The 57,671-nt window shown below is 39.1% G+C and carries 59 protein-coding genes and 1 tRNA gene (2 of these 60 cut by a window edge); 50 read left to right on the forward strand and 10 right to left on the reverse strand.

The features are described from left to right. From dnaK to IW510_RS13920, 11 genes are all read left to right on the forward strand, one after another. Nucleotides 1-1,480, forward strand: the 3' portion of a protein-coding gene (gene dnaK, locus IW510_RS13870) for a molecular chaperone DnaK (protein WP_202060627.1). 350 nt of this gene lie to the left of the window's left edge; 1,480 of the gene's 1,830 nt are visible here — the last part of the coding sequence; the start codon falls outside the window, past its left edge; it ends in the stop codon at nt 1,478-1,480. 385 nt (nt 1,481-1,865) lie between these two features. Further along, nucleotides 1,866-3,038, forward strand: a complete 1,173-nt coding sequence (gene dnaJ, locus IW510_RS13875) for a molecular chaperone DnaJ (RefSeq protein WP_202060629.1) — start codon at nt 1,866-1,868, stop codon at nt 3,036-3,038. Nucleotides 3,039-3,375: 337 nt separating this feature from the next. Beyond that, nucleotides 3,376-5,421, forward strand: a complete 2,046-nt coding sequence (locus IW510_RS13880) for a BglG family transcription antiterminator (protein ID WP_202060631.1) — start codon at nt 3,376-3,378, stop codon at nt 5,419-5,421. Between the two features lies 1 nt (nt 5,422). Then, a complete protein-coding gene (locus IW510_RS13885; protein ID WP_202060633.1) occupies nt 5,423-5,704 on the forward strand; it encodes a PTS sugar transporter subunit IIB in 282 nt (93 codons plus the stop codon). Nucleotides 5,705-5,751: 47 nt separating this feature from the next. Next, entirely contained in the window at nt 5,752-7,113 is a 1,362-nt protein-coding gene (locus tag IW510_RS13890) for a PTS ascorbate transporter subunit IIC (protein ID WP_202060634.1), read from the forward strand. A 34-nt stretch (nt 7,114-7,147) separates the two neighbouring features. Beyond that, complete coding sequence (locus tag IW510_RS13895) at nt 7,148-8,002, forward strand: transketolase (protein WP_442896436.1); 855 nt, start codon at nt 7,148-7,150, stop codon at nt 8,000-8,002. After that, nucleotides 8,002-8,961, forward strand: coding sequence for a transketolase family protein (locus IW510_RS13900; protein ID WP_202060636.1), 960 nt, complete (start codon nt 8,002-8,004; stop codon nt 8,959-8,961). Before IW510_RS13895 ends, IW510_RS13900 begins: the two co-directional genes overlap by 1 nt. 198 nt (nt 8,962-9,159) lie before the next feature. Further along, nucleotides 9,160-9,879 carry a MarR family winged helix-turn-helix transcriptional regulator gene (locus tag IW510_RS13905; RefSeq protein WP_202060637.1) on the forward strand — a complete coding sequence of 240 codons (720 nt, stop codon included), beginning with the start codon at nt 9,160-9,162 and terminating at the stop codon, nt 9,877-9,879. A 33-nt stretch (nt 9,880-9,912) separates the two neighbouring features. After that, nucleotides 9,913-10,437, forward strand: coding sequence for a GNAT family N-acetyltransferase (locus IW510_RS13910; protein ID WP_236674753.1), 525 nt, complete (start codon nt 9,913-9,915; stop codon nt 10,435-10,437). An 18-nt stretch (nt 10,438-10,455) separates the two neighbouring features. Continuing rightward, nucleotides 10,456-10,620 carry a hypothetical protein gene (locus IW510_RS13915; RefSeq protein ID WP_202060638.1) on the forward strand — a complete coding sequence of 55 codons (165 nt, stop codon included), beginning with the start codon at nt 10,456-10,458 and terminating at the stop codon, nt 10,618-10,620. A gap of 28 nt (nt 10,621-10,648) precedes the next feature. Then, nucleotides 10,649-11,218 (forward strand): GNAT family N-acetyltransferase, encoded by a 570-nt coding sequence (locus tag IW510_RS13920; RefSeq protein WP_202060639.1) that lies wholly within the window; start codon nt 10,649-10,651, stop codon nt 11,216-11,218. A gap of 112 nt (nt 11,219-11,330) precedes the next feature. Here IW510_RS13920 and IW510_RS13925 read toward each other — a convergent pair whose 3' ends face one another. Then, the gene (locus IW510_RS13925) at nt 11,331-11,894 is read right to left on the reverse strand and encodes a YdeI/OmpD-associated family protein (RefSeq protein ID WP_202060640.1); all 564 of its coding nucleotides are present in this window, start codon (nt 11,892-11,894) and stop codon (nt 11,331-11,333) included. 190 nt (nt 11,895-12,084) lie between these two features. Further along, a complete protein-coding gene (locus IW510_RS13930; protein WP_202060641.1) occupies nt 12,085-13,020 on the reverse strand; it encodes a helix-turn-helix transcriptional regulator in 936 nt (311 codons plus the stop codon). 156 nt (nt 13,021-13,176) lie between these two features. On the opposite strand from IW510_RS13930, the gene IW510_RS13935 reads away from it, so the two are divergent. The 5 genes from IW510_RS13935 to IW510_RS13955 all read left to right on the forward strand — a co-directional run bounded on the left by IW510_RS13935 (nt 13,177) and on the right by IW510_RS13955 (nt 18,095). Then, nucleotides 13,177-13,599, forward strand: coding sequence for a pyridoxamine 5'-phosphate oxidase family protein (locus IW510_RS13935; protein ID WP_202060642.1), 423 nt, complete (start codon nt 13,177-13,179; stop codon nt 13,597-13,599). Nucleotides 13,600-13,607: 8 nt separating this feature from the next. Beyond that, complete coding sequence (locus IW510_RS13940) at nt 13,608-14,015, forward strand: EVE domain-containing protein (RefSeq protein ID WP_202060643.1); 408 nt, start codon at nt 13,608-13,610, stop codon at nt 14,013-14,015. A gap of 449 nt (nt 14,016-14,464) precedes the next feature. Further along, nucleotides 14,465-15,199, forward strand: coding sequence for a metallophosphoesterase (locus IW510_RS13945; protein WP_202060644.1), 735 nt, complete (start codon nt 14,465-14,467; stop codon nt 15,197-15,199). A 219-nt stretch (nt 15,200-15,418) separates the two neighbouring features. Further along, a complete protein-coding gene (locus tag IW510_RS13950) occupies nt 15,419-17,611 on the forward strand; it encodes a Tex family protein (RefSeq protein ID WP_202060645.1) in 2,193 nt (730 codons plus the stop codon). 1 nt (nt 17,612) lies between these two features. After that, complete coding sequence (locus IW510_RS13955) at nt 17,613-18,095, forward strand: SprT family protein (RefSeq protein WP_202060646.1); 483 nt, start codon at nt 17,613-17,615, stop codon at nt 18,093-18,095. 59 nt (nt 18,096-18,154) lie between these two features. On the opposite strand, the gene IW510_RS13960 is transcribed toward IW510_RS13955, so the two are convergent. The 3 genes from IW510_RS13960 to IW510_RS13970 all read right to left on the reverse strand — a co-directional run bounded on the left by IW510_RS13960 (nt 18,155) and on the right by IW510_RS13970 (nt 21,053). Further along, nucleotides 18,155-19,081, reverse strand: coding sequence for an oligosaccharide biosynthesis protein Alg14 (locus IW510_RS13960; RefSeq protein ID WP_202060647.1), 927 nt, complete (start codon nt 19,079-19,081; stop codon nt 18,155-18,157). A 185-nt stretch (nt 19,082-19,266) separates the two neighbouring features. Continuing rightward, nucleotides 19,267-19,740, reverse strand: coding sequence for a GNAT family N-acetyltransferase (locus tag IW510_RS13965; RefSeq protein WP_202060650.1), 474 nt, complete (start codon nt 19,738-19,740; stop codon nt 19,267-19,269). A 467-nt stretch (nt 19,741-20,207) separates the two neighbouring features. Further along, nucleotides 20,208-21,053, reverse strand: coding sequence for a MerR family transcriptional regulator (locus tag IW510_RS13970; RefSeq protein WP_202060652.1), 846 nt, complete (start codon nt 21,051-21,053; stop codon nt 20,208-20,210). A 185-nt stretch (nt 21,054-21,238) separates the two neighbouring features. Here IW510_RS13970 and IW510_RS13975 point away from each other — a divergent pair, with 185 nt between their 5' ends. The 25 genes from IW510_RS13975 (at nt 21,239) to IW510_RS14095 (ending at nt 44,824) form a co-directional block, all read left to right on the forward strand. Next, complete coding sequence (locus tag IW510_RS13975) at nt 21,239-22,183, forward strand: sugar-binding transcriptional regulator (protein ID WP_202060654.1); 945 nt, start codon at nt 21,239-21,241, stop codon at nt 22,181-22,183. Nucleotides 22,184-22,335: 152 nt separating this feature from the next. Beyond that, complete coding sequence (locus tag IW510_RS13980) at nt 22,336-23,565, forward strand: hypothetical protein (RefSeq protein ID WP_202060656.1); 1,230 nt, start codon at nt 22,336-22,338, stop codon at nt 23,563-23,565. 241 nt (nt 23,566-23,806) lie between these two features. Then, nucleotides 23,807-23,877 (forward strand) — tRNA-Cys (locus IW510_RS13985). A 221-nt stretch (nt 23,878-24,098) separates the two neighbouring features. Continuing rightward, nucleotides 24,099-24,893, forward strand: coding sequence for an SDR family oxidoreductase (locus IW510_RS13990; protein WP_202060657.1), 795 nt, complete (start codon nt 24,099-24,101; stop codon nt 24,891-24,893). An 11-nt stretch (nt 24,894-24,904) separates the two neighbouring features. Further along, nucleotides 24,905-25,318 (forward strand): PTS sugar transporter subunit IIA, encoded by a 414-nt coding sequence (locus IW510_RS13995; RefSeq protein ID WP_202060658.1) that lies wholly within the window; start codon nt 24,905-24,907, stop codon nt 25,316-25,318. Continuing rightward, nucleotides 25,318-25,806: a mannose/fructose/sorbose PTS transporter subunit IIB gene (locus IW510_RS14000; RefSeq protein WP_202060659.1), complete on the forward strand. Its 489-nt coding sequence runs from the start codon at nt 25,318-25,320 to the stop codon at nt 25,804-25,806. Before IW510_RS13995 ends, IW510_RS14000 begins: the two co-directional genes overlap by 1 nt. 14 nt (nt 25,807-25,820) lie before the next feature. Continuing rightward, a complete protein-coding gene (locus tag IW510_RS14005) occupies nt 25,821-26,636 on the forward strand; it encodes a PTS mannose/fructose/sorbose transporter subunit IIC (protein WP_202060660.1) in 816 nt (271 codons plus the stop codon). Between the two features lie 11 nt (nt 26,637-26,647). After that, nucleotides 26,648-27,508, forward strand: coding sequence for a mannose/fructose/sorbose PTS transporter subunit IID (locus IW510_RS14010; RefSeq protein WP_202060661.1), 861 nt, complete (start codon nt 26,648-26,650; stop codon nt 27,506-27,508). 117 nt (nt 27,509-27,625) lie between these two features. Next, nucleotides 27,626-28,855 carry a zinc-binding dehydrogenase gene (locus tag IW510_RS14015; protein ID WP_202060663.1) on the forward strand — a complete coding sequence of 410 codons (1,230 nt, stop codon included), beginning with the start codon at nt 27,626-27,628 and terminating at the stop codon, nt 28,853-28,855. A 453-nt stretch (nt 28,856-29,308) separates the two neighbouring features. Then, nucleotides 29,309-29,548, forward strand: a complete 240-nt coding sequence (locus tag IW510_RS14020) for a hypothetical protein (protein ID WP_202060664.1) — start codon at nt 29,309-29,311, stop codon at nt 29,546-29,548. A 1,147-nt stretch (nt 29,549-30,695) separates the two neighbouring features. Then, nucleotides 30,696-31,823, forward strand: coding sequence for a M20/M25/M40 family metallo-hydrolase (locus IW510_RS14025; protein ID WP_202060665.1), 1,128 nt, complete (start codon nt 30,696-30,698; stop codon nt 31,821-31,823). Continuing rightward, nucleotides 31,823-32,662: a YitT family protein gene (locus IW510_RS14030; protein WP_442896433.1), complete on the forward strand. Its 840-nt coding sequence runs from the start codon at nt 31,823-31,825 to the stop codon at nt 32,660-32,662. Before IW510_RS14025 ends, IW510_RS14030 begins: the two co-directional genes overlap by 1 nt. Nucleotides 32,663-32,681: 19 nt before the next feature. Beyond that, nucleotides 32,682-33,887 (forward strand): hypothetical protein, encoded by a 1,206-nt coding sequence (locus IW510_RS14035; RefSeq protein ID WP_202060666.1) that lies wholly within the window; start codon nt 32,682-32,684, stop codon nt 33,885-33,887. Between the two features lie 118 nt (nt 33,888-34,005). Next, nucleotides 34,006-34,644 carry a GTP pyrophosphokinase gene (locus IW510_RS14040; RefSeq protein ID WP_202060667.1) on the forward strand — a complete coding sequence of 213 codons (639 nt, stop codon included), beginning with the start codon at nt 34,006-34,008 and terminating at the stop codon, nt 34,642-34,644. A gap of 104 nt (nt 34,645-34,748) precedes the next feature. Next, nucleotides 34,749-35,654 carry a S16 family serine protease gene (locus IW510_RS14045; RefSeq protein WP_202060669.1) on the forward strand — a complete coding sequence of 302 codons (906 nt, stop codon included), beginning with the start codon at nt 34,749-34,751 and terminating at the stop codon, nt 35,652-35,654. A gap of 55 nt (nt 35,655-35,709) precedes the next feature. Continuing rightward, nucleotides 35,710-37,239 carry a cardiolipin synthase gene (cls, locus tag IW510_RS14050; RefSeq protein ID WP_330932659.1) on the forward strand — a complete coding sequence of 510 codons (1,530 nt, stop codon included), beginning with the start codon at nt 35,710-35,712 and terminating at the stop codon, nt 37,237-37,239. A 72-nt stretch (nt 37,240-37,311) separates the two neighbouring features. Next, the gene (locus IW510_RS14055) at nt 37,312-38,247 is read left to right on the forward strand and encodes an L-lactate dehydrogenase (protein ID WP_202060673.1); all 936 of its coding nucleotides are present in this window, start codon (nt 37,312-37,314) and stop codon (nt 38,245-38,247) included. A gap of 632 nt (nt 38,248-38,879) precedes the next feature. Beyond that, nucleotides 38,880-39,458 (forward strand): hypothetical protein, encoded by a 579-nt coding sequence (locus IW510_RS14060; RefSeq protein ID WP_202060674.1) that lies wholly within the window; start codon nt 38,880-38,882, stop codon nt 39,456-39,458. Nucleotides 39,459-39,965: 507 nt separating this feature from the next. Beyond that, nucleotides 39,966-40,265: a hypothetical protein gene (locus IW510_RS14065; protein ID WP_202060675.1), complete on the forward strand. Its 300-nt coding sequence runs from the start codon at nt 39,966-39,968 to the stop codon at nt 40,263-40,265. 603 nt (nt 40,266-40,868) lie between these two features. Next, entirely contained in the window at nt 40,869-41,135 is a 267-nt protein-coding gene (locus IW510_RS14070; protein ID WP_202060676.1) for a hypothetical protein, read from the forward strand. Nucleotides 41,136-41,383: 248 nt separating this feature from the next. Continuing rightward, nucleotides 41,384-41,527, forward strand: a complete 144-nt coding sequence (locus IW510_RS14075) for a hypothetical protein (RefSeq protein WP_202060678.1) — start codon at nt 41,384-41,386, stop codon at nt 41,525-41,527. A 530-nt stretch (nt 41,528-42,057) separates the two neighbouring features. Further along, nucleotides 42,058-43,170: a peptidoglycan amidohydrolase family protein gene (locus IW510_RS14080; protein WP_202060680.1), complete on the forward strand. Its 1,113-nt coding sequence runs from the start codon at nt 42,058-42,060 to the stop codon at nt 43,168-43,170. Nucleotides 43,171-43,890: 720 nt separating this feature from the next. Beyond that, nucleotides 43,891-44,295 carry a GNAT family N-acetyltransferase gene (locus tag IW510_RS14085; RefSeq protein WP_202060681.1) on the forward strand — a complete coding sequence of 135 codons (405 nt, stop codon included), beginning with the start codon at nt 43,891-43,893 and terminating at the stop codon, nt 44,293-44,295. Nucleotides 44,296-44,330: 35 nt separating this feature from the next. Then, the gene (locus IW510_RS14090; protein WP_202060682.1) at nt 44,331-44,474 is read left to right on the forward strand and encodes a hypothetical protein; all 144 of its coding nucleotides are present in this window, start codon (nt 44,331-44,333) and stop codon (nt 44,472-44,474) included. 203 nt (nt 44,475-44,677) lie between these two features. Continuing rightward, nucleotides 44,678-44,824 carry a hypothetical protein gene (locus IW510_RS14095; protein ID WP_202060683.1) on the forward strand — a complete coding sequence of 49 codons (147 nt, stop codon included), beginning with the start codon at nt 44,678-44,680 and terminating at the stop codon, nt 44,822-44,824. 176 nt (nt 44,825-45,000) lie between these two features. Here the strand turns inward: IW510_RS14095 and IW510_RS14100 are convergent, their stop codons facing one another. Next, complete coding sequence (locus IW510_RS14100; protein ID WP_202060684.1) at nt 45,001-45,645, reverse strand: histidine phosphatase family protein; 645 nt, start codon at nt 45,643-45,645, stop codon at nt 45,001-45,003. Nucleotides 45,646-46,098: 453 nt separating this feature from the next. Here IW510_RS14100 and IW510_RS14105 point away from each other — a divergent pair, with 453 nt between their 5' ends. From IW510_RS14105 to IW510_RS14125, 5 genes are all read left to right on the forward strand, one after another. After that, nucleotides 46,099-47,181 carry a hypothetical protein gene (locus IW510_RS14105; RefSeq protein WP_202060685.1) on the forward strand — a complete coding sequence of 361 codons (1,083 nt, stop codon included), beginning with the start codon at nt 46,099-46,101 and terminating at the stop codon, nt 47,179-47,181. A gap of 348 nt (nt 47,182-47,529) precedes the next feature. Next, on the forward strand, nt 47,530-47,766 hold the full coding sequence (locus IW510_RS14110; RefSeq protein WP_202060687.1) for a hypothetical protein: 237 nt from the start codon (nt 47,530-47,532) through the stop codon (nt 47,764-47,766). 55 nt (nt 47,767-47,821) lie between these two features. Further along, nucleotides 47,822-48,358, forward strand: coding sequence for a hypothetical protein (locus IW510_RS14115; RefSeq protein WP_202060689.1), 537 nt, complete (start codon nt 47,822-47,824; stop codon nt 48,356-48,358). 196 nt (nt 48,359-48,554) lie between these two features. Beyond that, nucleotides 48,555-49,265, forward strand: a complete 711-nt coding sequence (locus tag IW510_RS14120; RefSeq protein WP_202060691.1) for an SDR family oxidoreductase — start codon at nt 48,555-48,557, stop codon at nt 49,263-49,265. A 409-nt stretch (nt 49,266-49,674) separates the two neighbouring features. Then, complete coding sequence (locus tag IW510_RS14125; RefSeq protein ID WP_202060693.1) at nt 49,675-50,139, forward strand: hypothetical protein; 465 nt, start codon at nt 49,675-49,677, stop codon at nt 50,137-50,139. Between the two features lie 262 nt (nt 50,140-50,401). Here IW510_RS14125 and IW510_RS14130 read toward each other — a convergent pair whose 3' ends face one another. From IW510_RS14130 to IW510_RS14140, 3 genes are all read right to left on the reverse strand, one after another. Then, nucleotides 50,402-51,223: a TPM domain-containing protein gene (locus IW510_RS14130; protein ID WP_202060694.1), complete on the reverse strand. Its 822-nt coding sequence runs from the start codon at nt 51,221-51,223 to the stop codon at nt 50,402-50,404. Continuing rightward, nucleotides 51,220-52,332, reverse strand: a complete 1,113-nt coding sequence (locus IW510_RS14135) for a TFIIB-type zinc ribbon-containing protein (protein ID WP_202060695.1) — start codon at nt 52,330-52,332, stop codon at nt 51,220-51,222. The genes IW510_RS14130 and IW510_RS14135 overlap by 4 nt, the downstream gene beginning before the upstream one ends. A gap of 224 nt (nt 52,333-52,556) precedes the next feature. After that, on the reverse strand, nt 52,557-53,849 hold the full coding sequence (locus tag IW510_RS14140; protein WP_202060696.1) for an SPFH domain-containing protein: 1,293 nt from the start codon (nt 53,847-53,849) through the stop codon (nt 52,557-52,559). A gap of 185 nt (nt 53,850-54,034) precedes the next feature. Here IW510_RS14140 and tsaB point away from each other — a divergent pair, with 185 nt between their 5' ends. The 4 genes from tsaB (at nt 54,035) to tsaD (ending at nt 56,840) form a co-directional block, all read left to right on the forward strand. Beyond that, complete coding sequence (gene tsaB, locus IW510_RS14145; RefSeq protein ID WP_202060697.1) at nt 54,035-54,760, forward strand: tRNA (adenosine(37)-N6)-threonylcarbamoyltransferase complex dimerization subunit type 1 TsaB; 726 nt, start codon at nt 54,035-54,037, stop codon at nt 54,758-54,760. Then, the gene (gene rimI, locus IW510_RS14150; RefSeq protein ID WP_202060698.1) at nt 54,735-55,292 is read left to right on the forward strand and encodes a ribosomal protein S18-alanine N-acetyltransferase; all 558 of its coding nucleotides are present in this window, start codon (nt 54,735-54,737) and stop codon (nt 55,290-55,292) included. Before tsaB ends, rimI (IW510_RS14150) begins: the two co-directional genes overlap by 26 nt. After that, entirely contained in the window at nt 55,289-55,735 is a 447-nt protein-coding gene (rimI, locus tag IW510_RS14155; protein ID WP_202060700.1) for a ribosomal protein S18-alanine N-acetyltransferase, read from the forward strand. Before rimI (IW510_RS14150) ends, rimI (IW510_RS14155) begins: the two co-directional genes overlap by 4 nt. An 85-nt stretch (nt 55,736-55,820) precedes the next feature. Further along, nucleotides 55,821-56,840 carry a tRNA (adenosine(37)-N6)-threonylcarbamoyltransferase complex transferase subunit TsaD gene (gene tsaD / locus IW510_RS14160; RefSeq protein ID WP_202060702.1) on the forward strand — a complete coding sequence of 340 codons (1,020 nt, stop codon included), beginning with the start codon at nt 55,821-55,823 and terminating at the stop codon, nt 56,838-56,840. A gap of 125 nt (nt 56,841-56,965) precedes the next feature. Here tsaD and IW510_RS14165 read toward each other — a convergent pair whose 3' ends face one another. Continuing rightward, nucleotides 56,966-57,671, reverse strand: the 3' portion of a protein-coding gene (locus IW510_RS14165; protein WP_202060800.1) for a LacI family DNA-binding transcriptional regulator. Its footprint extends 284 nt past the window's final position; only the last 706 of its 990 coding nucleotides appear in the window; the start codon falls outside the window, past its right edge — the gene reads right to left on this strand; it ends in the stop codon at nt 56,966-56,968.

The raw sequence follows: 57,671 nt of genomic DNA on the forward strand, positions 1-57,671 counted from the left end.
TCCGGCTTACTTTAACGATGCACAACGTCAAGCAACAAAAGATGCTGGTAAAATTGCCGGTTTGGAAGTTGAACGTATTGTCAACGAGCCTACAGCAGCAGCTTTGGCTTATGGTTTAGACAAAACAGATAAAGAAGAAAAAATCCTCGTATTTGACTTGGGTGGTGGTACATTTGACGTTTCAATCCTTGAATTAGGAGACGGCGTATTCGATGTATTATCTACTTCAGGTGATAACAACCTTGGTGGGGATGACTTTGATAACAAGATTATCGACTACATGGTTGCAGAATTCAAAAAAGAAAATGGCATTGACTTAGGTCAAGATAAAATGGCTTTACAGCGTTTGAAAGATGCTGCTGAAAAAGCGAAAAAAGATTTGTCTGGTGTAACAAGTACACAAATCAGCTTACCATTTATCACTGCCGGCGATGCTGGACCATTGCACTTGGAAATGAACTTGACTCGTGCGAAATTTGATGAGTTGACAGCTGATCTGGTTGAACGTACTAAAATTCCTGTACGTCAAGCATTGAAAGATGCTGATTTGAATGCTTCTGATATTGATGAAGTAATCCTTGTTGGTGGTTCTACACGTATTCCTGCAGTTGTTGAAGCAGTACGTAAAGAAACAAACAAAGAGCCAAATAAATCAGTGAACCCGGATGAAGTTGTTGCAATGGGTGCAGCGATTCAAGGTGGCGTTATCACTGGTGATGTGAAGGATGTCGTTTTATTAGACGTAACACCATTATCATTAGGTATTGAAACAATGGGTGGAGTCTTCACTAAGCTGATTGACCGTAATACAACAATCCCAACAAGTAAATCACAAGTATTCTCTACAGCAGCTGATAACCAGCCAGCAGTAGATATCCATGTCCTGCAAGGTGAACGCCCAATGGCAGCAGACAACAAAACATTAGGAAGATTCCAATTAACGGATATTCCACCAGCACCACGTGGCGTGCCTCAAATCGAAGTAAGCTTTGATATCGATAAAAACGGTATCGTAAACGTTCGTGCGAAAGACTTAGGTACTCAAAAAGAGCAAACAATTACAATCAAATCTTCTTCAGGTCTGTCTGATGATGAGATTGAACGTATGGTTAAGGATGCTGAGGCAAATGCTGAAGCAGATAAACAACGTAAAGAAGAAGTTGATCTTCGTAACGACGTAGACGCTTTGCTGTTCACTGTTGATAAAACGTTGAAGGAGCTTGAAGGCAAGGTTGATGCAGAAGATGTGACTAAAGCAGAAGAAGCTCGTGATGAGCTGAAAGCAGCTGTTGAAGCAAATGACATCGAATTGATGAAGACAAAACGTGATGCATTGAACGAAATCGTTCAAAATCTTTCTGTGAAACTTTACGAACAGGCAGCACAACAACAAGCTCAGGAAAATCCGGAAGCAGCGCAAGGCGGAGCTGACGATGTTGTCGATGCTGATTTTGAAGAAGTCGAAAAAGACGAAGACTAATTCCTAAAATAGAACAAGTATGGTTATATGAATCGCACGAAATAATTTATGGCACTTCATTTCGTTGCTTTCATATGGTTAGGAAAGTGGGCGGGACAGAAGTGAAATTGCTGCTTCTGTCCCGTTATTTTCTTGCAGTGCAATTGATTGTAAAAGCAATTGCAGGCTTTAGCTTGTTCCTTGAACAAAAAGCGATTTCTAAAGGTTCTTGACTCTGTTTTTACATAAATGTATTTAGGTTTTGCCTAAATTGTGTTATGATTACAACGATACTTTTGTTGTAAGACGTTGTGTTTGAGACAATGTGCATGTAGAAATAGTGCACAAAAAAAGGCTGCAGCAGTTTGGCTCAGTCTCAATGGAATTACAAGTTGGAGGGAAGCCAATGGCTACAAAGAGAGATTACTATGAAGTGCTGGGGTTATCTAAAGGTGCTTCAGACGATGAAATAAAAAAGGCATATCGGAAGCTTTCCAAAAAATACCATCCGGATATTAATAAGGAAGCAGATGCAGAGGATAAATTTAAGGAACTGTCAGAAGCATATGAAGTTCTGAGCGACCCACAGAAAAAGGCTGCGTATGACCAATATGGTCATGCAGGAACTGATCCAAATTACGGCGGCGGAGCTGGCGGATTCGGAGGCTTTGGCGGTGGTGGCTTCAGCAGCAGCGGAGGCTTTGGTGGTTTTGAAGATATCTTTGATTCGTTCTTTGGCGGTGGCGGTGGACGTACAGTTGACCCAACTGCTCCTAGACAAGGATCAGATTTACAGTATACAATTCAGCTGAAATTTGAGGAAGCAATCTTCGGAATAGAGAAGGAAATCAAATATAAGCGTGAAGATGTCTGTGGTACCTGCCACGGAAACGGCGCGAAGCCGGGAACACAGCCTGAAACGTGTCATAAATGTCATGGCTCAGGATCAATAAATGTTGAACGTCAGACACCTCTTGGACGTGTCATGAGTCGTCAAACCTGTGATGTTTGTCGCGGAACAGGGAAAGAAATCAAGGACCCTTGTCCAACATGTCATGGCTCCGGTCATGAAAAGAAAGCGCATCGTGTGAAAGTCAATGTACCTGCAGGGGTAGAAGACGGTCAACAAATGCGTTTGGCAAATCAAGGGGAAGCTGGTATCAATGGCGGACCGTACGGCGACTTATATGTTGTCTTTAGTGTAGAAGAAAGCAACATTTTCGATCGAGATGGTGCAGAAATCTACTACGAATTGCCGTTAAGCTTTGTACAGGCAGCTTTGGGTGATGAAGTTCAGGTACCGACTGTTCATGGTGATGTGAAGCTGAAAATACCGGCTGGTACACAAACCGCTACGAATTTCCGTCTAAAAGGAAAAGGAGCACCACGCTTAAGAGGCGGTGCGAACGGAGACCAGCATGTGAAGGTTAAGTTGATTACACCGAAAAACCTGAGTGAAGAGCAAAGAGAGGCGTTACGTGCTTTTGCGAAGGCTGGTGGTCAGGAAATCAATGAGCAGCAGGAAGAGGGCTTCTTTGATAAAATGAAGGATGCTTTCGGTAGCAAAAAAAGAAAATAGTGACTGAATAAAGAAAATATATGTTAATTCAGTTCTTTAGTTGAGTAAATAGCAAGAGTTTAGGCTGTCATGTTGACCTAAACTCTTGTTTTTTTATTTGGAGTAAACAGACAATAACAAGAAGAAATAAAGGGAAATTGTAATATTTTATGTAAGGGGATTCATTATGAGGCGAACGAATAAATTGTTGTTTAGAAATCGACTTTTATATGCTCCTTTCTGTGTTATTTTTTAACTGACGGTCCAGTCAAATAAAAAAAGGAATTTACGGTTGTACCCAATTGTTCTGGGAATTTCGAGGAGCACATTATATAGTAAAGGAGGAGGAAGGATAACGATGGATTACAGAGTTAGTTATATTATGTCAATGGGAAATCAAACACTGTCGCTTAAAGAGGCTGTTGAAAAAACGGGAATCAATCAAGAAGAGCTCATGTTTGAATTGAAAAAACTAGTCGGTCTTTCGGAGAAGCTGCTGAATGAACAGATTGAGCTCACGGAAAACCATATCAAGATTTCCCAAAGCGTCTCTAAAAATTGGCTGACACTCATGTTCGGTCGGCGGGAAGAAGAGGTGATTTATTCTGAACAGGAACGCCAAGCAATGATTTATTTCTTGACCTTTAGTAATTTTGAAGAGCTATCTGTTTTTTATTTTCAGGAATTTTTCATGGTCAGTAAGAACACGATTCTGACAGATGTAAAAAAACTTAGAGGCTTCCTAAACCATCAACATGTTGCTTTGGAGTATTCCAGGCGAAAAGGGTTCTTTTTATCAGGAGAAGAATCGGCCATCAGAGCGATCGCTTATGATTTATTAGGTGAACTAATTGCCTACAGCAATGGTAAACGATTGCTGTATAAGGGATTGTTAACTGTCTCGACTCAGTTTTATGCAGAGGTTCGTCGGCATTTCTCAAAAACGATTGAGTCTTTCAATCTGATGCTTGTCCCCAGTCGTTTTGAAGAAATGGTCTATTTCATTTCTTATTTAATTGGTCGAACAAAGACAAGCGCTATCCAGTTCTCGAAAGCGGATCAAGAGCTATTGAGAAACTTAGCTGCCGGAAAAGCTTCTGAACAATTTCTACAGGCGTTTTCAGGTATCAAAGATAGAGAAATGGAAGTATTGTATATCACGATTCTATTTATGACTGTTGTGCAGGGAGAGATACAAGATAGTTCTCTTGATTTTTTGTTGGCATGTGCGGGAAAAATTATTCATGAAGTTGAGCGCCTGGCAGCTGTAGAGTTCCAAGAATACAGAAAGCTGCTATTAGACTTGTTTTATCATTTAGTACCGGCATACTTTCGAATTAGATTTGGTCTACCCTTGAATAATGTACTGATTGAAGAAATTGTTGTGCAATACCATGAAATCTTTGAAATTACGAAACGAAGTCTGTATCCGCTTGAAAGACTGGTTCAGCGAAGTATTCCAATTGAGGAGGTCGGATACTTCACCGTATTATTTGGTGGGACTATCCGAAGTCGAAAAGTAAAAAAACAAGATTTACAGCTGCAGGGGTTGATACTTTGCCCAAGTGGAATCAGTTCGTCAATGATTATGAAATCTGAACTTCAGGAGCTGTTTCCGCAAATTGATTTTTCTGAGACCAGTTCTTTTGAGGCCTACAATGAAACGGAAGGCTATGAGGAGATAGATATGATTTTCTCCAGTGTTCCTATCAAGACGGAAAAAAGGCTATATGTGATTAACCCCATTATGTCTCAGCTGGAAAAGAATACATTGATGAGAGAAGTGCAGGAGGATTTTCTTTTTCAAAAAACATTGATCCCTTCGGTAGATGAAATCATTGATATCCTATTCCCCCATATTGTGTTGAAAAAGGGGATTACAAAAGAGAAGCTGTACAAAATCGTACAGAAAAAAATGAATAAAGAGATGAAGAGAAGGGAAGATGATCGACCAATGTTATCCGAGTTATTGACAGAAGAGATGATCCAGTTATCAGACAGCTCCATGGATTGGGAGGAAGCCATCGATTACGCAGCAGAGCCGTTAAAAAAAGAGAATAAGATAGAACCGCGCTATGTCACAGCAATGATTAACAAGGTGAAGAAGCACGGACCATTTATCCATATTGGTGAAGGCGTTGCATTGCCTCATGCTCGACCGGAAGAGGGTGTGAAGGGATTAGGCATGTCCTTGCTTAAGGTACAGGAACCGATTTTACTACTGGATGATGAGAAGCATCCCATTCAGATTTTCATTTGTCTGGCAGCTGTCGACAACGAGATGCATTTGAAGGCATTAGCAAGCCTGACAAGAATCTTATCGAATAAAGAAAAATTATCGGGATTACTTCAAGCAGAAACAAAACAGGAAATTCTTGAAATTATAACAGAAGGAGAAGATTAAGATGAAATTTGCAGCAGTTTGCGGCTCAGGATTAGGGTCAAGCTTTATGGTGGAAATGAATATCAATACAGTACTGAATGAGATTGGCGTAAATGGGGTGGAGGTTGCTCACTATGACATGGGGAGTGCGGCTCCCGAGCTGGCGGATGTATTTTTTGTTGGTGGCGATTTAGCAGACAGTGCCCAGCATTTGGGTGAAGTGGTTGTTTTGAACAGTATCATTGACATGGACGAGCTGAAGGAAAAAGTGACAGCAGTTTGCAAGGAAAAAGGGCTTCTGTAGGGTGCAGAGATATGTTGAGGGATTTTAACAAGTAAGGAGTTGGGGAAATGGATAATGTTTTAGATATTTTAATTGATATTGCGAGTACACCGGCATTACTGGTTGCTTTAATTGCTGTTTTGGGAAATGTACTGCAAAAGAAGGATTTGGCAGCAACAGTAAAAGGCGGTATCAAAACCTTTGTTGGATTTCTAGTTGTGACAGCAGGTGCGGGCGTCATTGAAGGGTCACTGGCGCCTTTTGGAGAAATGTTTCAGGCAGCCTTCAACATGCAAGGCGTTGTGCCAAATAATGAAGCAATCGTTGCCTTGGCATTGACTAAATATGGTACGTATACAGCACTTATTATGCTGACGGGCATGGTGTTCAACATTCTGATTGCTCGTATCACGCGCTATAAATACATCTATTTGACTGGGCATGCCACACTGTATATGGCGTGCATGATTGCCGTCATTCTAAGTGTAACAGGTATGAGCACTATTGCTTTAGTTGTGTTTGGCGGGTTGGCATTAGGTTTGGCAAACACAATTTTTCCGGCGATTGCACAACCCTTTACACGTCAAATCACTAAAAATGATTCTGTTGCCTTGGGACATACAGGAAACTTTGGGTATGCTTTAAGCGGTTTGATTGGAAAATATGTCGGAAATAAGGAACGGTCAACAGAGGATATTAATTTTCCAAAAGGACTGTCCTTCTTGCGTGATTCGACTGTAAGCATTACCTTAACGATGGCAGTTGTTTATGTCATTGTTGCACTTTTTGCAGGAAACCAATTTGTGAGTGAGAATCTCAGCGGCGGAATGAATTATATCATTTATTCGCTGCAGCAAGCTGGTTCATTTGCCGCGGGTGTATTTGTTATTTTGGCTGGTGTTCGCTTGATTCTGGCAGAAATCGTTCCTGCCTTCAAAGGAATCTCAGAAAAGCTAGTACCGAATTCCATTCCGGCATTGGATTGCCCTATCGTATTTCCTTATGCACCGAATGCGGTATTGATCGGCTTTTTGACAAGCTTTGTTGGAGGAATTGTCAGTCTGGTCATTATGGTTTTGACCGGCACAACAGTAATTATTCCCGGCGTGGTTCCTCACTTTTTCTGTGGGGCGACAGCAGGTGTGTATGGAAATGCTACTGGTGGCGTAAGGGGAGCTGTTGTTGGCTCGTTCATTCATGGGATTATCATCAGCTTTATGCCAATTTTACTAATGCCTGTCATGGGTGATTTAGGCTTCCAAGGCTCGACCTTCTCTGATACAGATTATGGTGTTACAGGAATATTCTTGGGAAATCTGGCCAATAACGGGGGTCAAATTTTAGTCATTGCAGGAATTCTAGCTGTTCTAGCTGTTTTGCTAGGCTTGACACTTTTTGGGAAGAAAAATGCAAAAGCAGTTTCAGAGTAATATGTGAAAAGGAGCAGATAAAATGACGACAGGTATGCTGACAGAAGAACGACAGCAGGTTGAGTTATTGGCAAAAAAAATTAGACGTGATACCTTGTTTGCAATAAAGAAAATGGGGCAGGGGCATCTAGGCGGTTCGTTATCGATTGTTGAATTGCTGGCGGTTCTTTATGGGAGACAGATGCTTATTAATCCTAAACAACCCTTGTGGGAAAACCGTGATCGCTTGGTACTTTCAAAGGGACATGCTGGAGTAGCACTCTACAGCGCATTGGCAAATACAGGATTTTTTGATCGAGGGTTATTGGAAACGTTGAATGAAGGGGGAACTAGTTTGCCTTCTCATCCGGATCGAAATAAGACACCCGGTGTTGATGCAACGACTGGCTCATTAGGACAAGGAACCTCGATGGCAGCAGGAATAGCCACAGGATTAAGGCTTTCGCAGTCAGAAAACTATGTGTATTTGATTGTTGGAGATGGTGAGTTGAACGAAGGGCAGTGCTGGGAAGCTTTTCAATATATTGCTCATGCGAAGCTGACACATTGTATCGTCATTATCGACGAGAATAAAAAGCAGTTGGATGGCACGACGGAAGAAATACTGGCGCCCTTTGACTTAGCTGAAAAGATGAAGGCTTTTGGCTTTTATGTGAGCAAAGTTAATGGAGCTGATTTATCGGCTATCGATCAAGCCATTCAACGAAGTAAAGAAATTGAAGACCAAGCAGTTTGCATTATTTTGGATTCAGTAAAGGGACAGGGCATACCCTATTTTGAAGAGCTGGCAGACAATCATTCAGTGAAGTTCAACAGCGAAGAGGTAAATCAAGCAGCGGAGCAAGCTCTGGTCGAGCTTGAACGGGAAATCAAGGAGATGGAAGAATAATGGTTGATGTGAAGGAAAACAGAGTACTTGGTCCTGAGCTTCGCAGCTGTGTTGTTTCAGCAATCGAGGAGCTGATGGTCGAAAATGAACATATTGTAGCATTGGAAGCGGATCTTGGCGCAGCAAGCGGCTGGAACAAGCTTGCCGAAGCTGATTCAAAGCGATTCATAAACGTTGGGATTGCAGAGGCCAATATGATTGGTGTTGCAGCCGGTTTAAGTCTGACTGGCTATATACCATTTGTTCATACCTTTGGCCCTTTTGCTACAAGACGTGTTTTTGACCAATTATTTCTATCTGGCGGCTATTCAAAAAATACAATAAACATCTATGGATCGGACCCCGGCTTTGCTGTTGGACACAACGGCGGAACACACACAACCTGGGAAGATGTTGCTTTGATTCGAATGATTCCCGAAGCAGTCATTTGTGATGCGGCGGATGCTGTTCAGATGAAATGGATTATCAAAGAATTTAGTAAGCATACTGGTATTCACTATGTTCGTGGAAACCGAAAAAGCGTTCCGGATATATACGAAGAGGACACTGAATTTCAGCTCGGCAAGGGAAATCTTCTGCGTGATGGAAAGGATATTCTATTTATCGCTGCCGGTCAGCTTGTTTCAGAAGCGCTAACCGTTTCTGAGGAGTTATTGGAAGAGGGAATTAGTTGTGAAGTGATTGATATGTTTACGATTAAACCCCTTGATAGAGCCTTGGTTGTAAAAAAGGCACAGAACAAAAAGGGCATCATAACCATAGAAAACCATTCTATTACCGGTGGCTTGGGGAGTGCTGTTGCTGAAGTGTTGGCAGAGGAAAATATACCTGTTCCGCTACTGAGAATTGGTGTGAACGAGCAATTTGGACAGGTAGGCACACCGGAGTATCTGCAGGAAGCCTATGGATTGACAGCAAAACAAATCAAACAAAAAATTGTTTCATTTATGGAAAAATAGGAAGCTGTGCCGCGCGGGAGAACGTGCGGCACAGTTTTTTTTGTTCGGACTAAATATAAAAAAATTTAAACATATCAATATTTTATAAATTAATTATTGACAATAGTTAGGTACCGAAGTATAATTCTTTTTATAAAACATAGGTACCTAACTAATTAATGACATTAATCATAAAAATAATGGAAAGAAGGATCGACAATGAGCGACTATACAGAAGAATTATTAAGGAATCTATCCATTGTGGGAACAGCAGGGAGCAGACTTATCAACACAGCGATGCTTAAGAAAAAGGCTCCCACACAACAATTGGTACTTGATTTGTTGTTGGAAGAAGACGGCATGACACAGGGAGTTTTAGCAGAAATATTAGATATTCGGCCCAGCTCTTTAACCGAAATACTGAAGAAGCTGGAGCAGCGTGGGGAAATCGAACGACGTGAGGACCCAAATGACAAACGGATTAAGCAAGTATTCCTCACTGAAGCGGGACGATTAAAGGCGAACCCGGTAAAAGAAAGTCAGCTTCGTTCAGAAGAATTTTTTGCCGGCTTATCGGAGGAAGAGCAAAGAGAATTGAATCAGCTGCTAAACAAGGTTCAAAATGGCTGGGGAGCGGATTTCTGCGATTTGTCCGATTTTCCTAAACTGCCATTTGAGATGCTTGACTCAGTGAAAGAATTCCGTGAGCAGTTCATGCAGGAGTTTGCCGGAAAAGATATGCGCACGATGTCTCCTCATGAGCGAAAAGAATTTAAGAGAGAAATGCGTGAAATGAAGCATGCCATGCGTCGTAATTTCGACCATCGAAGCTTCAAAAAAAGAGAGTTCGATCCTTTTTACAGGGAAGGGAAAACTGAACGTGGGCGTCGTTCGGAGACTTTTGATAAGAAAGAAGACAGCGAATGGGATAACTGGTAAGTCTTGTTAGAATGAGTAGTGAGAGAGAAGTTATTGGGGAAGCAGCATAACATCAGTAGGGGATCGTTTATTGGTTTTGAGCAGCTGGGACATACGAATGTTGAGGTACAATTCATAGATAATGGAGGTCTGATGATGGATATTCAAGTAGCAGAAAAGTTCAGCCAACAAGATTATGATGCAATGACGCTTAGGAAACAGGTACTGGGAAGCACAATTAATAGGAAGCAAGAAAAGAATTGGACGACGTATATTGCCGTTGAAGATGGCCAAGTAATTGGTACAGCCTCTATTCAGCTTTATCCTTTTCGCTTTGCAAGAATTCGTCAGGTGGCAGTAACACCTGAGTTTCAGGGAAAGCGAATCGGAAATCAATTGCTGGATTATTGCGAAGCCTATGCAGTGGATCACGGGCATTCTGTTGTTATTCTTACCGGACGTAAAAACGCCAGTATCTTCTATATGAAAAGAGATTATCGAGTCTTGCTTTTTCCGTTTAAAAAGCATGATATCAATTTTTTCTGGATGGGCAAGAAAATCACAGAGGAAGTCTGTTAATGAATAGGAGGAACAGTTATGAAAGAACTTATTGAAAACTCAAAAAAGATTATAAAAGAAACAAGTACATTGTCTCGTCTTGAGCTGGAAAAGAAAAGAATCGAATTGGATGCAAAAGCCACGGTATTTGCTGAAACATTTGGTTTAGTGAGCTATAAAAACAGCTATTCCGCTAATTACTAAGAGAAGAATACCCGAAAGGAGAGTGCTCATGGCGACAAGGAGTAAAATTAAATTGGTTCCGGCTGGGCTGGAGGATAGAAAAAATGTATACGACTGGTGTTTTCAATCTGAGACGACGAAATCCCATTCAGGACCGCCATATTTTTCTGAAAAGTCAATTGCTTCTTATGAAGAATTTTGTACGCAGTATTATGAAGAGTATTATTTCACCGGCTCCAATCCGCAAAAGGGAAGAGGCTATCTTATTGTCGTTGAGGATGTCTCTGTTGGCTTTGTCAGCTACTCTGCCTTTCATTTGAAACCGTCACATGCAGAGTTTGATATTTGGATGAATAGCGAGGCAAATTGCGGAAAAGGCTTTGGAACAGAGGCACTGGTTTCTCTCAGTGACCTTTTGAAGAAAGAAATGAATGTTACAACGTTTATTATTGCACCAGCAGTACAGAATAAAAGAGCAGTCAGGTCTTATGAGAAGGCCGGGTTTCAGTTGTCAAATAAGCTGATGAAGGATTTTTTAAAGGCTGAGTATATATATCTCTATGGCGAGGGTGATTACGGTGTGGAAGAAACAGCCTTAATGCTTAAGTGTGTTAACTGATGCAGCAAGAGTATTTTATAGAAGAGTCTGAGATAACCATCTATGGGATCAGCTGCCGCCATGGATGGTTGTCTCAGACTCTTACGCAATTATCTGCTTTTTTAAAGAGAGCTTACATTGGCTTCAAATTTTTTTCTAAACGGTCAATCATCCAAGCAAGACGCTTCGCACGACCAGCTTCTGTTTTAGCATCTAAATAAGCCCTAGTATAAGTTTTCTTTACAGAAGGAGACATTCCTTGAAAGTTTGAGTATGCCTGCTCATTTACTTGCAGCATTTTGGCAACCTCTGCTATCTGTTCTTCTGGAATAGCTGATGGCTTCGTGGCCTTTTCCCACTGACCATTTTTCTTGGCTTCAGCTACTTTCGTTCTTCCATAGTCGGTCATCAGTCCATGCTTTTCCAACGCTTCGACTAATGACTTATTCTTTACGGACCACTTGCTGTCAGTTCTTCTGGAAGCAAAATACTTCATATAAGAATCATCATCAATCTTTTTCATCAAACCATCAATCCAACCAAAGCAAAGTGCCTCTTCTAATGCCTCACCGGCTTTTAAAGTCGCTATCTTTTTGTTTTTTCCAAACAACAACCAAACGCCTTCACTGGACTGACTGTTCTCTGTTAACCAGCTTCTAAATGCTTCACGTGTGTCAAAATGCAAGGGCTCTCCCATCTTATTGCCTCCTTCATTGAAATAAACTCATTGCTTTTTAACAAGAAAATTACTCTACCTTTCTATTATACGGATACTTACTATAAAAATGTAGCTGTTTTTCAAAATAACCCCTCTTTAAAATCAATTACCAACACAATCGTTGGCTTCTTTTTTAACGAAAAATTACCTGTGAGTCGAACTGCCTTGTCTATTTATAAAATTCCAGCATTGCCTCCAGCCGTTTCACTAATTCTTCTCGGATTATGTCAGGTGCTAAGCATTTACACCGAGTACCAAAGCCTAATAGAAGATGGTAGCCGAATTCATCAGGAATAAAATATGGAAATTCAACGAAGTAACGACCGGCTTCTTTTTGTGGAACAAACTCCAAATCGTTGAAGCGTTCCGCCAACTGGTCTTTTACAGAGTAATCTACCTCCAAAGAGAGTGTCATGAAAGCTGTTCTGCCGGAAGTATCTCTTCCGAAAACAACAGGCGGCGGTGTTCTTTGCGTAATTGGTCTGTTGGTTGATTGGATGTTTTTCATTCGTGATAGCTTAAAAATTCGAAACTCCTGTTTTTCTAAGCAGAAAGCCTGTGTATACCAGCTGCTTTCTTTAAGAATCAATCGATAAGGCTCGATTGAGCGTTTTGAATAGTCTCCGGCACGATTCTCATATTCGATGGAAAGGGCGTATTGTGTATCAAGAGACTGCTGAATCAACTCTATCGATGCACCCGCCTGTCCATTTTGAATCCAGGGAGACAGGTCAATAATCAACTGGTCTGTCTTTAATGCGACCTCTTGCTCCAATTTTTTAGGGACCAAAGACTTCAGTTTTTCTATGGTGTAAGCAGTCTGCTTGCTGTTCATATGTCGACTTAAGCTGTTTAGACTGGTTAAAAGAGAAATCAAATCTGAGGTGGTAAAGAAGCGCTGATCAATTTTGTAGTTTTCCATAATACGGATACCACCTTTGCTTCCAGGAAAAGCAACGACAGGAATGCCGGCCTGACTGAGTGAATCTATATCTCTGTAAATGGTTCGGACAGAGACCTCAAAGCGTTCTGCAAGCTGTGGTGCGCTGATTTGTTCCTGTTCTAAAAGCATCATGGTGATAGCTAACAAACGTTCACTTTTCATGTAGACCTCCTTTTATTTCTGATTGTTAAAGTGGAATAGCTGAATCAGATAAAAAACTTTCTTTGATAAAAGCATAGAACCCTGACAAATAGTTGTCAAGGTTCTTTTGATAGAATTATCTTGTATCAGGCAACGAATAATTTAGGAGGAATCAAAATGAACGCAGAAAATATGTTTAAAGAAGTAATGGAGACACAACAGGAAATCGCATTGGCAACAAGTGTAGAGGGACAGCCAAATGTCAGAATTGTTAATTTTCTTTATGATCCGGAAAGAAAGGTCGTCTATTTTTCCACCTTCAAAGGGAACGAGAAAGTAGCTGAGCTGCAGGCGAACCCGCTGGTTGCATTGACAACTGTGATTAAGGGAGATGAAAGTGACCATGTTCGTATCTTGAAAGGAACTGCTAAGCCAAGTGAAAAATCCTTACAGGACTTAGCAGAGGCTTGGATTGCAAAAATGCCTTTTTATGCCGAAATTATTGAATCGGGTGGAGAACATCTGCAGGTTTATGAAATCGGGTTTGAACAGGCAACGGTGATTTCTGGTATGACCTTTAGAGAAAACATTACGGTATAGCTTCGAAAATGAAATTTTGGATAGGCGTTGCATCAAAGGAACATGTTGAAATTGGTGTGGCAGGTGGCTTTGCCCAACTTTGTCATGGAAAATGTGCCCCGTTAAACAGGATGAAAGCAGGGGATTGGTTGATTTATTATGCGCCAAAGGTGTCGATGCAGACCAATCAGCCTTATCGGAAATTTATGGCTGTTGGGCAGGTGCTAGAGGGTGAAGCCTATCCTTTTGAAATGTATCCAGGCTTCATTCCCTATAGAAAGAATGTTTCTTTTCAAAAGGTTACCTCGCCACTTTCCTTGGAAGGAATCAGCAAGTTTCCTGTTTGGCAGGATTATCGTTCAAAGCTGAGGTTTGGTCACTTTGAAATCTCGGAGGAACTATTTGAACTCATTGCCTTCAGTATGGTGGAAGGCTAAGTGATAAAGCGCATTGCAGCGTGAATGGAAATCCGTTGCAATGTGCTTTTTTTACTATAAAGGAATTGTAAAATTTTTATGACTATAATTTCAGTGATACCAAGAGTTAGCGAGAGAAATCTGAGGACACTGTCTAGCTTCACGAGCAGCTATCTTCGGCAATAAGATAACTTGTCTTCGATGATAAAGAGCATCATCAAGTCAAGTTCCTATATTGCTTAGAAGTTCCCGCGCTGTTCAGCTTTTCTGTTTGTCTAGCTTCACGAGTCAGCTCACTTGACGATAAGATGAACTGTCATCAGCGATAAGGAACATCACTGAGTCAGTTCCCTATATCGCGCATGAGCTCCCGACTCGTTCAACTTTTCTTATTGGCAAAATGGTTATTTTTCTTTTGTATGTGAGGTATACTAGGGGAAAGAGAATAGGGAGATGCGAGGTGTTTTGCTATGAAAGAATATGTCTATGCCATCAGTGATATCCATGGGGAATATGAGCTGTTCCAACATTTAATTGACTATTATGACAAGGAAAAGCATCAGCTGGTCTTGATTGGCGATTTGAATGATCGTGGAAAAAGAACAAAAGAATGTTTTTTGTTGGGGAAAAGGTTGGTGGAGGAGTATGGAGCGATTTATCTCAGAGGAAACCACGAAGAATATTTTCTCCAATTTTTACAAAACCCTGAAGATTGGTATCCCGGCTATGTCAGAAATGGCGGAAAAGAGACAATGGAGAGTCTGCTTCATAAAGGCGCGACAGAAGAATACTCGCCAACAGAGATTGCGATGATGATTCGCAGCCGTTATGGGGAGCTGGTAGAGTTTCTGGTTCAACGACCGCTATACTATGAGTGGTACGACTATATTTTTGTTCATGCCGGAGTAGACCTGACAAAGTCGGATTGGCATAATACAAGTCCGCATGATTTTATCTGGATTCGGGATGCCTTTCACCATGGAAAAAACAGTACTGGTAAGAAAATTGTTTTTGGTCACACGATCACACCCATGCTTCATGGCGACATGCAGACGACAGATTTATGGCTATCGGATAATAAAATCGGTATTGATGGCGGTGCAGTTTTTGGCGGGTCCGTCCATGGCGTTATTTTTGACAAGACGGGAATTGTGCAGGATATTGAGTATCAAAATATGAAGGGACCTTGGCAGCCGGATTTTTAGAAATCTAATTAAGTAAGGGATAATAACAGACGGTTTGATTCGAAACATCCTTTCATTCGTTATGATTTAAAAAACTAGTTTACTTTTTAAGAACCTGAAGCATAAAGCTATCAGGTTTTTTCATACGATAAATAGCTTCATCTAGTTCTACACCTTTCTATAAAAAAAGGGCAGGGTATGCTAAAATAGACGAGTATGCTAAAGAAAGAGGTAGAAAAAATGGCAGAGGCTTATAATCAGGAAATAGTGGACTTGCTTCAAAAAGAATTGGCAGGGTACCGCCTAAATCAACTAACAACAGTGCTGACCCTTTTAGGTGAAGGTAATACTGTTCCGTTTATTGCACGGTATAGAAAAGAGATGACCGGCAGTCTGGATGAAGTTCAGATTAGAGAAATCGAAGAACGATATACGTATCTGGAAAACCTTGAAAAACGCAAAGAGGAAGTTCAGCGTCTGATTGCGGAGCAAGGAAAGCTGACTGATGAATTGAAAAGAGATATTCTTGCTGCAGTAAAAATGCAGCAGGTGGAAGACTTATATCGTCCATATAAGCAAAAACGACGGACAAAAGCGACGATTGCCAAGGAAAAGGGCTTAGAACCATTAGCAGATTGGCTTGCAGCTCTTCCAGAAACAGGCGACGTTCTGGCACAGGCGCAAAACTATGTCGATGCTGAAAAAGAAGTCGCCTCTGCGGAAGAAGCGTTGCTAGGCGCACATGAAATCTTAGCTGAACGAATCAGTGATGAGGCTAAATTCCGTAAGTGGATTAGAGATTTTACCTTTAACAAAGCTCAATATGTCAGTAGTGTGAAGAATGCGGAGAAGGACGAGAAAGAAGTATACGGCATGTACTACGATTTCTCAGAACCGATAAACAAGATGGTCTCTCACCGTGTATTGGCAACCAATCGCGGAGAAAAAGAAGATATCCTGAAGGTTTCTCTTTTAGTCGATGAACAGAAAATTAATGAGTATTTCAATAGACAGCTAATTGGGAAAAAACAGCAGTCAATCAGTGCTTCCTATATCGAAACGGCTTACCAAGATAGCTATAAACGCTTTATTGGTCCGGCAATTGAACGGGAAATTCGCAATGAGCTGACAGAACAGGCGGATGAGCAGGCCATAAAAATATTTGGAGAAAATCTGCGTAATTTACTACTACAACCGCCATTGAAAGGAAAAGTTGTTTTAGGGTTTGACCCGGCGTATCGAACAGGCTGTAAGCTGGCTGTTGTTGATCCAACAGGAAAGGTGTTGGCAATCAATGTCATCTACCCGCATAAACCAGCTTCCGGTGAAAAAAGAGCTGCCGCGGGTCCGGCACTTCGCAAGCTGATTGAACAGTATAATGTAGACATGGTTGCGATTGGGAATGGGACTGCCAGTCGTGAATCTGAGCAATTTGTTTCTGAGCAGCTGAAGCAGGTTTCCAGAGAAGTTTATTATGTGATTGTTAATGAGGCGGGGGCTTCCGTCTATTCAGCCAGTGAAGTAGCTCGTACAGAATTTCCAAATCTTCAAGTTGAAGAACGAAGTGCTGTTAGTATTGCACGTCGCTTACAGGATCCTTTGGCTGAGCTGGTGAAGATTGATCCGAAAGCAGTTGGTGTTGGTCAATATCAACACGATGTATCGCAGAAGCGTTTAGCTGAACAGCTGAGCTTTGTTGTGGAAACCGCGGTAAACCAAGTAGGTGTTGATGTGAATACCGCCAGTCCGCAGCTTCTGCAATATGTTTCCGGATTGAACAAGACAACAGCGCATAATCTTGTTACCTATCGAGATGAAAATGGGGAGTTTACTGCTCGAAATCAAATCAAAAAAGTTCCGCGTTTGGGGCCTAAAGCCTACGAACAAGCAATTGGCTTCTTACGTATCCCTGATGGAAAAAATGTATTGGATAATACAGGAATCCATCCGGAGAGCTATGATACGGCAAAAGCAGTTTTAGAAAAAGCTGAGGTATCACTGAAGGAACTGGGTACAGCTGAAACAACGGAGAAAATCAAAGCATTGAAGCTAACTCAGATTAAGGATGAGCTAGCTGTTGGTACAGAAACGTTGAAGGATATTCTGTCCTCTCTGGCGCAGCCGGGAAGAGATATGCGGGATGAAATGTCTGCACCGCTTCTAAGAAAAGACGTCTTGTCTATGGAAGACCTGAAAGCGGGAATGGAGCTTCAAGGAACAATTCGAAATGTAATTGACTTTGGCGCATTTGTAGATATTGGCGTGAAGCAGGATGGTCTTGTGCATATTTCCAAGCTAAGCAATCGCTTTGTAAAGCATCCAACAGATGTTGTTGCGGTAGGAGATGTAGTAACTGTCTGGGTAGAGGATGTTGATTTGAAGAAGGGCCGAATCAGTCTAACTATGCTTCCAGCTGTGAAGGAGAAGAAATAACGTGTCTGTTTCATCCGTCTCTGTTGATTTATACTCTGAAAAGCAGCTGCAGCAATTGGTAGAGGAAATATCATTGCGTTTCTTTGATAAACCATTTCGACACCGTGCATTTTTTAATCGCCGATTGAGAACGACTGGCGGAAGATACCATCTTCAAAGCCATGATATCGATTTTAATCCTAAGGTTCTGGAAAAGCATGGAATGGAGGAACTGATTGGTGTCGTGAAGCATGAGCTTTGCCACTACCACCTTCATCTTGAGAAAAGAGGCTATCAGCATAAGGACCGAGATTTCAAAGAGCTTCTTAAGCAAACTGGCGGCAGCCGCTATGTACAGCCGTTGACGGAACGCAAAGTCTCTTACCACTATTATCAGTGTCAAGACTGTGGTGGAATGATAAGGAGACAGCGAAGAGTTAATGTTAGTCGCTATGTCTGCGGCAGCTGCCGTGGAAGATTAGTGCAGGTTACTAAAAATGACTAGCAAAGAAACACTGCCATTTTCTTGGCAGTGTTTCTTTTTTGCTAGTCAATGTTTCTCATCTATGCAGAAAAAAGTCTGTCGCTTGTATAGTCGTGATTAAAAATCTGAGAACGGTATTCTTTTGTTTCGAAAGAAGCTGTATCGTCCGCATGGAAACGACTCATCCATTGTTCTTCACTATAAAATTCCAATAGCTCATCCATCGTATCCTGATAAGGAGAGTCAAGGAATTCAGGGAGCCGAGCAAAATCCTCTTCACCAATAATAAAGATGTTCTCAGGATTATAGAAATGATAGTGGCGAATTTTTCTATTTGTAGTGACGAGCTTTTTCTTAAAGAAAAGGGCTTCAAGTGAGCGGAGTGTGATGCCGGTTTGTCCGGGTCGCATAATTTCCAAAATTCCTTTACTTTCAGCAACGAAGTTTAGGTAGTCTTCATAGGAAAGGTAGCCCTTTTGCTCATTGCCTCGCCCATTTAAGATAAAGTAATGAGTATCTAGCTTGAGATAATTAAAAATCATTAGAAGTGATTGTGCCACCTCTCTTCGACCATTATCAGAAGCGCCGAAGAAAAGGTCACGTTTGAGCTCCTTATTTGGAAGCAGCATACGTCTTGAGTAAAAGGTGGAATTATGGTTGAGATGAAATTCCTGTGCCTCTAATGGGTCGAAGGTGTAGTAAGCGTCAATATATGGTTCAGCCTGTGTGCGGTAAAGCAGCTGGATTTTTTCTTTGGTCATATGGTTCCAGAAGAAGAGGACGAATTTTGCTTGAGTGTAGGGGCGGATGACCTCAGCCATTTTAGGCTCAAAGCCATAATCAAGAAAAACAATCAGAGAGTATTGAGAGAGCTTTTCCTCCCAGTTTGTTTTATCCCAAGGAGCGCGAAGTAGTTGGTGACCTGCAATAACATCAATATCAGACAGTGTATCAAAAAAATATAAATGTTCATTTTTAGCAACTAAAAGTGTCGTTCGATCATTCATGATTCGTTCCTCGCTTTCCATAAGATAATAGTTTTGACTATACTACCACGTTCTAAAAAAATAAAAACCTATTTTGCTTGAAAGAAAATGCACAAACTGTCTGAAAATTCTATAAATTGTTACTGAGCGTAAAAATACCGTAAAAAAAGGAAGCCCAGCAATGTTTTAGCTGTGCTTCCTGAAAGTTAGTTCAATAATTTTTCTAAGATATAATCTGTTTCCCGTTCCTTATAGATGGAATAACCATGTTTCCGGTATAGTCTCTCTGCAACCTGGTTGTGTTTGAAGACACCCAAGCGAATAGCTGTCATTCCATTTATTTGAGCTATAGTTTCTATTTGATTCAATGCACTGGTACCAAACCCTTGTCTTTGGTTTTTTGGATAAACAAGAAAATCGCCAATAAATGCGACACCGTCTTCCAATAACAGCCAAATGATACCGACTGTTTGTGTCTCGTGGACCAAATTGTAAACAAGTGTATTTTCAGTATGATACCCATCATGGAAGATGTCTTCTTTAAATTCCCATGAGGCAAACTTAAACGCCTCTTGTTCCAGTGTAAAACGTTTACTGTGCAGCAGTTCTTTTGAATAACTATCGATTGCACTGTCGAGATAGTCAAGAAACTCTGTCTCGGACATTGGAGTCAATTTCATAATAGTTCCTCCTTTTAAACGAATGTACGACATAGAAAAGTTCAGTAAAGCAGCCGAACTGATGATAATGCATAGAAAACGGAGGTCTCCATTTAGCCCATCGATCGAATAGATTTTAAAAATGAATCAAAAAGCTCAGGCAGTGCCTCGAAAAAGAATAAGTAAACTGTGCTTAGAGAAAAAAATATACCTGAAATTACAAAGAAAAGAACGATTAAAACTGAGTAAAGGCCTTCAGACATTTTCTTCTCGTTTCTTTTTAAAAGAAAAAACAATAGTACCATTACTATACCAACAATAATTATATACACTTAAGCCATTGAATAAACGCTTCCCCCTTTTTTTCTCCTAGTTATAAATATACCGTACTATAAAATACATAACAATAGGAAAAGAATAGTGATAATTCATAGCTTCTCATGGATAGAAAACTTACTTCTTCAGACGATAGCCTTTTTGAAAGCAAGCTAATCAGCAATTGGGATTTGTAGTTCTGTAACAGGCACATCTGGCTCATTTGAAGAAGCGGCTTCTACGCGATGATAAATTTCTCTGACAGGTCCATTGATTGTATACTTGTTTTTATTGAGCCAAAGCATCATTTTATTGAAAACAGGCTCGATTTCTGACAAAGAACCACGGTGAATGGCACTGACCACTTTTTGTGCCGGTAAGGTCTGTAATTGAACGGAAGCAGAAGCTGCTGGTTGGAGCGGTTTTAGAATAGGTTCAATGATTTCAAGGTCAATAGTTGGGCTGTCCTGGTTGATAAAAAGGCCTTCGAAATAGCGAGTCATGCAAGGAGTAGTCAGTGAAATATTGTACGATCGAATCGTCTGTTCTAACTCCTGCCAAGCTTGTTCGCAAAATTCATCAAAGCTTTGATTGAGGTCATTTTTCCGATAACTTCTTCTCAGGCTGACAGTGTTGATTGCTTCAACCTGCTTTATGATAATTTCGTTCATTGCGGGAATTCCTCCATTCCTTAATAAAAATAAATTTGTGTGTATTCGTTGAATACGTTTTTTTCTGTCGATTATTTCCTTTTCAAGTAACAAAATATTTTCTTCAAGCAGCAGAGACAAATCAGCTGTATTTGTCTTTTTTGAAAGTAAATCCTTAATCATTTCCAGTTTGATTCCGGAATCCTTAAGAATCATAATTTTATTTAGTTCATCAAGCTGCTCGAGTTGATAGTCGCGATAGCCGTTCAGCTTATGTTTTTCAACCGGTGAAAAAAGTCCAAGCTTATCATAATAGTGTAGGGTACTGACTGACACACCGCTGATTTTTGAAAATTGCGCAATATTCATAAGAAACTCCTTTAACAATCAATTGATATCTATATACTAAACTATGAAGCAGCTTCAAAGTAAATAGGTAAAAAAGAATAATCTGTAATTTTTGTTAGTAATCAACTTCAAGTACAAATGATATTATTCTTTCACGAATGTGAATAGTATGCTATAGTTTGTTCAGATGATAAAGGAGCGTAATTATGGATGAAGAAAAATTACTAATTAGAATAGCTGAAATGTATTATCAGGAGGACAAAAACCAAAGCCAGATTGCGAAAGAGCTGAATATTCATCGGACGACAATCAGTCGACTGTTGAAGCGTTCCAGAGAAGAAGGGGTCGTTCAGATTACAATCAATTATGATAAATCAACGAGCTATTCTCTGGAGCAGACATTAGAACAGCGATTTGGGTTGACTAAGGCAGTGGTCATTCCGGTTGCACCTGAGCTTAGCCGACAGCAAAAAGAACACTTCTTGGGAAAAGCAGCCAGTGACTATTTTCTTGAATATATTAAAGATGGAATGAAAGTAGGTTTTTCATGGGGGCATGCGTTGGCAGCTATGGTTGAAGAAATGGGTTCTAGAGAATTGAAAAATGTTCTTTGTCTGCCGATGATTGGCGGGCCTTCCGGGAAGCTGGCCAGTGAATATCACGTGAATACGATTGCCTATGCAGCATCAAAAAAACTTGGCTGTTCGGCTTTACTAATTGATTCACCGGCTATCACTGAGACGACTGAATTGAGAACGGCATTGATGATGAATTCCTTCAATCAAGAGCTGTCTAAGCTTTGGCAAGAGCTGGAGGTGGCTGTATTCGGTATCGGCAGTCCCAGCTTGAGTGCAAATGATGTATGGCAAGGATTTTATGGTAAAGAAGTGATTAAAGATTTGGAAACCAAGGGTATCGCAGGCGATGTGTTGTCTCGTTTTTTTGATACAGCGGGTAAATCTGTAAAGAGCTCATTGGATGATCGGATTATCGGTTTAACGATGGAGCAGCTGAAAAAAGTACCACAACGGATTGGGATTGCAGAATCAAAGGAGAAAGTTGGCAGTATTCATGCGGCTCTTTTAGGGGGAATATTGACGACACTTGTCACAACAGAAGAAACGGCGAAGGAAATTCTTTTGTTAGACTAAATAAAGAATAAAGGACTATTCGGTGCAGGTTGCCGAATGGTCTTTTTTGTGATTTTTGAATGTTTATAAAATCATTTTATAAAATAATTATTTCTTAAAGTGTGTTACTATTATAGGTGATTAAAAATAAAAAGAAGGAAAAAGGTGTTAAAATGAATACTTATTACAGAAGGTATCTTTCAAAGGTAATGTTGTTTAGTAGTGTGTTGGGGATAGGTATACTTGCACCATCTGTTGTCTCTGCCACCGAGATAGAAGGAAATGCTAAAGTGGAGTCTGCTAATGTGGAATCAACGCAAGCTGACTATAGTTCAGCAGTTTATGAGGAAGCAAGAACTGCCTACGAGCTGGCTGAAATGGCAAAAAATCAAATTAATTTGGCAATCGCTGATATGAATACCGTAATAGCTGATTTTCCAAGTGGTGAAATCACTCAAGAGAACTTACCTGCTATCGATCTTGCAATAGCAGATTGGACAGCGGCATACGAAAGTGCCAAGGTAGCATTGGATACAGTATATCATGACGAACTTCCAGTTATTTTAGCCTATCAGGAAAAAAATGAGCTTTACAATGATAGTGGAACAGCCCCAATTGATAACATCGTGCAGACGTATAGTCCAGAGTCCTTTAGCGAAGACCTTGAAGCATACATTCAGGCTGTTGAAGCTGATGCAATGGAGTTAATAGAGAAGGCAAATGCTTATAAAAACTTTTACGAAGCACACGATCAATTTTTACTGGCATTTGATGAATACACAATAGGTTGGAAAGCAGGAAATGCAGGAGATCCCAATGATGATTATCAGAATACTTGGCAGCCAACTATTAATGTACTTCAAAATTTTCTATTTGGTGGAAATTTTGACATCATTGGATACAGTGATAGTCAGCTTCAATCTATGACAACTCTGGGTGAATGGGAAGAGTTTGTTGCTGTCTATGAAAGTGCGGGAAACGAGGCCATCACTTCTGCGAATGACTATGCGGAGTATTTAAATGAAGTGTCAAATACTTGGGCGGCTGCTAAAGAAGAAATGGAATATGCTGTTGCTGATTTTAATGTCTTAATTAATGCAAATGTAATCCTATCTGGCAGAGTAGACCCATTGTCTGTACAAGCATCTGGAATGATACATGGAATGTCTAGTGCTTTGGCATATAATCTGGCCTCGCTTAGAAGTTTTCCTTTTGTGGAATGGCCTGGAGAAACGGTCTATAGATGGTTGAGTTATGCTTGTAACGCACAAGGATATCAGGGCCTAATCAGTGGTCAGTCAAGAATAAACACAGTCACAAACTTCCCGGAATTCCAAGCTTCTACCGTATCTACAACTATTTCCCCGCTAGAAGTCTATGAATTATCTGCTCCTGACATCTGATGGGCGCTTACAAATAACACAAAATATATTTGATGTAAATGCGTTAATGAATAACATTGAAAAATGAGCTGAGGGTGTTCCAATCCTCAGCTTTTTCGCTTAAATTATCTTTTGTGTGTGATTAAAACTATCCGAATCTTTTACGAATTTTCCGATGTAAAAAATCATGTATGATGTAGGAGTAGTTAGCGATCGATGGCATGATATAGTTCAAATTGATTCAATTATTAATCGTAACAACGGCGGTATAGCCAAGTGGTAAGGCAGAGGTCTGCAAAACCTTTATCATCGGTTCAAATCCGGTTACCGCCTTTTCTCTGTTGACTAAAAACTCATTAGCATTTCTGCATAATTTAACCTTGTTTGCTTTATACGATGTGTGTAAAGCAAACAAGTTTTTTGCGTTTTTGTGATTTCGTTTTATCAAATGTGCAGAAACCTATTGACATTGTGAAAGCATATACATATAATAAATTTGTGATATCACAAATGTTAATTTAAGATATCAAATGTGAAAAGAGGCTGGATGAAAGATGGACTGGTTGAATATTAAAGAAAAAGTAGTAATCGTTACAGGTGCTTCATCAGGGATTGGTGCAGCAGTGGCAGAGGGGTTATGCAGACTTGGCGTTTTTGTTGTAAATGGCGATATCAACGAGGGAAATCTGCAGCATGACAATCTGGATTTTGTTCAGACGAATGTTACTTCAAGAGAATCGGTTGAAGAGCTAGTCAATTTTACAATGAACAAATATGGAAAGATTGATGCCTTGGTAAATAATGCAGGAGTAAATACTCCGGCGCTGTTAGCAGATAAGAACTCTGATAGTCATTATGAGCTGACAGATGAGCTGTTTGAGCGAATGACAACAATCAATCAAAAGGGCGTGTACTTAGCCAGCCAATTAGTCGGTAAGGTTATGCTGAAACAAAAGTCCGGCGTTATTATCAATATGTCTTCTGAGGCAGGGTTGGAAGGTTCAGAGGGGCAAAGCTGTTACGCAGCGACAAAAGCAGCAGTGAACAGTTTCACTCGTTCTTGGGCAAAAGAGCTTGGTAAAGAAGGGATTCGAGTGGTTGGAATTGCACCTGGAATTATGGAAGAAACGGGTTTGAGAACACTGCAATATGAAACGGCGTTAGCGTACACTCGAGGAAAAACAGTGGAAGATATCCGACAAGGCTATAGTCAAACAGCGACCATTCCTTTAGGAAGAAGCGGCAGATTAACAGAAATTGCTGATGCCGTAGCCTATTTAATCTCAGACAAGGCCAGCTACATCAGCGGTGTGACAATCAATGTTGCCGGTGGAAAAACCAGAGGATAGGGGAGAGAAGAATGGCTCAAATCATTTTAGTTGCCCATGGCTTTTTAGCAGTGGAAATGAAGAATTCTTTAGAAATGATATTTGGAGAAAATGACCGCTTTCATCCAATTGCCTTTGAGAAGCAGGATGGTTTGGAAAGTCTTGAAGAAAAGCTGAAAGCGACATTAGATAGAAACAACGAACCGACATTGATTATGGCCGATCTGTTTTGCGGGACGCCGTATAACGCAAGCTGCAGTATTGCTTTAAAAGAAGAGCAGGAAATTCAAGTGATATCGGGAATGTCACTACCCCTAGTATTAGAAGCAGCCAGTCTCATTGAGACTGAATCAATAAATGAAATCGCATGCAAAATGAAAGAGCTGGCCGGGCAAACCGTGCAATGCTTCACCGGAGAGCTGATAGAGGAAGAGGAGGAGTTGTAATGGAAATCAAGTTAGCTAGAATCGATGACCGTTTGATCCATGGTCAAGTAGCCACAGTTTGGGCGAAGGAAGCCGGAGCAGAACGAATCATTGTAGTCAGCAAAGAGGTCAATGAGGATACCATTCGTAAAACCTTAGTTAAGCAAGCGGCACCACCGGGAATCAAAGTGAATATTGTGGACGTAGAGAAGGCTGTAAAGGTGTTTAACAATCCTAAATATGCATCAGATACTGTTTTCTACTTGTTTACAAATCCAACAGAGGTACTTGAGCTGGTTCAAGCAGGCGTACCGCTAGAGTCAATCAATATCGGTGGGATGCAGTTTAGAACAGGAAAAACACAAATTACCAAAGCAATATCTGTAAACGATCAGGACATTCAAGCGTTTAAGCAGTTAAAGGAACAGGGTGTTGTGTTGGATTGTCGGGTAGTGGCAACAGACTCAAGGATTGATTTTGAAGCGAAGCTCAACGAAGCAGTTAATTAGAAGGAGGAGCACAAATGGAGCTTTCAGTAATTCAAATTATACTTATTTTTATTTTTTCAGCTATTTCAGGTATGGGAAGTGTGCTTGATGAATTTCAAACCCATCGCCCCTTAATTGCCTGTACAGTAATTGGACTGATACTGGGGGACATAACAACGGGAATAATTCTTGGCGGTACCTTAGAGCTGATTGCCTTAGGTTGGATGAACATTGGCGCTGCGCAATCACCTGATTCTGCCTTAGCAAGTATTATTTCAACAATTTTGGTTATCGTTGGTCAACAGGATATTCAAGCAGGGATTGCTATTGCGTTACCTGTTGCGGCAGCAGGTCAGGTATTGACCGTCATTGCTCGAACAATTACAGTAGCTTTTCAGCATGCAGCAGACCGTGAGGCAGAAAAGGCAGCATTTAATAAGATTATTTTCCTTCACTTTAGCGCTTTGTTTGTTCAGGCGTTGCGGGTAGCAATTCCGGCAACAATTGTAGCAATGTTTGTCAGCGCAGAAATGGTTAATACCATGCTATCCATGATTCCTGATGTTGTAACCGGAGGCTTGGCAGTTGCCGGCGGGTTTATCGTAGTTGTCGGGTATGCGATGGTGTTAAACATGATGAGTGTCAAATACCTAATGCCGTTTTTCTATCTTGGATTCGTCTTAGGCGGGTATTTGGATTTCAGTCTGCTTTCCTTTGGTGCGGTTGGATTGATTACAGCATTGATTTATGTACAGCTAAACCCAAACTTCAAGAAGCAGCCAGCAGAACCGCAAGCAGGAGCTGTTGTTGCTGCCGGTGTTTCAGCAGCGGATGATGAATTGGAAGATTAAGGAGGAGCAAAATGGAGACAGTAAATACAGTAAGTGATACTGAAAAGCAAACACAATCTTTAATTACTAAAAAGGACTTAATGACAACCTTTGTTTTTTCAAATTTTCAACAGGCTTCTTTTAACTATGAGCGAATCCATGCACTGGCTTTTTGTGTCGATATGATTCCAACCATCAAACGAGTTTATAAGACAAAAGAGGAACAAGCAGAAGCTTTGAAACGCCATTTAACATTTTTCAATACAACTCCCGCTGTTTGTGGACCGGTTATTGGTGTAACCATTGCAATGGAAGAGGCCAAAGCGAGTGGTGCAGAAATCGATGATGGGACCATCAACAGCTTGAAGGTCGGCTTAATGGGACCATTAGCAGGTGTTGGCGATCCCTTGGTTTGGGGAACATTGCGACCAATCACTGCAGCAGTAGGTGCTTCATTGGCGTTGAACGGCAGTGTACTTGGGCCACTTTTCTTCTTTGTCGCTTTCAATTTGGTTCGGCTATCTATGAAATGGTTTGGCTTAACCTATGGCTTCAGAAAAGGGCTTGATATTGTTCAGGATCTATCTGGAAATCTGTTGCAAAAGCTGACGGAAGGAGCAACCATTCTTGGGTTGTTTATCATGGGCGTGTTGGTAACAAAATGGACAACAATCAATGTGCCGTTAGTTGTTTCGGAAACGCCGGGAGCAGACGGAGAAACTGTAGTGACAACGGTTCAAAATATTCTTGATGATTTAGTGCCGGGCTTACTGGCACTTGGTTTGACTTTACTGATGATGAAGCTGTTGAAAAAGAAGGTTAGTCCGATTTTACTGATTTTCATTTTATTTGCGGTAGGAATTATCGGCTATGGCCTGGGGATTCTACAATAAAAGAAGTCAGGAAAAATTCAAGATAAAAATAGCATCGTTTATCTAAGGGCTTTACTGATAGCAAGGTAATAATAAAGAGTCGGTTTTGACAAAATGGAAAAGGGGATACTGAAAATCATGAAAACAAAAGCTGTTCGATTATACGGAAAAAAGGACTTACGTTTGGAAGAATTTGAACTTCCTGCAATCAAAGAGGATGAGATTCTGGCCTCAGTTGTTACAGATAGCATTTGTATGTCTACTTGGAAATTGGCAAATCAGGGAGCAGACCATAAAAAGGCACCGGATAATCTTGCTGAAAATCCGATTATCGTCGGACACGAATTCTGTGGGAAAATTCTTGAAGTCGGAGCGAAGTGGCAGGACAAGTTCAAGGCAGGAGAAAAATATGTGGTTCAGGCGAATCTTCAATTAAGTGATCGTCCGGATTGTCCGGGATATTCTTATGCCTACACTGGCGGAGACGCTACTTACATTGTTTTATCTAAAGATGTGATGGAACAGGATTGCTTGATTCCATATAATGGAGAAACCTATTTTGAAGGCTCGTTGATTGAACCTCTGTCCTGTGTAATTGGCGCCTTTGAAGCCAATTATCATCTGGTTGACAATAGCTATGAGCATGAAATGGGTATTAAAGAAGATGGTACATTACTGATTATGGGTGGAACAGGACCGATGGGCTTATTAGCAATTGACTATGCACTTCATGGCGGTCGAAAGCCTAAGAAAATTGTTGTGACAGATGTGAATGAGGAAAAATTACGTCGAGCAGAAGCTCTCTATCCAAGTCAAAATGGGATTGACGTTTTCTATGTAAACGTAAAGGATGAGAAGGACCAAGTAGCGAAGCTGGAGCAAACAATTGAAGGAAAGTTTGATGATATCTTTGTGATGATTCCAGTTTCTCAAGTATTGACTGATGCAGCAGCTTTATTAAATCCAGACGGTTGTCTCAACTTTTTCGCCGGTCCACAGGATAAAGCTTTCTCTGCGCCAATCAATTTCTATGATCTTCATTATTCATTTACGCATTATGTAGGGACTTCCGGTGGAAATACAGAGGATATGAGAAAAGCAGTTGCGCTAATCGAAAGCAAAAAAGTTCATGTGGCAAATGTAGTGACGCATATTTTGGGCTTGAACGCAGTAGGCGAAACAACCTTGACGCAGCCTGAGATTGGCGGAGGTAAGAAGTTGGTATACACACATAAGAATTTTGATAGAGTGGACCTGACTGAGCTGAACAATTTGGATGTAAAATTAGCAGAAATTGTTAAAGGAAATGACGGTATTTGGTCGAAAGAAGCAGAAGAGTATGTATTAAGCAATTTTGAAGAAATATAGCAAACAAACTAAAATTAGTGGGGAAGATATTCTGTCGAATACCTTCCCCACTAATTTTTATTTATAGAGTATAGTGAGGTGAAAGGAAGTTCAACCATAGCCTCGTAGACCTTGAATCTGAATGGAACTCTGGGGTCTTTCTAAAAAAAGAAGATAAGAATGACAGTTATTTTAACTCCTGATGTATCAAAGGGAGAAAGTTACAAGGTGCTCTATTATGGTACATATTGTTTGAAAGAAGAAAAAATCCAGTATAATCAAGCAGGATTTCCAGAATTACTCCAAGAAATCAATACGCTACAGAAATACCTGAAATTGTCTTTGCAGCTACAGGTGTCTACTCTCAGCTTGTAGAGAAGTTTTGTTAGGACAATTGTTTGGTGAAATAAATCAATTTTAAGTGAAAAAAATTGATTCTCCAAAAAGGATTGATTAGATTAAGGGGGAAGTAAAATGAAAGTAACAGTACATGATATTTGGTCCGAATTTGATGGGGCTAGTGAAGAATATTTAAAAACTATAGGAATTGAAATTATAATAGATGGAGAAAAATACAGAGTTTTCGATTTGGATAGAAGTGGAAACAGAGGATCAGCAGTTATTCGACTGTACGCGGAGTCAGAAGAACGATCAATAATTTCTGATGAGTCCGAGCCAATTGATATGCATCGGCTTGATCGGTTTTCCAACTAAGCAAAGACTCTTCTTCTACCTGTTTTTTTGCTTCTAAAGGGTTTAACAGACTATAGAATAAGCAATTGTCCTGACAAATTTTTTCTAACGAACGAATTTCTTCCAATAACAGATGAAAGCCTTGTTGATTATACGTAATTTTCCCTTCTAAAAGGCAACATTTGTCTTGATAAAGTACTTTGTAGCTCTCTCCTTGTGAGACATCATAAAATAAACACGATTATCTTTTCTCTTTTCTTTTTAATTGAAAGACCTTCACCGATTCCACTTTCCTTTACACGGACTCGCAGTCCCAACATACTTAAACTAGATTCTAAAAGGACAGTGGAGGAGTTCGGTTTATGTTTCGAACTCGTAATCCATGGGACTTTGTTCGAGCTTCCTTTCCCCCCCTACTATACGCTATAAATGGAAAATAGTGGGTAAGATATTTCGCTGAATATCTTATCCACTAATCTTAGTATGTTTGTTTTGAAAAGAGTTTTGTGAGAAATTCTTTTCTAATTCGTTAATAATAAGGATGGTGATTTGAACTCTCTTTTTACCGTTTTCTTACAAAATATACAAAGTACGCTTATTCTAAGATAAATCGTATAACCACACCCTTTCAAAAAAATTATCACTAAAATGTATGTTCTTCCCCAAAAATTTTTCTATGTGCGTTGCAAAAAGTTGTGATGTGGATTGCAGATGATTTTAGTGATACTTAAATTATGTTAGGGAAAAGTGAGGATTTTTTTAATTTAATTTGTTTTTTATTGGAAATGAATGAGGATAAATTGTGACTGTTATTTAAAAAATGATTAATCTGCATCCTAGTAGTGTTGAGTAGATTTTATTTTGACATTAGGATTTTATCCAATTTTAGATAAGAAGCCAGACTTATATTGAAATTTCTTTTTGAAATGTGAAAAATCCTAATTTTTGACCACTTTTTCTCTAAGGATTATACTCAAACCAATAAAATATATAGTAGGAATTTCTCTTCAATTCGATTTGAACTGAAAAGAGAAAATAAGTAGTTTTTTCAGTGCTTTGTGAAAAAGTTGATTATAAATTAAATAATAATTTTGCTATAGTTTAAAGCGAAGAAGGATTTGATTAAAAAAAATCTCAAAAACAATATAAATTAATAGGAGTGATTGGAATGAGTAAAGCTAGATTGGTCAAAACGTTTGAAGAATTGGTAACCATTGATTCGGTTTCAGGTAATGAGGAAAAAATTCATGAGCTGCTAAAGGAAAAATTTCTCTCTTTTGGAATGAACATCAAAGAAGATCAGAGTATGGAGACCACAGGATTAGGAGCGAATAACTTGATTGCGATGCTCAAGGGAGACAGCGAGAAAGAACCGTTGATGTTTTCATCACATACAGATACTGTGACTCCGGGGAATGGTATTCAAGTGATAGAGAATGATGGAATTCTCTATTCTAAAGGTGAAACAATTTTGGGTGCTGACGATAAGGCTGGAATTGCGATCATGATTGAAGCAATTCAAAGGATAAAGGAAGACTCGATTGATACAGGCAATTTAGAATTCGTTTTATCTCCAGGTGAAGAAATTGGTTTGATTGGTTCCTCTGCATTGGATATGAGCATGATAGAAGCATCAATGGGTTATGTTCTCGATAGCGGCGGTTCAGTAGGGAGAGTGACTATTGCAAGCCCAACGCTGTTCATGTATGACGTTTCGATAACCGGGAAGGCGGCACATGCCGGACTTGAGCCGGAGAAAGGAGTATCAGCTGTTGCGATTTTATCTGATGCGTTAAAGAAAATAAAAATGGGCAGGATCGATGAACAGACAACAGCAAATATAGGTGTTATCAAGGGAGGAGAGGCGACGAATATCGTAATGGACTCACTTTTAGTGAAGGGGGAAGTTCGGGCGATCGATCCGGCTAAGGCGGATACCTTGATTGCAGAAATGGTTGCAGCATTTGAAGAATCAGCTTCGCTTCATGGAGGAGAGGTAACGATCGATATCAGAAAAATGGCTACAGGCTTTGATGTCAGTGATGATGAGCAGGTGATGACATTACTTTTATCAGCAGGGGAACAGCTAGGGTATGAGATCATCCGAGAAACAAGCGGAGGAGGAAGTGATGCCAATGTCTTTAATGAAAAAGGCAAGCGAGTAGTCAATCTATCCGTAGGCTATGAAAAAATCCACACCACAGAAGAATATATTCCCGTTGAAGAGATGGAAAAGGCAGTTCTGCTGGTTATTGAGCTAGCTAAGAATTCTCCGAGGAGAACAGAGGTGCAGTAATGAAGAAGCAAGGGATGCAAATTTTAAAAATAACTGCCGCAGTTTTACTGCTAGCGATCAGTATCAATATGTTTTTAGGGCCACATCATATTGCGGCAGGCGGGGTAAGCGGAATTGGGATTTTACTAGAGTACATGCTGGGAATTGACAGAGCATGGGTTGTTATGGGATTCAATGTTGTTCTATTGGTTCTAGCGGCGATTTTCTTAGGGAAAAAGATATTTTTGAATACGTTGTTCGGCAGTATCCTTTTCCCTATCTGCTTACATCTGGTTCCGGAAGTCACATTGACAACAGATCGCTTACTATCAGTAGTCTTTGGAAGTGTCATTTTTGCAGTCGGCGTAGCACTTTTATATAAAATACAAGCTTCAAGCGGCGGAACAACGATCCCACCGCTGATTTTTGAAAAATACTTTGGACTGAATACTTCTATGGGGCTCTTTTTAACCGATGTTGTGATCGTCTTTATGAGTCTGTATGTTTTTGGCTTTGAAGAGTTTCTGTTTGCCATACTATCTATCGGAATAACCTCAGCAGTTATGACGTATATTGAGACTGGGCTGAAACGAAGAAAGGCCGTCATGATCATCAGTCAGACACATACAACTGAGATGAGAACACACTTGCAAGATGAGATGAATCGAGGCATGACGCTCTTTGATATTCGTGGTGGAAAAGATGAGCAGGGACGGGAAATGATTTTGATCGTTGTTGCTGATCAGGAGTATCCTCGAGTGAAGAAAGTTATTGATCAGATCGATCCTGAAAGCTTCGTGATCACCTATAATGTTGCAGAAGTTCATGGCTTAGGCTTTACGTATCATCCAATACAATGATGGGAATGAGGGAAAAAAAATGGAACCAATATTAGCTTTTACAATTGTTATGTTGATTTGGACTGTCGGAGAGTTGGTATCATCAAAAACAAAAGCACTGATTTCAATGATGCTTGTTGCATCCATGATTTTTCTTATCGGCTTCGCTGCAGACTGGCTGCCGCATGATCTTATTCAAAGCTCAGGATTATTGGGAATCGGAAATGCAGTAGTGGGAATCATTATCGTACATTTAGGAACGATGATGAGCTTTGAAGACCTGAAGGCGCAATGGCGGACGTTCGTCATCGGCTCGATTACTGTTGTTGTATTGACACTGGTGTTGATTTTTATCGGAGGGATCATCTTCGATCGAAACATTGCTGTTGCAGGAACTGCAGCAATTACCGGAGGTACATTATCGATATTGATGGTACAAGATAAGGTTGCTGAAATCATGGGAGCAGGCGGAGATTTGGGCTTGTTGACTGGCTACTTACTAGCGGTTTTCCCTTTATTGATACTCAACCTGAAGAATCTTGTCGGATTTTTAGTAACAGCGAATATCTTGAAGAAAGAAGCTACTCGAGTACGGGGAGAATATAGAAAAGGCAATTTGACCTTCTATGAAAATGAAGTAAAGGAAAATGTTGAAGAGGCAAAAGAAAGCATTCTTCCAGCGTTTTTACAGACAGCTTATGGAACCTTGTTCCTTTTAGGAGCAACAGTCTATGTCTCTCGTCTCTTAAGTGATTTGAGTAATGGCTATGTCAATACATTTGTAATTGCTTTACTTCTAGGGATCATCTTGAGACATTTCAAGATTTTAAAACCAAATGCCTTGTCATCTACAGACTCTTTCGGACTACTGATGATTTCAATCATGGTCATTGCCTTTGGACCTTTAGCAGATATTGTGCCAGCTGATTTATTGAAGCTGATAGGACCGATTGCGTTCTATCTCGTTGCAGGAGTGCTAGTCATCTTTATCGCTTCTTACTTTCTTGGAAAAGCAGTGGGTTATTCTGGACCATTGTCCATTGCAGTTGGGATGACAACACTATTTGGCTTCCCAGGAACAATGGTGTTGACAAAGGAGGCCGCTGCCGCTGTAGGAGAATCAGAAGAGGAGATTGCTGTAATTGAACAGAACCTCCTGCCAATCATGGTAACAGCCGGATTTTCAACGATAACAATAACCTCTGTACTTACCGGTGGATTAATTGTTGGGTTGATGATTGGTTAAAATAGGCAGCAAGAAAACAAAGATAGTGAGAGGCAGAACCTCTGCCCTCACTATCTTATATGGAAAAGCATCTACAACGAACGACTTGGATTGTTGGTTGATGGAAAGGATGAAACGAATGAAGCATCTACTACCCCAATATCAAATGGAAATTCAGAATGCTCAATTCTTCTTTGAATGTGTCATGAAGGAATGTGAGACAAAGTTTAGTGTGCTGCTCTCAGAGCTATCCTTAAGAAATGAACGGACAGCGATACAACGAATCAGCTCCAGAGTGAAAAGCAGTCATTCAATATATGAAAAATGCCGCAAAAAAAATATTCCTGTAGTTGCTGACACTATTTTAAAAGAGATTTTCGATGGTGCCGGAGTTAGGATCATTTGTTCCTATATCGATGATGTTTATCGAGTGAGAGAGATGTTTTTAGGGCAGGATGATGTGGTACTCCTCAAAGAAAAAAATTATATCGAAGCGCCGAAAGAAAACGGGTATAGAAGTCTTCATTTAGTCGTACAAATCCCAGTATTTTTATCCAATATGAAAGAAAATGTCAATGTAGAAGTCCAAATACGTACAGCAGCAATGGATTTTTGGGCAAATCTTGAACATGAGTTGAAATATAAAAATGAATATAAGGATCGTAAACTGATAAATGAATTGAAGCAATGCTCTGAGAAAGCCCATTTGCTTGATAAGGAGATGCTGCTTTTGAGAGAGAAAATCATGCAGTTCAATCATTCATCTTTATCTGGTTGAGGGGTGGAGACATGCGAGTACATAAAAAAATTTTAGTGATGCTGATCATAGGTCTGACAGCAATATATTTTGTGTTTTTTTTCAAGATACCTAGCAGGTATATCTTGAAGCCGGGACCATTAGGTGATGCAGTTCAAATGGTATCCGTGAAACATGAATCAGAAGAAATCAATGGTAAAATCTATGTCACGACTGTCAGTAGAAGACCGGCGACCTTAGCGAGCTATCTAGCCGCATTGGCTTCCTACTATTCCGACGTGAAGACAGATTACACGAATCAAGGAATTATGGGGAAAGATAATCGAGATATCCAACAGGCCTTCATGGCCAACTCCCGGCAAGCAGCAATCGTAGAAGCTTATCGAGCCGCTAAAATAGAAAATGAGTTAACGATCAAAGGAGTGCGGATCATGGCTGTTAATCGTGACGTGTCGAATTTGGATGAACTTCGAGTCAACGATATTTTGACAGCAGTGAATGAAGAGCCGGTAACACAAGAGATGCTGTCGACATTGACAGATACACTTAAAGCAAATACAACAAGCCTAACCGTTATCAGAAATGGAGAAACTCAGGACTTATCTATAGATAAAATCTCGTTTGATGGCTATTTATTAAATGGTGTGCTGGCAATTGAAGAAAAAACACCGACAGTAACGATTGACTCGAAAGGATTTGGAGGCCCATCTGGCGGAGCTATGCTGACGTTGAGTATCTATCAGCAAATAACCGGGCAGGATTTGCTGAATGGACGAACAATCGCAGGAACAGGAACAATCGAGTCCGCTGGTGGAGTAGGACAGGTTGGTGGTATTTCACAAAAGGTTGCCGCTGCACATTCTGCCGGTGCAGAACTATTTTTCGTACCTAATCTGACAGAGTTGGATCTAACAACTACGTCAAACTATGCTGAAGCTGTTAGGACTAGAGACTTTTTACAGTCAGATATGGAGATCATTCCCGTAAATAATATACAGGACATCATTCGTTACTTAGAAACGACAATATAGAAAGTGATTTATCAAGAAGTGAAAGACAAGGCCGCTTATGATTGGAGGAGTTCGTGTGAAAAACAAATTGCAGCGTTATAAAGTACTGCTTATTCTACTGATTTTTAGTGTGATTTTACTAGCAGTATCCGTCAGTAGATTCAGCTATATTTTTGGTGCACTTGAGCTTTTGGCGATTGTTCTTTGCGGATACTTAGTATTTTTCGATCAAAGAGAAGCTTCTTCAAAATTTGCATGGATGCTGGCGCTGCTCTTTTTACCTCTGTTCGGAATCCTATTGTATTTTCTGATAGGAAAAGAGCCTCATCAACGTAAGTTGCCGAAGCACCAAGTGGAAAGTGAAAAAAAACTGCAGGGTTTTGTTTCCAACTTGCTGTTGGAGCATCCTGAGGCGATTCATAAGAAACACGATCTTTCACGGGAAATCTATCATCTCTCATCGAAGCATCCAACCACTGCCAATCATGTGAAGGTTTTGAATAAAGGGAAAGAAGCTTTTGAGCTATTGCTTGAGGACATAGAGAACGCCAAGGATCATGTACATGTTTTCTTCTTTATCATCAAGGGAGATGAAACGGGGACCGAATTGACACACGCCTTAATGAAAAAGGCGAGTCAAGGAGTCAAGGTACGTTTTATGTATGATAGTCTGGGTTCTATTGCTTTTCCTAATCAACTGCTGAATGACATGCGGGACAAAGGGGTGGAAGTAAGGACATACGATCTCTTGAATTCGCCATTGTTAAGTAATAAAGCAAATTGGCGCAATCACAGGAAGATGGTGATCATCGATGGTCAAGTTGCTCATGTTGGCGGAATGAATATAGGAAACGAATACAGAGGGCGAGGAAAAAAATTCAAGTATTGGCGGGATACTAATATACGGCTTATGGGACCGACAGTGATCGAGGTGCAGGAATGCTTTATCTATGACTGGCTGTTCCTTGACAAAAATCATGATACGCTGACCCAGTTCATCGGGGATAAGGAACGCTACTTCCCATTGACGACCATCAAGGAATCGCTGGATTCAGAGGTTGTTCAGGTTTTGTATGGAGGTCCCTACGATGAGGAACGAACCATCAAGGATTCCTTTGTTGATCTAATTGGTAAAGCAACCCAGTCAATCAAGATTGCTATGCCGTACTTTATCCCAGATGAGGAAACCTTAGGTGCATTAAGACGAGCATCTCGTTGCGGGATCAAGGTGCAGTTGATCATTCCCGGAAAAGGAGATAGAGGTATTTCCTATTATGGGACGAATTCCTTTATTGATGAGTTGCTTTCTGCCGGAATCGAAGTCTATGCCTATGATCGATCCTCTTTTATTCACTGTAAATGTATAATCGTTGATGAGCACATAGCAACAGTTGGGTCGACCAATTTTGATATCCGCAGCTTTTACCTGAATCATGAGCTGTCACTATTTATCTATGGCCCTTCTCCAGCTGTCGAGGCTTTAACACAACAGTTCGCTGCTGATTTAGAAAATGCCCATAGGATTGATGAAGTAATACAGAACAAGCGGACCCTTTTAGAGAAGTTCAAGGAAAAAATCAGTGCTCTGTTTGTCCCAATTCTGTAAAGTGATTAATGAATTAATGGATGTTATGACCGTCAAACGTAGACGATGTATTAAACGGAAGGGAGACTTATTATGAACAAAATTATAGTAATTGGCAATGGCGATGTCGGATCAAGCTACAGCTTTGCTTTAATGGCACAGGGGTTAGGCAGCGATGTAGGGATTATTGATCTGGATTCGGATAAAGTTGCCGGGGATGTTCAGGATCTGACCCATGGTTTAGCCTATGTTGGTCCGAAAAATATCTACTCTGCGGAGTATTCTGATTGCTTTCAAGCTGATTTAGTAGTGATTACAGCTGGTGCAGCTCAAAAAGAAAATGAGACAAGGCTCGATTTGGTTAAGCGGAATGCCCGTATCATCAAGTCTATCGTTACATCAGTCATGGACAATGGCTTTGACGGTATATTCTTGATTGCCAGTAATCCGGTGGATGTCCTTACCCATTATGTAAAAGAGCTGACGGGGTTTCCTTCAAGGAAAGTGATTGGTTCAGGCACATCATTAGATAGCGCAAGGCTTAGAAGTGCAGTAGGCGAGAAGTTCCAGATAGACCCAAGAGATGTAAATATTTATATTCTGGGCGAGCATGGCGATACGCAGTTTCCTGTGTGGTCCCACGGAAATATCGGAGGATTGAAGATCACAGAATGGCTGGCTCAGCATCCGGAATTTTCACAGGAGGATCTTCTTACCTTGTCGGAAAATGTAAAAAATGCAGCGTATGAAATCATCAACTACAAAGGCTCTACCCACTATGGCATTGCCATTGCTTTAGCACGAATCACTCAAGCGATTTTGCAGGATGAAAATGCGGTGTTGCCAGTTTCTGTTCATTTGGAAGGACAATACGAGAACAGTGATGTTTGTATTGGATCTAATGCGGTCTTGAATAGAGAGGGTGTTCGAGAAATTATTGAGATACCTCTTGATGAAGACGAGATGATAAAGATGCAGCACTCTATTCAGACCCTTAAGCAAATGCAGAAAACGGTGCTGGTCGGTTGAACCGACGGGATGAAAAATACTCATTAGGAGAATATTAATAGATCAAGTAAAGATAAGAGAGCGAGCAGCAACAATTGCAAATGTTTTTAGAAATAATTAAAGATGGAAGCAGTAAAGAATTGATCATATGAGTATATAAGTGAAGTCTATTTACCCGATAATTTCATGATTCATAATGAATATATAGTGTCGCAACTTGCAGATGTATGTCGTAGCAAAGGTGTAGTTTTAGAGGAGTATATTGAATATCTTAAAAATGATTGATTTTGAGAAGAGGAACAATGGTGGATAATCCTATCGAACGATTCGAGCAGTATTGAAAGATTTAGAAGAACAAGGAGATATTTTTGAGCCTAACGAAAAAGCGTGCCGGATTTGTGGCTGCACGCAGATGAATGCTTGTGCAAGTGGTTGTTATTGACTTACTGATGATTTATGTAGTCAATGTCTTAAGTATTTTGGAACAGATATTAATCCGATGGCAATTGACCGTTTTTGAGAATGAGTCTATGTTTGAGAGGTTTTTATTCATACATTTCATTTTCAAGTATCATTTTTGATTAAAAAAATAGTACATAAAAACGGAAATATTGTTATAATAAATTGATATTTATTAATAGGAGGGAAATAATATGAAAAAGATGTTTAAGGTATGTGCAGTAGCTATGTTATTGGTGGGGATAGCGTTATTTAAGGATGTGAAAGTATTTGCTGAAAGTAATGAAAGGTATAAAAACCATGTTGTTTTAAAGCATTATCTAGAAAATACAGGAGAACTCTACAAAGAAGAAAAAATATATTTTGAGCCACACCAATCATTTGATCCAAGCGTTCATTATATAGATTTCAGATCTTTTACTGAAGTCGAAGGAGAGCCATATACAGATTTAGAAGATGATACAACATTTGAACTTAAAGCTTCAGACAGTGGGCGTGTAATTAATTATTTTTATGATGCAGACGCTGGTCCGGGGCCAGTCAAATTAACATTGAAACACTTTGTAACTAATATTAATGCTGTATACAAGGAAGAGACATTCTTTTTCAATAACCACGATACTTTTTCTCCAGCTAAGTACTATATTGATTTTAGCGTGTTCACTGAAACTTCTGGAACCCCGTATACTGATTTGTTGTCTGAGGATCCTTTTGAGTTGAGTATGGAGGACCTTAGCAGAACAATTACGTATTTTTATTCTGCGGATATTTAAAATTTTTTTAGAGATAATGGTACTCATATAAATTATAAAAAGAGAAAGCATACAGCAATTCCGACTGTGTGCTTTTTTTGTATAAATGATTCTCAAAAATGAGTGTTTTTGATACGGAAAGTGTAAAAATAATTTATCCTGTTAAGTTTAGAAATAAATCACAAAAAACTGGAAGAAATTAGTCTTCCAGTTCAAGTTTTTAGACAAAAGTATGCTGTAAGGTACTTAATGTATAACGGTTATGAAGCGGATATTCACATATTGCTAAAGAGTTTTACTTTTTAGCTTTTTTTCCTGATTAATTGGACCAAAGGTAGCATACGCAGGGATGAGAGTAACTAGAATCATTACGACTAAAAATTTAAGTATTTTCATATCTTCATGCTCCAATCCTAATTTATGACATGATTGTAACACTTTTGATAAAGTTTCTCAATGGATAGGAGAATCAGAACATTGCCACTTTATTTGTTATAAGGAAAAGCTATCAAAACTCAAGAAAATAGAATGAAAGGCGTTGTTTATCAAAACATAAAAACTTCTAAGAAAAAAATGGGTATTCTTAATATGATAAATAGTACGATGGATTTCTTTGAAAGTGGAGCCAGCATTGGAAGGAAGCCTTTAGGAATATATTTTACTAGCTACATTGGCCATTATTTATTGAGTGCAATTCTTTTGCATGTTGCTGAGGATAAAGCTTTACAAGAAGGGATCTTAGATACTATCAGTAAACGACAACAGGAATTGATTTTATTAAAAGGACAAATAGGAGTAGCACGTAAAATTGGCATTGAAGAAAGCTAGGTATCTGAATTGGAGTATAGATATCATGTTTTAACGGAATTAAACATAGATGATGAAGTTGTCCAACTTAAACAGCAGCTTCTCAAAAAGGATGAATAGTTACCAAGTGGAGTAGCAACTGGAGATAAAAGGAATGGCGAAAGAAACAGGATTGGTATTCAAAAGAGCTCCAAAAGTTAGAGTTTTAAATCTACTTTTTGAAGCTCCTATGTTAGTAAGTTGAATAAATCTATAGTTTCTTTTGGGCTGTTTCGCTTAGATAGAGACCATAAACTAACAAACTGATTCCAAGAAAAAACTGTTGATTAATCAAATTTTGATTGAACATAAAAAAATATACTGCATTTAAGGTCAGTATTATAATTGAAAAAAATAGAATTATTCGAGATGCTAACAAATCCAAATTGTGTTCATGATTTTTCTTATTTACCATTATAAATTTCCTTTATAAACTCTGTTTTATCCTAATATTATAGCATATTGGAAATTGATGTGGGTATCTAAAATAATAACGGTAAGTGTTATAGTCAGAATTCTCAAAAAGGATGAATAGACAAAACCAACAGGTAATCCAGCAAACAAAGTGGTTAGGAGGGGAAATGAATGCTGACATTGGGATTGTATATCTTTTTTACAGGTTATGTAGCTATACGTTGTATTCTAACAATTTTTTATAGAAGAGCTGAAAAGCAACATTCCATGCTTTTTTACGAAGAGGATAAGCAGTTGAACGAATGGATTGAAACAAATTTTAAAAAAACAACCAAATTATTATTGAACCAAGTCAAGCTGATGAGTTACAAATATCCAAATTGGTTAGAATTGAAGCAGAGAAGTGTAAGAAAATCTATCGATATGATGGGAATGTAAGGCGAATTGGTTCCGTAATTATAGGTTTGCTTTCCATTTCAATTGTAGTGTTTAATTATCTAAATGGTAGCCAGCAGCTTGACTTGCCTGTTGCAATGTTTCCAGGGGTCGCTGGATTATTTAACTCAGCCTTTAGCTGGTTAGAAATTAGCTATAATGTAGGATTTCAAGAGGTTTTTCCTAAAAAGTATTATTAGGGCAGACCGATCACATATGTCATGATCAAAAAGGATTGAAAGAGGTAAAGAGTGAAAGATAATAAGAAGAAAGAAGATTTGCCAGTTGGTAAAATGATTATAGGTATGGTCATTTTAATTTTTAGCCCGATTATTATTGGGTTAGTGGTAGTGATTGCATGGGCTATATATGCTATGTTTAGTACAAGATGGTAGTTCTAAAAAAGGATTGTTCGGAATCTTAGAGAAAATTTTCCGGCAGCAGCTGTGGATTAACTAGGATATTTTTTCAAAAAGCGAACGTTAAAAATTTCTGAAGCTGTAAATAGTTCAGATTCTAAAAGAAGTTAACAAAAGTGAAGGATACAGCTGCCAGGTCGTCAGAAGACTTGTAGCTGTTTTTAAATACATAGTTTTATGTAAAACTGTGTATTTTGTATGCTGAGTTATATATTTTCGTTAGGTATTATTTAAGATAATCTCAGTATGTTTTTTTGTATATTTATAATAAGTAAAATTCATTTTTTTCTTAATGGTGTAAATTACAGCTTGAATCGGATATACCATTTTAAAGTTAATATCTCAAACTAGATAGAAACTGGAATGCTTAATTCTAAAGTAAACTATTTTATAAAAGAAAACTGGGAGAGGTTTGACACTTATTTGGGAGGTATCGCTTCCTTTTAATTGATACTATAGAGATACGAAGTAGTAGCGCTACTAGTTCAAAAGAAGGAGGTAAAAAAATGGCAAATATTGAAGTAATGATAAACTGGTTTCAAACAAGAATAGGAAAAAGCTATAACACGAATTATCCGGAAAGACTTGGACCAAATAGTTACGATTGTAGCTCTGCCGTATTTTATTCACTGATAGAGGCAGGATTTCTCCCTAAAGGAACAGCAATCGGAAATACGGAGAGCCTGTATCACTTGGAAGGTTCTCTATTAACACCGATTTCAAGAAGTCAGGTTCAACGTGGGGACATTTTTGTAGCTGGAAAGAAAGGTGGTAGTAGTGGTGCTGGTGGACATACTGGCGTTTTTGTCTCAAACAGTCGAATTATTCATTGTTACTACCCAAATGGGATTGGAGAAACACCTGCTACAGGATATATGGGTGATGGACAAGGATTACCGGTCTATTACTATCGATTAAAGGGTGGAAAGACACTAACTGCTACAATTGATAGCTTAAATCTTAATTGTAGTTCCTATAGTTTATCTGGTTGGATGGTCTCTAGTGATGGTGATCTCTCGAAGAAAGCATTGAATATTTATTATATGGATGCTACAACAGGTCGTGAACTTGCTCGTCAGACAAATGTGGAGTGGAAACAAAGAACAGATGTAAAGAATTCGCTTAAGCTTTCCTATGACAAAGTAGGCTTTGCTTTCACGGCACCAACTCCTGGAGCTTTACTGGGTAAGACATTCAGAATCTTAGTTCGCGCTGGTGCAAGCAGTGAAGGATATGAAAAATTATTTGATAAAAAACATAGTTTGATTGCAGCTTTTAACACCGGATCATTGGATAAAGCGATAATTTCCGGAAATAAATTGACACTAGGTGGCTGGCATGCGTGTAATGATATCACTTCGAAAACTGGTCATCTGTTGATTTTGATGGAAGGGAGTTCAGAAGTATTTCGACAAGATGTAACGGCGGACTTCGTTATTCGAGATGATGTGCAAAGTTCTTTGGGAAATCAAGCGTATGGTGCAAATAAATCTGGCTTTATGAAGGCAATGATTATACCCACAAATCTTAAAGGTAAGAAAGTTCGCGTTCTATCTAAACGTATTGGAGGGCCGAATGCTTCAGCAAATATCACATTTGATAAATTGATCACTCTGTAAAAGATATACGATAGTCAAAATATACGGCAAAGAAAATATTAAGAAGCCCAGCATATTGTTGGGCTTTTTAATGAGTGTATTTCTAAAAGGATTAGAAAGGATGAACTAATAAAAGCAATAAATGAATACAAACTAAAATTTGGATATAGAAGAAAATATTCTGATTTGAAAAAGAAAAGGCCATTCACTATCTTATCAAAAAGAATCAGTAACCAGAGTTTGTCAACTGGACCAGCAGCGTAATTTGTATCCAAAAATGAATAGTTTTGTACCTGATCCATATGAAACAGGGGCAAGTTGAAACTTATTTCTCAAAAAAAGAAATTTTCTTGTGATGTGTACTATATTAAGTATGAAGGGCTAAAAATGGCCGTAGCTTGACACTTTATGTTTTGAGAAAGGAGTATTCTAATGATAACTGCAAGACCAGAACCATGTGATACATTGCAAAAGATTTTCATTCATGTCTACTGTAATGGTAATTATTGGTATACAATAGCTGTAAATTACGGATCAAATAGGTAATCGCTATATCTATAATATAGTACAATGAATGCAGCATAAATGTCTATGCTGCATTTTCAAAAAGGATCGTTCGGAATCTTAGAGAAAATTCTCGCGGTAGCAGCTGTAGATTTTCCAAGATAATTTTTATAAAAGCGAATGTTAAAAATTCCTGAAGCTGAAAATAGTTCGATTTCTAAAAAAGGATGTGAACAAATGATCAAGAAGATTAATTGTAAAGATACAGAAATTATAAAAATACTTTCACTTGCGACAGCAGAGAACAAGGCTGAAGCAGCAATGGATGAATATTTGAGGTTTCCCAACAGAGAATTATATGTGAAGTGCTGCGATAATGTTATAAAGGGATGCATAGGTATAGATATATCCGATGAAAAATTTCTTACAATTACTCATATAGCTGTTTTGCGAGCTTATCAAGGACAGGGAGTTGCTAGTGAAATGATAAGCTTTGTTGAGAAAATATACAAGCCAACTAAAATAATTGCTGAGACAGATAGTGAAGCAGTAGTTTTTTATGAAAAATGTGGTTTTGAAATTAATAGTCTAGGTGAAAAATATCCAAATGTTGAACGTTTTAAATGTATTTTTCATAAATAATCATATTCTCAAAAAAGGATTGAAAGAGGTAAAGAGTGAAAGATAATAAGAAGAAAGAAAATTTGCCAGTTGGTAAAATGATTATAGGTATGGTTATGTTAATTTTTAGCCCAATTATTATTGGATTAGTAGTAGTGATTGCATGGGCTATATATGCTATGTTTAGTACCATATGGTAGTTCTCAAAAAGGATCAGTAGGAGGAAAGCAATGGATAATGAGATTACAGAAATGAAGTATCCAGGTTATAATGAAGAAGCACAAAATTATTAAATTAAAGTAATCAATAAAATAATGTGATTGTGTTCAGAGAACTTCAATCAGACAAGGAAATAGAGCATTATGTAGACCATGTGCTGTTTGAGCATAAAGGGAGAAAATATGTGAGTCTTGCAAATGTTCCTTCTGCTGATGAGGCTGAGATGGTAATAAAAAGCTACTGGACGGCATTTGATAGTCTCTTTTCAGAAAATGAAAGATTATCTCAAAAAGGATCAGTAACTGGACCAGGCAGCTGGAACGGTTACTGATCTGGAAACAAAAACGATCATAACTGCATTTCTGTTTCTATGTAAGTAGTGCGATATTATCCTTTTCGATATATTTCACATTTCCATATTGGCTGTTGTAACCATCTTGTGCCATATTTTCAGTTCCTTACTTAATTCGCATTATCGCCCTGAGCCGCAAAGGCGTATTATGCTTATCATGTAAGGAGAGAAAAATTTTTACCATCCCATTTAATAGTAATAATATCGACGTTTTTGATTCTAGGTTTTTTTCGCAGCATTTCTTTTGAAAACAAATACAGCAATGTTTTAATAGTAAAAGCATGAGTAACAATCAGGACGTTTGGATTATTCAAGTGAATAAAATTATCACCTGTATCTTTGAGAAAACTTTCCAATCTATCCGTAATCATATGAAACGGTTCAACCATACCTGTTATGTCGGATTTATAAATAATCTCATGAACTTCCGACAGACGGAAATTAAGTTCTGCAAAATCATTTTGTATCTGTAATTCATTCATCATACTGGAAATAAACTTATTATTATTTTCTGCTTCCCAGCAGCCCAAACACCACTCACGGAGCCTTTCATCAGTAATAACTTGCAGTTCATTTTGCCCCTGTGCTGTTAATATGGTTTTTCCAGTCTGTAAAGCTCTGGATGTATCACTGGAAAATGCAGCCGAAAATTGGACATTTTTCAGTTGCTGTCCTAGTTGTGAGGCTGCTTGGATTCCTCTTTCAGTTAATGGGGAATCTGCCCAACCTTGTGCTTTATGTAATTGGTTAAGTAATGTTTCCCCATGTCGAGTAATATAGAAAGTAACTGTTGAATTCATGTTTTATCCTCCGAAATAATCCTATGTAATCGTTTCACCTTATCGGCAATAGTCGAACCAATAAATTACTGACATTGTACCAAAACCACCTGCCCAAAACAACGCTAAAGTAAAAGCATAACGGCGGGATATAGATATTAGAAGAAAAATATACACCTATAGAAGCGAAAACTATAATTTTAAAGATGCTTTAAAGTCATATAAATATGATAGAGAAAATGAAATAGGCTATATTAATGAGTTAATAAGAGATAGTGGGTAAAATGAAGATAAAGTAACAAAATCATTCTTAAAAAGATTTGTTGCTGATAATTTAGACACGGTAAATAGACATGTATTTACTGAATGTATCACAAACGATCAGAAAGAAGACTGAAAAATGAAAGAATCAAATAAGTTAGTATAATTTATTTTGGAATGTTCTAATTATCATATAGAAGGAGAGTGTATATCATGAAAAAATGGTTTGGGGTTGTTTTGTTATTGCTAGTGTTTATTTATGGAGAAACGGGTGAAGCAGCTATAACCAATAGCGGAACAAACGGTCAAAACATTAGAGCAACAATTGTAAATCAGGAAGATTTGGACACGTATTTAAATGCAACAGGGACTGATTTGAGTGGCGATATAGTGACCTTTAGAAATACATCAACATTGACATTTCCAAATAAATGGTATTTTGTGAAAGATAAAACAACAGAGTGGTGGTTTGAAAGTATTTCAAATGGTGCAGACGTCGATTTGAATGAAGCTGTTTTTGCGATCAGTAACCAAAGTAATTTTTATTTGAAAATTAATGGTGGTGGAACAGAAGAAAATATGAAGTCAATTAGAAATGGTACTTTTTTGGGTAGTAGCAATACCAACAATAAAGGCGGATTTATTGGTCAAATGCTAAACGGTCAACATTGGTATTTTAAAAATTTAGTGTTTAAAAATGCTCATCTGCAAGGGCACCATCTGTTTGATCTTGCGGGTTGTACTAACATCAATTTTGACACTATTAAAGCTTATGGCTACGGGCATAGTGAATACAGTACTACACAGTTAAGAAACTTATATGAGCAAAATCCGCATAATCTTTATGCAGAAGCGATTCAGTTGGATCTATCAATTGATAGTGCTTTCGGTGGCTCTTTGAAGGATAAATCTTTTTTCAAAAATATACAGCCTACTCAAGACTCGACAACAAAAGTGATATTAAAGGATTCGTTGTTTACCACTTATGATGGTCGTTCAGCCCAGGGGTATATTGACGGAACCAAGGAAACGGTTGTCCGAAATTATTCTGCTACTGCAATCGGCTCGCATACAGGGGATGAAAATAAGCCGTATACAGAGTTAAATTTTTATCGCAATACCTTTAATAAAACGATTCGTACTCCTGACAAAACTGATGATAAAAGAATGTACCCAATCCACGTGAAATATGGTACGAAAGAGCAGGTCAAACAAACGTCGAATGTTTTCCAAAATCAATACGGCAACCCATCTTCTAATGGGCATGTTGGTGGGTATCTTGCGTGGTACCAATAAGTGTATTTTTTTATAAAGCGAACGAGTGTCTTTCTTCATGAACCAAGAAAACAGACTAAACAAACAATAATAGAAAGCTTCAGAAATAAATGTGAACTTGAAGCTTCATTGATTAGCAATTAGTAAGGGGATACGAATGTGGATGATAGAACGAACAGACAAAATCTATGGCATTGGTGGCGGTGTGAATTTGAGCTACTATACTGGATAAACTTACCAAGTTCAAGGTGAAGTGTACGGAGTTTTCATAGATTGGAATAGACGAACTGAAGATAAACCTTTCGCAAGTAAAAAACGTGTCGAGAATGCAATGAATGCTCTAAAAAGAAAGTTAATAATTGGGATCAGTTGAAAGTAGTTCCATTTCCTAAAACGATTGGAAAAGAGAAACTGACAGATTTTCTTATGTCTTTCTCAAAAGGAACAGTGTCGAGTTTTATCGAACTTTTTGATGAAGGAAACGAAAATGCAAATGAAGATAAAGTAAAATGGGTGCTATTGAAAACAGATGAGAATGGTGAACATACAGAACAAATCATTCAAGGACTATACGAAGATTTCTTGGAGTTTGAGGAGGAAGAATAAATGATACCTCTGACAACTTGAGCAAGAATTAATAAAAAGAATAAAGGGGAAATATATGAAGTATTTGAGCTATGTAGCCACAGAAGGTGGACCAATTTTAGTCGGGGACATTGGTACATTCTCGAATTGGCACGGAATTGATACAAATGATTACGATGACTTGATTAGCGAAATGGATATTAATGACAAGCTGATTACTATAGATAAAATGCAGGCTATTTGTTGGGATCCAGAAGGTGGAGGAACTACATATATTTATGAGTTTAGCGATAAGATATTTTTGATTAAAGGATTCGAAAAAGATTTATCTAGATATTGTTTGTCTCCTTTAAATTATGAAGAAAAAATTGGAAGTATCTCCGTCCATACTGGTTTGGCAATGGTCTATGCAACTGAACCAGCAACAATGATCAATGAAGTAATACCAAACAATTCTGGTCATATTATACATGAAGATATAGCATTTGAAAATTCTGTATTTGTTAAAAAAGGACTTAAAGAGAGATTCAATTGTTATTCAGATTATATTTACGATGACGATAAGACGTTGTATAAAGTCAAACGATTAGTATTAGAAAAAGTTAAAAAATGAGAGATAATAAGAAAAAAGGATTTGCCAGTTGGTAAAATGATTATAGGTATGGTTATGCTGATTTTTAGCCCTATTCTCATAGGAGTAATAGGGGTGATTGCATGGACTATATACTAGCTGGCAGTTTTTAAAAACAATCAATGTTGATTAAAATTATTAAGTATAATTTATTCACTGAAAGGACGAGGAATAGTAGATGAAAAAGATATTAATCACTGGAGCAGGTGGAGGTATAGGAAAAGCTATCTGTGAAAGAAGCATAAAAGAGGGGTTTTCTGTAGTCGCAATAGATATAAATTCAGATTCTTTGGAACCGCTCGAACAATTACCTAACATTGAAACCAAAGTTCTTGATATCAGTAATTATAATGAGGTAAAAGAGTTATTTTCATATTTTAAGAACGATAGATCAGTGTATGGATTAATAAATAATGCAGGGATTTATAATGCTTTAAATTTGATTGAATATAATGAAGAAAAGATAAACACTATTTTAGATATAAATGTTAAAGGACCTACTATATGTTCAAAATTCTTTATTGAAAATTTGAAGTTTAATGGAAAAAAAGGCAAAATTATTAACATTTCCTCAGTTTCAGGACAAGAAGGGAGCTCAGATGCTCTATATGGGCTATCTAAAGCAGCGATTATAGGATTGACTAAAAGTTTGGCTATGAGTTTTACTTCAACAGTTTTAGTAAATACAGTTGCTCCAACAATGGTAGACACATTTATGATGGAAAAAATTCCTAAGTGGCGACAAACAGAGTACAATTCTCAAAATCTAATTAAAACTCCGGTAACTGCTAAAGATGTTGCCGACACAGTAAATTTCTTATTATCAGATGAAAGTAATCATTATACAGGTGCTACCTTTGATTTGAATAATGGAGGATATTTAAGGTAAGCTGATCCTTTTATTGTCAAAAGGGATTATTAACCGGAGCTGAGCAGTTGGACTGGCAACAGCTGTGGAGCTACCAAGATAATTTTTCTGAAAATGAACAGTCAAAAATCTTGAAACCGAAAATTATTCGCCTTAACAAAAAGGATTGAAAGAGGTAAAGAGTGAAAGATAATAAGAAAAAAGTGCCAGTTGGTAAAATGATTATAGGTATGGTTATGTTGATTTTTAACCCTATTATTATAGGTAGTAGTGGTGATTAAATGGGCTATATATTACGTTGAGTACGAGATAGTAATTCTCGAAAAGGATTAGTGACCGGAGTTGGCGGGCTAGGCCGATAGCATAATTCAGAACCCAAAATAATCGATAGCTGAGTACATTATATCCCGAATGAATAGGAGTAAGAGAAGTGAATACAATACTAGCTAATTGGACTGATAAACAAAAAAGACTGCCAGGGATGGACTGTATAGTTTATCCAGATGGGGAAATCACAGTACTCAATATCTGTAGGTCTAAAAATCCTGATACTAGAGAGTTAAAGATATCAATAACGCCTTTATGTGATACTACAATTTGGAGTTTGCTTAAATATGAGAAAGATATTTGGGTCGAAGTTGACGAATGGAGTACACTTTATAATGAAGGTGGATATTACATTAGTGGGGATGGAACAATGGGAAATGAGGGATTTATTGCCAAGACGGATTCTAATAATAGCCTATTGTGGGCAATATTTTTAACAGTAACAAACCCCATAAAAAATCTAAATATAGTAGATGATTGGCTAATCGGAAAAAACGAGCATGAAAACGGGATAATTAAGATTAATCTAAAAGAATTGACAGATATCAAATACGAAATATTAGAGTAATAAGTGAAACATATGAAAAGATAGAGGTATGTTTGTTATAATTCTTATTTACAGTTTTTGACTTTCAAAAAGCATCATGTGTCAACTCTGCTCTTATTGTTCATGGGTTGACCTAGCTCGTTCCGCTTTTCTTATTGTTTAACTACACGAGCAAGCCCCCGAACAATAAACCAGTACATGTCTCATGGTAAAAAGCACCATGTGTCAATTCTGGTTTATTGTTCGGGGGCTAATCGAGCTCGCTTCGCTTTTCTTTTCTTGCTTAAAAGCTGCGGCCGCTGCTGCTGAAGGTGCCTCCGCCGGTTGTATGTGTTGTACTTCCGCCGCCACCAGAGCCGGAACCGCCTCCACCACCAGAATTATTTCTGGGGATATGTCGAGTCGTTACAAAGGAATTGATAAACCGGTCTTCTTTCTCTGTTAGCTGTAGAGAAGATTTTTCCTTCACAGGGTAATTGTATCCACCACCGAATTTCAATTTGTATTTTGAAATAGATAGTAGGACAAACCCGCCTGCGATTACGCCGGCACCGACAATTGCAAGAATAATTTCAACAGGAGTCAGTGACTTGTAGTAGGTAATTTCCCCGGTTTCTGAGTCTACTCGATAGTGTCCTTTTGGTACACCCTTGTCAAAGAATGTATTAACACTAACGAGATAACTGTCTGCTGCACCAAAATAATCTTGGGCACTCATGAAGTATTCAATGTCATCCAAGGCACTTTCCGTTCGAGCGTCATTGAGATAGTCAATCATATTTCCTGATCTTGAAATAACAAATTCACGATTGTTCATATCAATATAGAAGATAATCCCATTTTTATCCTTGCCGATAGTATCTAACAAATAATAATCAGCAAATTTATAAGGGTCTTTGTTACTGTCATCTGTTGTGACAATAAAAACTTCAGCTTTTGATTTTTTCTCGATTGATGCCGCCTTGTCGTTTAACTGCTGAATCTCATCTGAAGTAAATAATCCGGCTTGGTCGTCTACTGTATTATCAGAAGCATGGACTGATAGCGGGAAGGACAGAAGGAAGCTGAATACTGCGATAGCCAATACTAAATATCGTTTTCTCATATCATATATCCTCCAATCAAAAAGAGAACCAGTAGAACGGCAAAGATGATTCCGCCCATCATACCAAGACGTTTGTAACTGATTGGGAGTTCTCCGCTGACCTTGCCGCTTTGTCCGTTCATTGCATAGTAATAGACCTTGTCATCTCCGGAATGATTATTGTACGTAACCAGCCAAATTGGCAGCAATACATAGTCCGGTTGCTGTCCGTCGATTGTAATATGTGTTTGAACTTTAGAAAGGCGCGTGTAGGTAGCTGCCGTATCTTCCAAGATAGACTGAGAATAGTCTTTAATCTCTTTTTCTACTTCATTTTTCAAGGTCTCAAATTCAATGTCGCGTTTTTCCGCTTGGAAACCAGCTAGATATTGAGATTTGAAGGAAACGGCTTTTTCCATAGCAAACGGTTGAACGCCTTCGACCATTTTTTGTTGAACATTTTTTGAAAAAGCATTTTTGATAAGCTCTTTAAAAGAGATTTTCCCTTTTCTCCGCACAGCAAACTGCTTTGTTTCGGTGTACTCTGTATCACCAGTACGCCAAACACGAAGCGTCGCTCCCTCGGCATTCATTTCTCCTGTGACATCTGAATCGACACACCAATAGGGGAAGTAGACGCCAGTCAGTTTTTCAATTTGCTGTTTGTTGAAAAAGTCCTTTGGAATGAACCATTTCTTCTTGGTCCATGCCAGAAACTGTTTTACAGCCTCTTCTTTTTCGATGGCAAAAGGAAGAACCTTATCCGGTAAAAATTTTCCGCTGATTCGACCTGATAAGACAACAGGATTGTGACAGAAATAGCAGTAAGTAGCTGCTGTTGTTGCATCGGTCACAATTTCTGCCCCACAGCTGGAGCAGAGGAACAATTCCATATCACCTGCATCAGTTTGAGTCGCAGTACGTTCCTGCGATTGAGCAGCTTCTTCTGTTGTAGAAGATTCTTGAGGCGTCTCTTGCAGATGTGCTTCTTTTTGTGCTTGTTCAAATGCGGTAAGATCCGCTTCTGAAAAGATACTCAGACAGTATTCACAATGGAATTTTTGGTCTTTTGCATCAAAAAACAGCGGACCGCTGCAGTTTGGACATTTGTGAGTAAATGTACTATCCATCTTCTTATTTTTCTCCTTTAATTAATAAGAAAAGAACAGTTAGAATAAAAAATAGAAACAAGCTTGTGCTGTTCGCTGATAGCCAATAGAGGGACAGCAAACAGCCGCTTGGTTTCTATCTTTCATTGAGCTGATATCAATGATGTCGGCTGTATATTCCAATAAACTGATACCATCATTTCTAACCCTAACTAATCTTTCTCTGTTTTGTTTGACTGTTTGTTTTATAGTGGAACAGCTTGGAAAGGTTTCCCACAGTTCGGACAGAACTTAGGAATACCACTGGATAAATCAACAACCTCGCCGCAATCCGCACATTTCATCTCTAGCTTAGGCTTATTGTCTTCCGGTTTGGATGTCCCACAGTTGGAGCAGAACTTGCCATGGTTTTCTGTGCCGCAATCCGGACACGTCCATCCACCTTCAGCGCCCCCATTAGCTGCTTGTTGGTTTTGCTGCTGTTGCTGCGATTGTGCCTGCTGCTGCATTTGTTGCTGGTTAGCCTGTGATGCCTGCCCAAAATAGTTGCCGCTGGCATTCATGCCCATGTTGACACCCATAAATCCAGCTGTTGCTCCACCCGGATTTTTTCCGGCTTCTTCCATTCCTCTTGCCATTGCACCTTGAACGTAGCCTTCACGAACACTTGGATCGCCAAGCATCGCACCTTGGTTTCTCATATTGATTAGTTTTGTTGAATCATCTGTATAAGAAATGCTTGCAACGGCAGCTGATACGATTTCAATTCCTCTTAGTGAGCGCCAGCTTTCATCTAAAACGTTGGAAAGATAGCTGCTCAGCTCCATGCTTTTTGAAGGGACATAAGAAATTCGTTCCCCATCTGCAGACATTTTGTTGATTGACGCTTGAAGAGCTGTCAGAAACTCTGCTAAATACTGCTCATTGATATCGTTCATATCAACCTTTGTTTTATCTCTAGGAACTGAATTGGTAAAGAAAAGTAGCGGATCAGTAATTTTTACTGAATACGTTCCATGTGCTCTTAGGAAAAGCTCCGCATTATAAAAATTATCAAAATAGTTGATAGGTGTAGCAGTACCGAATTTTAATCCTTTGATTTCCTGTAGATTAATGTAGAAAACCTGTTGTTTTTGTGGCGTTGTTCCACTAAATTTTACTCGATTGAATGTTTCTGTCACTGCTTCTCTTAAATCTCCGTTGAACAATGATGGGGCAGAGTCGTTCTTGACTGTATAGTAGCCCTCTTCTGCGGAGTAATCGATAATTTTTCCACCATCCACAAGAATCATCATCATATTTGGATAGACATGAATGACAGAACCGTCTGTAATCACATCTGTTGTTGATTTTTTATTTGAGCCGCGTTTGTCATCTCTTTTGACAAAAACACCTTTTGTCATTACTGTTGTAGCAGACATTTCATCTGGTTCAATAACCTCAATCCACTGATCCGCCAAACCTCCTGAAACAGAGTCTATTGCTGCGCGACCAATGCCGCCGGTTACAGCACCTAAAGCTGTCTTGATAATACCCATTTTATTTCCTCCTTAAATGAATGTAATCGTATTATACCATAGGTTTTTAGTGTAAGAATAATACTTTGGGATGAAAAAACGACCAATTTATGCACAAGAAGGAAAAATGCTTTTTCCGGTTTTTACCTTGGCACGAAAATGTGCTACAATGAATCGACAAAAGAAAGGGAAAGGCTGGTTTTTTTGTGCGCATTTTAGCTATCGATACCTCCAATCAGACACTATCAGTATCTGTTATGGAAGGAAATAGAATTCTAGGAGAATATACAAGTACAACAAAGAAAAATCATAGTATGACCTTGATGCCGGCAATTACTGAGCTGATGAAGACAAGTCAGCTGAAGCCGGTTGATATAGATCGAGTCGTAGTGGCTCAGGGACCTGGTTCTTATACGGGGCTTAGAATCGGTGTAACCACTGCGAAAACAATCGCTTATACGTTGAACAAGGAGCTTGTGGGTATTTCCAGTCTGCTGACATTGGCCGCTGGCTGCGTGAATGTAGAGAGCCTAATCGTTCCACTATTTGATGCTAGACGAAACAATGTCTATACAGGGGCATATTCTTATAATAAAGATCAGCAGGAGTGGGAGACCGTCGTTTCAGACCACCACACTTCTTTGGAAGCATGGCTCACTCGTCTGAGTGAATATCCATCTGTTTATTTTGTTGGCGAGGATGTAGAAAAATTTCGCTTATTAATTGAAGAAAAGCTGCCGGCTGCGGTCATCAATACGTATCCGCAATGGCAAATCCCGTCTGCTGTCGTTTTGGCACAGCTAGGGGCCGATGCAACACCTGAAAAGGATATCCATCAGTTTCTTCCTCTCTATCTGAAAAGAGTGGAGGCAGAAGAGAACTGGCTAAAAGAACATTCTTTGGGAGATGAAAACTACGTTGAAAAAATTTGATTCTATCCGGAAGCTATTTGGAAAAAAGAAAAGCTGGAGCAGTTATGATAATCGATCGGTCACTATTGGAAAAGATACCTACATGTTGCGGGAGATTACACCGGATGATATCAAGGATTTGCTTTCCATTGAACGTGAAGTTTACGCAGGTGAATTACCGTGGACCAGGTCGGCTTTTTTATCAGAGCTCAGTTCCAAAAATCCACATTTATATATCCTTGCAGAAAAAGACGGACAGACAATTGGCTTTATTGGTTGTCGGATAATCGATTTTGATGGTCATATCACGAATGTTGCAGTAGCTGCAAAGGGGCAGGGCAAAGGCTTGGGAACCTATCTCCTGAAGGAGGCATTTCGCTTTTCAGAAGAGCAGGCATGTAAGAGAATGTCATTGGAGGTTCGCTTGAGTAATAAGCATGCACAAAGTGTTTATCGAAAGGCTGGCTTCATTTCCAGTAAAATTACTCCTTCTTATTATGATGATGGAGAAGATGCGTTGGAAATGATTAAGCTTTTAGAAGAAGACAAATGATTATAGAGTTGAATAAACAGAAGGAAAAGAGCGAAGAGAGGCTATGGCAGCTTAGTGAGCAGAGCTATCTCCATGGCTCGTCTTGGTCACTGGATCAATTTAAACAAGATGTTGCTCAGGAAAATAGCCGTTACCTGATTTTTACAGAGGAAAATAACTGGCTTGGTTTTATCAGCTATTATCAGGTGTTGGATGAACTGGATATTTCACATGTTGTTATTGGCAGGGAGTATCAGCGTCAAGGCTATGGAAGGCTAATGTTGAAGGAAGCAATCAGCCATTGGCGTGAACAAGGCTTTGTTCGAGTCCTTTTGGAAGTGCGTGAATCCAATCATGGAGCGCAAGCTCTTTACAAAGAGTTTGGTTTTCAATGTATTCATACACGTAAGAACTACTACCACCATCCCAAGGAAGATGGACTGATATTCGAATTAACATTATAGCTATAGTAACGCTTTTAGAAGCTTAGATATAATAAAGAGATAAAACGAATGGACTTACTAAGAATGAAAGGATGAATCGACGAACATGGAAAAAGAAAATGAACTGTTGTTAGCCATTGAGAGCAGCTGTGATGAAACGAGTGTTGCAGTAATAAGAAACGGCAGTGAAATCCTTTCAAATATCATTGCTTCTCAAATAAAAAGTCATCGACGTTTTGGCGGTGTGGTTCCTGAGGTGGCGAGTCGCCATCATGTGGAACAGATTACCTTATGTATCGAAGAAGCTTTGCAGGAAGCAAATGTTACAGCTGATGAGCTTTCGACTGTGGCGGTAACTTATGGACCGGGGCTGGTCGGTGCACTGCTGATTGGTGTATCGGCAGCAAAAGCATTTGCATGGGCGCATGAATTGCCGTTGATTCCTGTAAACCATATGGCAGGCCATATTTACGCAGCTCGCCTCGTTGCACCGTTGGAATTTCCGCTAATGGCTCTTTTAGTCAGCGGTGGTCATACAGAATTAGTTTATATGGAAGAGGATGGGGCCTATCACATTATTGGGGAAACTCGAGATGACGCTGCCGGTGAAGCTTACGATAAGGTCGGGAGAGTATTGGGACTTTCGTACCCAAGCGGCAAAGAAATTGATGAACTGGCGCATCAAGGACAGGATACCTTCCATTTTCCTCGGGCAATGATGAAGGAAGACAACTGTGATTTCAGCTTCAGTGGACTGAAAAGTGCATTCATCAATACGGTTCACAACGCAGAACAACGTGATGAACAGCTGAAAAAAGAGGATTTAGCAGCAAGCTTTCAAGCAAGTGTGATTGAGGTGCTGACTGCTAAAACTCTGAGAGCTTGTCAAGAATACCCTGTGAAGCAATTGATTGTGGCAGGTGGAGTAGCAGCCAACAAGGGGTTGCGGGAAGCTTTGGACAAGATGGTTTCTGAGTACTTGCCTGATGTTCAGCTAATTGTTCCACCTTTAAAGCTGTGTGGAGATAATGCAGCAATGATTGGTGCTGCTGCACATATTGAGCTGAAGAAGGGGCATGTAGCAGATTATTATTTAAATGCTGTGCCTGGGCTGAGCTTTAATTGAGAATAGAAAAGGAGACATGCTGGTTTAAAATCAGCGTGTCTCCTTTTTGCTTTGTTATTAATTTTAATAATTAAATGTTAAACAGCGCAGGGGAATCCTGCGCTGCTACTTATGAAAACTATAGACTAACTATTCTTTGTGGATAATCGGCTGACCAGCTCTGTGCCAAGCATGATTTTTCTGGGCACGGGTGCTTCTTCCTTTAGCAGCTCTGCAATGGTATTGACTGCCAGCTCCCCCATCCATTCTGTGTAAACTTTGATTGTAGATAAGGGGGGAGAAACATATTTTGCTACACTGACATCATTAAATCCAATAACTGAAATATCCTCGGGGATTCGAATCCCTTTTTCCTGAAGTGCGCGCATCGCTCCGATTGCCAAGGCATCACTGGACGCAAACAAAGCATCAGGGAGGGCAGAACCTTGATTGAGAAAAGTCATCATCTGCTGGTAGCCGCTTTCGACAGTGAAAGGTGCCTTGATAACAAAATCTTCATTAAAAAGATTTCTCTCAGTCATTTTCTGCTCAAACAGTTTGTAACGAGGGTCAGGCAACGGTTCTTCCGAGCCTTTTGTATACTCTATTCCAGTGAGTATGCCAATTTTTCTGTGACCTTCATTCAGAAGCTTTTCAAGAACAAGATCGATACTTTGAGAAAAGTCTACAACCAATGAATCAAAGCCGGAGGCAGAAGCATCGAAATCTGTAAATAACAGTTTCCCACTTAGCTGGCTGAGTGCATCGATTTGCTCTTGATCGAATTTGCCTAAAGCGATGGTTCCATCAGCCGGTTTATCCGTCAGTTGATCGAGCGGCTCTTTAAATAAG

Source organism: Enterococcus sp. BWR-S5, from assembly GCF_016745255.1.
GTDB lineage: Bacteria > Bacillota > Bacilli > Lactobacillales > Enterococcaceae > Enterococcus_L.

Bases quoted from the DNA above. Each gene is read 5' to 3' on its own strand.
- dnaJ (WP_202060629.1), top strand. From the start codon at position 1,866: ATGGCTACAAAGAGAGATTACTATGAAGTGCTGGGGTTATCTAAAGGT.
- IW510_RS13880 (WP_202060631.1), top strand. From the start codon at position 3,376: ATGGATTACAGAGTTAGTTATATTATGTCAATGGGAAATCAAACACTG.
- IW510_RS13885 (WP_202060633.1), top strand. From the start codon at position 5,423: ATGAAATTTGCAGCAGTTTGCGGCTCAGGATTAGGGTCAAGCTTTATG.
- IW510_RS13890 (WP_202060634.1), top strand. From the start codon at position 5,752: ATGGATAATGTTTTAGATATTTTAATTGATATTGCGAGTACACCGGCA.
- IW510_RS13895 (WP_442896436.1), top strand. From the start codon at position 7,148: ATGCTGACAGAAGAACGACAGCAGGTTGAGTTATTGGCAAAAAAAATT.
- IW510_RS13900 (WP_202060636.1), top strand. From the start codon at position 8,002: ATGGTTGATGTGAAGGAAAACAGAGTACTTGGTCCTGAGCTTCGCAGC.
- IW510_RS13905 (WP_202060637.1), top strand. From the start codon at position 9,160: ATGAGCGACTATACAGAAGAATTATTAAGGAATCTATCCATTGTGGGA.
- IW510_RS13915 (WP_202060638.1), top strand. From the start codon at position 10,456: ATGAAAGAACTTATTGAAAACTCAAAAAAGATTATAAAAGAAACAAGT.
- IW510_RS13920 (WP_202060639.1), top strand. From the start codon at position 10,649: ATGGCGACAAGGAGTAAAATTAAATTGGTTCCGGCTGGGCTGGAGGAT.
- IW510_RS13925 (WP_202060640.1), bottom strand. From the start codon at position 11,894: ATGGGAGAGCCCTTGCATTTTGACACACGTGAAGCATTTAGAAGCTGG.
- IW510_RS13930 (WP_202060641.1), bottom strand. From the start codon at position 13,020: ATGAAAAGTGAACGTTTGTTAGCTATCACCATGATGCTTTTAGAACAG.
- IW510_RS13935 (WP_202060642.1), top strand. From the start codon at position 13,177: ATGAACGCAGAAAATATGTTTAAAGAAGTAATGGAGACACAACAGGAA.
- IW510_RS13940 (WP_202060643.1), top strand. From the start codon at position 13,608: ATGAAATTTTGGATAGGCGTTGCATCAAAGGAACATGTTGAAATTGGT.
- IW510_RS13945 (WP_202060644.1), top strand. From the start codon at position 14,465: ATGAAAGAATATGTCTATGCCATCAGTGATATCCATGGGGAATATGAG.
- IW510_RS13950 (WP_202060645.1), top strand. From the start codon at position 15,419: ATGGCAGAGGCTTATAATCAGGAAATAGTGGACTTGCTTCAAAAAGAA.
- IW510_RS13960 (WP_202060647.1), bottom strand. From the start codon at position 19,081: ATGAATGATCGAACGACACTTTTAGTTGCTAAAAATGAACATTTATAT.
- IW510_RS13965 (WP_202060650.1), bottom strand. From the start codon at position 19,740: ATGAAATTGACTCCAATGTCCGAGACAGAGTTTCTTGACTATCTCGAC.
- IW510_RS13970 (WP_202060652.1), bottom strand. From the start codon at position 21,053: ATGAATATTGCGCAATTTTCAAAAATCAGCGGTGTGTCAGTCAGTACC.
- IW510_RS13975 (WP_202060654.1), top strand. From the start codon at position 21,239: ATGGATGAAGAAAAATTACTAATTAGAATAGCTGAAATGTATTATCAG.
- IW510_RS13980 (WP_202060656.1), top strand. From the start codon at position 22,336: ATGAATACTTATTACAGAAGGTATCTTTCAAAGGTAATGTTGTTTAGT.
- IW510_RS13990 (WP_202060657.1), top strand. From the start codon at position 24,099: ATGGACTGGTTGAATATTAAAGAAAAAGTAGTAATCGTTACAGGTGCT.
- IW510_RS13995 (WP_202060658.1), top strand. From the start codon at position 24,905: ATGGCTCAAATCATTTTAGTTGCCCATGGCTTTTTAGCAGTGGAAATG.
- IW510_RS14000 (WP_202060659.1), top strand. From the start codon at position 25,318: ATGGAAATCAAGTTAGCTAGAATCGATGACCGTTTGATCCATGGTCAA.
- IW510_RS14005 (WP_202060660.1), top strand. From the start codon at position 25,821: ATGGAGCTTTCAGTAATTCAAATTATACTTATTTTTATTTTTTCAGCT.
- IW510_RS14010 (WP_202060661.1), top strand. From the start codon at position 26,648: ATGGAGACAGTAAATACAGTAAGTGATACTGAAAAGCAAACACAATCT.
- IW510_RS14015 (WP_202060663.1), top strand. From the start codon at position 27,626: ATGAAAACAAAAGCTGTTCGATTATACGGAAAAAAGGACTTACGTTTG.
- IW510_RS14020 (WP_202060664.1), top strand. From the start codon at position 29,309: ATGAAAGTAACAGTACATGATATTTGGTCCGAATTTGATGGGGCTAGT.
- IW510_RS14025 (WP_202060665.1), top strand. From the start codon at position 30,696: ATGAGTAAAGCTAGATTGGTCAAAACGTTTGAAGAATTGGTAACCATT.
- IW510_RS14030 (WP_442896433.1), top strand. From the start codon at position 31,823: ATGAAGAAGCAAGGGATGCAAATTTTAAAAATAACTGCCGCAGTTTTA.
- IW510_RS14035 (WP_202060666.1), top strand. From the start codon at position 32,682: ATGGAACCAATATTAGCTTTTACAATTGTTATGTTGATTTGGACTGTC.
- IW510_RS14040 (WP_202060667.1), top strand. From the start codon at position 34,006: ATGAAGCATCTACTACCCCAATATCAAATGGAAATTCAGAATGCTCAA.
- IW510_RS14055 (WP_202060673.1), top strand. From the start codon at position 37,312: ATGAACAAAATTATAGTAATTGGCAATGGCGATGTCGGATCAAGCTAC.
- IW510_RS14060 (WP_202060674.1), top strand. From the start codon at position 38,880: ATGAAAAAGATGTTTAAGGTATGTGCAGTAGCTATGTTATTGGTGGGG.
- IW510_RS14065 (WP_202060675.1), top strand. From the start codon at position 39,966: ATGAAAGGCGTTGTTTATCAAAACATAAAAACTTCTAAGAAAAAAATG.
- IW510_RS14070 (WP_202060676.1), top strand. From the start codon at position 40,869: ATGCTGACATTGGGATTGTATATCTTTTTTACAGGTTATGTAGCTATA.
- IW510_RS14080 (WP_202060680.1), top strand. From the start codon at position 42,058: ATGGCAAATATTGAAGTAATGATAAACTGGTTTCAAACAAGAATAGGA.
- IW510_RS14085 (WP_202060681.1), top strand. From the start codon at position 43,891: ATGATCAAGAAGATTAATTGTAAAGATACAGAAATTATAAAAATACTT.
- IW510_RS14100 (WP_202060684.1), bottom strand. From the start codon at position 45,645: ATGAATTCAACAGTTACTTTCTATATTACTCGACATGGGGAAACATTA.
- IW510_RS14105 (WP_202060685.1), top strand. From the start codon at position 46,099: ATGAAAAAATGGTTTGGGGTTGTTTTGTTATTGCTAGTGTTTATTTAT.
- IW510_RS14115 (WP_202060689.1), top strand. From the start codon at position 47,822: ATGAAGTATTTGAGCTATGTAGCCACAGAAGGTGGACCAATTTTAGTC.
- IW510_RS14120 (WP_202060691.1), top strand. From the start codon at position 48,555: ATGAAAAAGATATTAATCACTGGAGCAGGTGGAGGTATAGGAAAAGCT.
- IW510_RS14130 (WP_202060694.1), bottom strand. From the start codon at position 51,223: ATGAGAAAACGATATTTAGTATTGGCTATCGCAGTATTCAGCTTCCTT.
- IW510_RS14135 (WP_202060695.1), bottom strand. From the start codon at position 52,332: ATGGATAGTACATTTACTCACAAATGTCCAAACTGCAGCGGTCCGCTG.
- IW510_RS14140 (WP_202060696.1), bottom strand. From the start codon at position 53,849: ATGGGTATTATCAAGACAGCTTTAGGTGCTGTAACCGGCGGCATTGGT.
- rimI (WP_202060698.1), top strand. From the start codon at position 54,735: ATGAAAACTACGTTGAAAAAATTTGATTCTATCCGGAAGCTATTTGGA.
- rimI (WP_202060700.1), top strand. From the start codon at position 55,289: ATGATTATAGAGTTGAATAAACAGAAGGAAAAGAGCGAAGAGAGGCTA.
- tsaD (WP_202060702.1), top strand. From the start codon at position 55,821: ATGGAAAAAGAAAATGAACTGTTGTTAGCCATTGAGAGCAGCTGTGAT.